The following is a 57,671-nucleotide window of genomic DNA, read 5'->3' as shown; positions in this document are numbered from 1 at the left end:
GACCACCCGCCACCAGGCCCGGCGCGCCCGCGTCGTTCGCCGGACCTCGCGGAAGCGGGCGCCCCCGCGGGCACGGCGATCGCCGGCGGGACGGACGCCGCCGCACGGCCGGACGTCTCGCCACCGGACGGCTCACCGGTGATCGCCGCACGGGCGAGCACCTCACCGGCGGATGCGTCGCGGGCGGACGCCTCGCGGCCGGATCTGGGCGGCGGAGCGCTGCTGGCGCTGGCCCTCGGCCTGCTGGTCGCGGGGCTGTACAACCCCTCCCCCGGCACCACGGTGCTGCCGCCGTGGGGACTGCCGTGCGTGGCCGCCGGGGCGGTGGCGGCCGTGCTGTTCGTGGTGTGGGAAATCCGCTCGCCGGTCCGGCTGCTCGACCTGACGGGCGTGCCCCGGAGGCCGCTGCTCGCCACGCTCGCGGTGAGCCTGCTCGCCGGGGCGGCGCTGCTGGTCACGCTGGTCGACGTGCAGCTCGTCGCGCAGACGCTGCTCGGCCTCGACGCGGTGGGGGGCGCGCTGGTGCTCACCCGGTTCCTGGCCGCGCTGGCGGTGGCGGCGTTCCTCGGCGGGTTCCTGGTGCGACGGTTCGGCGAGCGGCCGGTGGCCGTGGCGGGCATGGCCCTGGCCGCGGCGGGTTACTGGATGATCTCCCGTTGGCCGCTCGACCTGGCCTCGGCCGGGGTGCGCACGGACGTCGACCTCGTGGTGGCCGGCCTCGGCCTCGGCGTGGTGATCGCCCCCGTCTCCTCCGCGGCGTTGCGCGTGGTCCCGGCGGCGCGGCACGGCGTCGTGTCGGCGGCGGTCGTGGTGGCCCGGATGATGGGCATGCTGCTGGGCGTCGCCGCGCTGTCGGCGTGGGGCTTCCACCGGTTCCAGTCGCTCACCGCGCATCTCGACACGCCGCTGCCGTTCGGTGTGGACCCGGCCGAGTACGCCCGCAGGCTCGCCGAATACACCGCGAAGGTCCGGGCGGCGCTGCACACGGAGTACGCCGAGATCTTCCTGATCACCTGCGGGCTGTGCCTGCTGGGCGCGGTCGCCGCCCTCGCCCTCCCCCGGCGTTCCGCGGACTGAGCCCGACGCCAGGCGCCGACGTCGCACGGCAGCGGGTCAGGAGGCGCCGAGGTCAGGAGGCGCCGAACCAGCCGGGCACGTCGAGCCGGAAGACGTCCGGGGGCGTCACCCTGCGCAGGTCCGCTTCCAGCTCCCTGAGCCGCTCCGGCCCGATGACCGCGGCCCAGCGGGCCCGCAGGTCGTCGAAGATGCGGGCCGAGCGGGTCAGCAGGTCGACGCCCGCCGGTGTGAGCCGCACGATCTTGCGGCGCGTGTCGCGGGCGTCCCGGGCACGCTCCACGTAGCCCAGGCGCTCCAGCGTGTCGATGGTCTTGCCCGCCGCCTGTTTGCTGACGCCCAGCGTGCGGCCGAGTTCCACGGCGGTCGTGCCCTCCGCGCCGATCGCCTGCAGGACGAATCCGTGCATGGGCCGGGCGTGCGGGTGCCCCTGACGGGCCAGTTCCGCGTGCAGGTCATCGATGAGCACGCGAAATCCCAGGAAGAGCCGCAGCGGCAGCTCGAATCCGGGCGGGTCGATTGACACGATAGACAACCTGGTTCACTATAAGGACAACAGCGTTGTCTATTCTAGGAGGCACCACCGATGCCTGTCATCCATTCCGCCGACAGCCGCCGGAGCACCACGCCGAACGGCGTCATGACCACCCTGGCCTCCCCGACCCAGGGCGGGGCGGCGCACGCCGTGTGGCGCGTGGACATGCCTGCGGGCAACAGCGGACCCCTGCACTCCTGTGACCGCGAGCAGGTGTGGACCTTCCTGTCCGGCGGCGCGACCGTCGACCTCGACGGCGAGACCTACGGCGTCGAGGCGGGAGACACCATCGTCCTGCCGGCCGACCTCAGCCGCAGGGTGCACAGCGACGCGGAGTCGGGCTTCAGTGCGATCGCCGTCGCCCCCGCGGGCGCCGAGGTCTACATCCCCGGCGGGGTCACCGCCGAGGACGCCTGCGACCTCGCGCCCAAGGGCACCGACCGGATCGTCCCGCCCTGGATGCGCTGACCACCCCGCCCCGCCCGATCTCGCCCCGCGCGACTTCCCGGCGGGGCGGGACGGGTGTCCCGGGCGCCCGGGACACCCGCGGGTCCACCATGGCCGCGTACCTTTCCGGCGCTCGCCGCCCCGCAGAACCCCCGGGGCTCCGCCCGTACCTCACAGGAGGCCCCACAATGCGCAAGGTGTTCTTCGGTCTCGCCGTCGTGCAGCTCGTCGCCGTGCTCGCCCAGTTCTACCTCGCCACGTTCGGCGCGTTCGAGACGCCGCATCCGGCGCCGGGCGACCCGGACGCCGCCATCGGCTACCACGCCATGAACGGCACGATGGTCATCCCGCTCGTCTCGCTGGTGACCGCGATCGCGGCCCTCGCCGCCCGCGCGGGCGGCCGGACGGCGGGCCTGGCGATCCTTCCGTTCGTGCTGGTGGCCGTGCAGCTGTTCGTCATCTTCCCGCTGGCCGAGATCGCCGGGGCGACGGAGACCGCCACCACGACGGCCTCCCTGTTCGTCATGGGCTTCCACGCCCTCGACGGCGTGGCGATCCTCGCCGCGGCCGTCGTCCTCGTCCGGCGGGCCCACGCCCTGACGAAGAGCGACGCCGCGATCCCGGCGCACGCCGCGGCGTGACCACCGCTCGGCTGATCGCTCTCGATCAGATCCTCTTCGTCCTGGTCGCGGCCGCCTGGGCCGCGACCGCCGGGATCGCCCTGACCGGGCTGCGGCAACCCGCCGCGGCCGGTCGGCGGACCCGACTGATCGCCGCGGCGTCGTGCGCCGCGGCGATCGTCGTGACCGGGCTCAGGGTCGCCGTCACCACCGGCCTGGCCGGAGCGGGCTGGTGGTTCGTGGCGGAGAAGGTCACCCTCGCACTGCCCCTGGTCGTCGTGCCCGCGCTCGTCTCGGCCGCCGTCAGCCTGCCCCGCCTGCTGCAGGGCACGGCGACCGGCTCGACCCGGATCGTCGCGTTCCCCCTGCTGGTCACCGCGTACGGCGCGGTGGCCGGGATCGCCTGCGCGGTCGTGATCTCCTATCCGGTCACGACCGGAGGGGCGGCGGCGGTGCTCGCGCTGTTCGCCGCGGCGTCCGCCGTGACGTGGCGGCTGCTCGGCCCGGCCCGCTCGCCTCGGCACGGCTGGCAGGCCGCCGGAACCTGCGTGCTCGCCCTCGCTCTCGCCCTGACCATCGGCGGAGGGTGGGCGAGCGGCCACCTCCACCCGGGGCACGACACGGGCGGGCGCGGCGTCTCCGTCGACCTGCTGCGCGGCCCCGCTCCCGCCGCGGCCGGCGGCCCGGCCGGGGCCAGGGAGCGGGTCCGCCGCTTCACGCTCACCGCCCAGCCCGCCACCGTACGGCTGCCGTCCGGCGGCGGCGCCGAGGCGTGGTCGTTCAACGGGCAGGTGCCGGGGCCGGTGCTGCGGGTGCGGCAGGGCGACCTGGTCGAGGTCGTCCTGCGCAACCGGCTGCCGGTGCAGGGAGGCACGGTGCAGGGAGGCACGGTGCAGGGAGGCACGGTGCAGGCCAGCAACGGGCAGGCGGGCAGCGGGCAGGGCGTCACGATCCACTGGCACGGGTACGACGTGCCGGCCGCCGAGGACGGCGTGCCCGGCGTGACCCAGGACGCGATCTGGCCCGGCCAGTCCCACGTCTACCGCTTCCGGGCCGAGGACGCCGGCACGTACTGGTACCACAGCCACCAGAACTCCAGCGTCGCCGTGCCACGCGGGCTCTTCGGCCTGCTGGTCGTCGACCCGGCGGCCCCCGCGCCGGAGAGCGAGGACCACGTGCTCGCGCTGCACACCTTCGGCTCGCGCCCGACGCTGTCGGTGGACGGCGCCGCGCCGTCCGACCTGCTCACCCGCCTCACGCTCGCGCCCGGCGCCCGTACGCGGCTGCGGGTGGTGAACACCGACACCCGGCCCGTGGTCCTCGGCCTGAGCGGCGTGCCGTACCGGATCGCGGCGGTGGACGGCGGGGACGTGCCGGGGGCGACGGACCTCGACGGCGCCCGACTGCACCTCGCGGCGGGCGGGCGATACGACCTGACCTTCACCGTGCCCTCCGGGCCGGTGCTGCTGACGACGGGAGACCGGCCCGCGTTGCTGATCAACGGACCGGCGATGCCTCCGCCGGCGGCCGGGCCGATCGTCGACATCACCCGGTACGGCTCTGCCGCGGCCCTGCCCGCCCGGTTCGACCGGGAGACGACCTGGGTGCTGGACAAGACGCTCGCCGTCTCCGGAGGCCTGCCGCGGCTCGCCCAGACGGTGAACGGCAAGGCGTGGCCGAACATCCCCACGCCGGTCGTCCGGCAGGGGCAGACCGTCAGGATCCGGGTGGTGAACCGGGGCACGGACACCCACCCGATGCACCCGCACGGCCATCACGTGCGGATCCTGTCCCGGAACGGCGTGCCGGCGACCGGGCTGGCGATGGACACCTTCGACGTCGCCCCCGGCGAGGTCTGGGAGGTCGCCCTCGTGGCCGACAACCCGGGCGTGTGGATGTCCCACTGCCACGATCTCGCGCACGCCGCGCAGGGCATGGAGTTCCATCTCGCGTACGAGGGGGTCACCACGCCGTACGACATGACGGGCGGCAACCACCCGGCCTGACCGCGCCATCCCGCCCCGCGCCATCCCGGCCCGCGCAGTCCCGGCCCGCGCCGTCCTGCGGCGGGCCGGTGGCGCGACGTCAGGACCGCAGGTAGGCCAGCACCGCCAGGACGCGGCGGTGCTGGTCGCCGTCCTCCGCGTGCAGGCCGAGCTTGGCGAAGATGCCGCGGATGTGCTTTTCCACCGCGCCCTCGGTGACGACGAAACGGCGGGCGATCGCGGGGTTCGACCTGCCCTCGGCCATCAGCGCGAGGACCTCCCGCTCGCGCGGCGTCAGCGAGGCCAGCGGGTCGTCCCGGCGCCGGCGCACCATCAGCTGGGCGACGACCTGCGGGTCGAAGACCGTCCCCCCGGCGGCCACCCGGCGCAGGCCGTCCATGAACTCCTCGACGTCCACCACCCGGTCCTTCAGCAGGTAGCCGACCGCTCCCCGCGCGTCGGCCAGCAGGTCGTCGGCGTACGACACCTCGACGTACTGCGACAGGATCAGTACGGGCGCGCCCGGCACCTTCTCCCGCGCCTCGACCGCGGCCCGCAGGCCCTCGTCGGTGAACGACGGCGGCATCCGGACGTCCACCACCGAGACGTCCGGCCGGTGGGCGACGACGGCCTCGACCAGTCCCTCCCCCGTTCCGGTCGTTTCGACGACCTCGCAGTCGAACTCCTCCAGCAGGCGGACGAGTCCCTCCCTGATGAGGACGGCGTCGTCGGCCACCACTACGCGCACGGAACCTCCGCCGTGATCGAGGTCGGCCCTCCGGCGGGCGAGCGCACCGTCAGCTCGCCGTCGACCGCCCGCAGCCGGTCGGCCAGGCCGGACAGGCCGTGTCCCTTGGCGACGTGAGCGCCGCCGACCCCATCATCCCCGATCGTGAGCAGCAGGACGTCCCCGATCCGGGTCAGCGCGATCATGCAGGACGTCGCCCTGCTGTGCTTGGCCACGTTGGTCAGGGCCTCGGCGGTGACGAAGTAGATCGTGTTCTCGATCAGCGCGGGGTACCGCTCGGTCGTCTGGACGTCCAGCTCCACCGGGACCGTGCAGCGGCCGGCGAGCGCGGCGAGCGCGGGCGCGAGGCCGCGGTCGGCGAGGATGGGCGGGGCGATGCCGCGTGACAGCGCCCGCAGCTCGTCGAGCGTCTCGCGGGTGGCGCTGATGGCGTTGCCGATCGTCTCGTGCGCGGCGCTCGCGTCCCGCTTCAGCTCCCGCTGCGCCCGCGACAGCTCCATCGCCAGGTGGACCAGGCGCTGCTGGGGGCCGTCGTGGATGTCCCGCTCCAGGCGGCGCAGCGCGTCCGCCTCCGCGTGGGCGGCGGCGTTGCGGCCCTCGGTCAGGTCCTCGATGCGCTCCTGCAGCGCGGCGACGCCGGTCAGCAGCGCCCGGCCGAGCGACGCCTGGATCAGCGCGCAGGACCGGACGACCGGGTAGAGCGTGAGCGCGGCCAGGACGCCCAGAGCCAGGTAGAAGACGCTGTTCACGAAGTAGCCCCGGCCGAGCCCGAGCAGTTCGGGCAGCTCGTGGTTGTCCGGGATGTTCGACAGGATCCACCCGTACAGCGGGTAGGTCAGCCCGAAGAGCGACACGGCCCACCAGGTGACGGTCACGCAGAACGCGGCGACCGCGACCGGGAAGGCCAGCAGGGCGTGCAGCGCGTCGAGCCAGGGCTGGCCCCCGACCAGCGGCGTGACCGTGCGTCGCAGGATGCCCGCGCCCTCCGGCGCGCGCGGGTAACGCGGCCGGGGCAGTTCCCGGCCCAGCACCGGCCGCATGCGCAGCCGTTCTACGTCACCCATCCCCCTGGCCATGAGGAGGGTGAGCGCGAGGATCGGCACGCCCAGCCAGACCACCAGCAGTCCCGCACCGGCGGACAGGCCGCCCACGGTGAGGACGAACGTGATCGCCGCGAGCGGAAACCCTATGAGGACGTAGACCGTGTCACCGGCCAGACGGGAGAGAAGTCGGCGCATGCCCCCAACGCTATTGACTCGCCCGCCGATGATCGATCCTGCGGACGTCAGACCCGGGGGTAGGGCCAGCCCTACCATCCCTCGGCGACCGGCGGGGTTCCGGGCCTGCCGGGCCCGGCGGCGTCGAGCAGGATCCCGAGCAGCTCCCGCGGCGCGTCCCGCATGAGGTTGTGCCCGCTGTCCAGCGCGTGCACGGTCCACGAGGGGTCCTCGCGCAGCCGCTCGTACGTACTCGTGAAGGCGGACCGCACGTCCCGGTCGGCGTACACGTAGACCCGCCGCCGGACGCTCGCGAGACCTCCGATGAGCCGGAGCGGCTGCAGCAGCGAGGCGACGGGGTGCGGGGTCGCCCGGGGGTCGAAGAACGGCAGCGGCCGCGTGGCGTATCCGGTCTCCTCCACGTCCGCGTACCACTGCCGCTCCTGCTCGGAGGCGAGGGTCCAGCAGGAGTCGCCGTCCTCCGGCACGAAGGCGTCGAGGTATGCCAGGGCGGCGACCCGGCCCGGCAGGCGGTCGGCCACCCCGGTCATCACCATGCCGCCGTAGCTGTGCCCGGCCAGCACCGCGTCACGGACGTCCCCGGCCTCCAGCACGCCGGTCACGTCCTGGATGTGGGTGTCCAGGTTCACCCCGCCGCGCAGCAGGTGGGCGCGTTCGCTCACTCCGCTGAGCGTCAGCGGAAGGGCCCGGTGGCCGTGGCCGCGCAGGTCCTCGACGAGGTCCTGGAAACACCAGCCACCGTGACACATTCCGGGGATCAGGACGAAGGTCGTCATGGTCGTGCTCCTCACTGTCTCATGGACGCTTCCCCTCCGGGCGTCTTCTCGGCGCGGCCCGGCGGGGTGTTACGTGTGGGATCGGCGAACGCGGCGACCAGGGCCGCCGCCGCGCACAGGATCGCGGTCCACGCCAGGGCGGCGCCGGCCGAGGTGTGGTCGGCGACGAGCCCGGCGAGCCACGGACCGGCGGTCTGCCCGGCCGCGAAGAGTGTGGTGAACGCCGCCAGCGTGGCCGTCCAGTCCGCGGGCGCGGTGTTCGCCTTGATGATCGCGGTGACGGCGGCGGGCACCCCCATGAACGTCGCCCCGTAGACGACCACGGACGCCAGGATGACCGGCGGTGCGGGCGCCGCCATCGCCGGCGCCGCTCCGGCGGCGGCCAGGAGGCCGAGCAGCACGGTCAGTGCCCGGGTGCCGTGCCAGCGGGTGGTCGGACGGCTCCACAGGGCGGGCGCCGCCACCACCGCCAGGCCGAGCGCCGTCCAGGCGAGTACCACCTGCCCGAGCGGCGCCTCGGCGAGGTAGGCGGACAGGAAGGTGATGTACGTGATGTAACCGGTGGCGAACAGCAGGTAGGCCAGGGCGATCCCCCGTAGTGGGCGCAGGTGAGCCCGCCCGGCGGTGACGGCCGACGCCTCCTCCCCGGCCTGGGCGGCGGTCCAGCTCACCAGCGCCGCCAGCCCGGCGGCCACGCCCAGGCCGACCCAGGCCGGCCGCCAATGGCCGCCCAGCGGCGGAATGCCGGCGCCGGCGACGGCGATGCCCAGCCCGGTGCCCGCGAAGTAGACGGTGATAGGCGTCCCGGAGGAGGCGCGGGCGGCGAGGCGTGAGGCGATGACGCCGCCGCTGACGAACACCGCGGCCCCTGCCGTCCCGGCCGCGGCTCGGGCCGCCAGCAGCACCGGATAGGCGTCGCTCGTCGCGGTGGCCGCCAGCGCCGGCGCGGTGAGGACCATCCCCCATCGGAAGACGGCCGCGGCGCCCCGGCGGCGAACGGCGGCCGCGGTCATCAGCGCACCGAGCAGGTAGCCCAGTCCGTTGGCGGCGCTCACCGCTCCGGCTTCGGCCAGGGTCCACCGCAACTCGTCCCGCATCGCCGGCAGGAGCAGCCCGTACGCGAATCGGGCCAGCCCCAGGGCCGACGCGGTGCCGAGAGCCAGCCGCATCGCCTGCCGTGTCTCGGGCCCGGCCCGCATGCCGACGGCGAAGAGGTGGGACATGACACTCCAGAGATCGAACCGATCGGTACGATCTCAGATCGTAGCAACGCATCGAACCGATCGGTACCATCTAGGTATGCCGGTTCCCAAGGGCTCGACGATCGACCCGGAGCGCACCCGTGCCGCCATTCTGGAGGCGGCCACCCCCGTGCTGTACGAGCGTGGGCTCGACGGCGTCGGCGTGGCCGAGCTGTGCGCTTCCATCGGGGTGTCGAAGGAGACGCTCTACCGGCACTTCGGCACCAAGGACGGGCTGGTGGAGGCCATGCTCACGGCCCGCAGCGAACGGGTGACCCGCTGGCTGGCCGAGGCCGCCGCGGAGGCCGGGGACGACCCCCGTGACCAGCTCGCCGCGGTGTTCGACGCGCTGCGGGAGTGGTACGAGGACCCGGTCTTCCGCGGCTGCGCGATGCTGAACGCGGCGGCCCAGCATCACGTGGAGGCCGTGCGCGCCATCACCGCACGCCACCTCGATCGCTACCTCGACCTGCTGACGGGGATCGCCGAGCGTGCCGGAGCCACCGATCCGCCCCTCCTGGGGCGGCAGTTGCTCATGCTGGTCGAGGGCGCCACCGCCGTCGCGGCGCACCACGGCACGGCCGGCACGGGCGAGCAGGCCCGGCAGGCGGCGCTCACCCTGTTGTCGGCCGCCGCCCGGCCGTCCGCGAGTTCCCGGCGCGGCTCCGGAGTCTGACCCCGGCCACCGCCACGACCACCGCCATGACCACGGCCGCGGCTTCCGCGGCGCGCGGCCGGTGGGTCACTTCTTCTTGCGCTTCTCCCGGATCTTCATCGTGACGTCGATCGGGGAGCCGGCGAAGCCGAACTCCTCGCGGATGCGGCGCTCGATGAAGCGGCGGTAGGTCTCCTCCAGGAACGCCGAGGTGAACAGCACGAACTTCGGCGGCTCGGTCGAGGCCTGGGTGGCGAACAGGATCTTCGGCTGCCTGCCTCCGCGCACCGGCGGCGGCGTGGCCTGCACCAGCTCGGTGAGGAACTGGTTGAGCCGGGCCGTCGGCACCCGCGTGCCCCACGACTCCAGCGCCCGTTCGATGGCCGGGGCGAGCTTCTCGACGTGGCGGCCGGTTTTCGCGGAGATGTTCACCCGCAGCGCCCAGGGCGTGCGGACGAGCTGCCGGTCGATCTCCTTCTCCAGGTAGTAACGCCGGTCCTCGTCGACCAGGTCCCACTTGTTGAACGCGACCACCATCGCCCGGCCCGACTCGATGACCAGGCCGATGATCCGAAGGTCCTGCTCCGTCAGCACGTCGGAGGCGTCGATCAGCACGACCGCGACCTCCGCCCGCTCCAGCGCGGCCCGGGTGCGCATCGCCGCGTAGAAGTCGGCGCCCTTCAGCTCGCGGTCGCGCCGCCGGATGCCCGCGGTGTCGATGAACCGGTACGTCGTGCCGCCCAGCTCGACCAGCTCGTCCACCGGGTCGCGGGTGGTGCCGGCCATCGGGTCGACCAGCACCCGCTCCTCTCCGGCGACCTTGTTGAGCAGCGACGACTTGCCCACGTTGGGCTTGCCGAGCAGCGCGATCCGGCGCGGGCCGCGCCGCTCGCCGAACGTCTGCGGCGGCGTCTCCGGCAGCGCGTCGAGCACCACGTCGAGCAGGTCGCCGCTGGCGCGGCCGTGCAGGGCCGAAACCGGGCGCGGCTCGCCCAGGCCGAGCGACCACAGCCCGGACGCCTCCAGCTCCATCTGCTGGTTGTCGACCTTGTTCGCGGCCAGCACGACGGGCTTGCCCGCGCGGCGCAGGACCGCCCCGACGGCCTCGTCGGAGTCGGTGACCCCGACACTCGCGTCCACCACGAAAAGGATCACGTCGGCCAGCTCGGCCGCGATCTGCGCCTGCTCGGCGATGCGCAGGGCCATGCCGGTCGCGTCCGGGTCCCAGCCGCCGGTGTCCACCAGCGTGAACCGCCGCCCCCGCCAGGTGGCCTCGTAGGTCACCCGGTCGCGGGTCACCCCGGGCACGTCCTCCACGACCGCCTCACGACGGCCGATGATGCGGTTGACCAGCGTCGACTTGCCGACGTTGGGGCGCCCCACCACGGCGACGACCGGCAGCGGGCCCGAATCGGGCTCCCGCTCCGCCTCCTCGGCGGACAGCTCGGCGAGCTCGGCCTCGATCCAGCCGCCCTCGTCCTCGTCGTACTCCACCGTCACGTCCATACCCTGCCTCATCCGTCAGACCCGCTCCTTGACGATCCGGAGCACCTCGGCGATGACCTCGTCCAGGTCCAGCGGCGTGGTGTCGAGCTCCACGGCGTCCGCGGCCTTCGCCAGCGGGTCGGCCTTGCGCGTCGAGTCGAGGGTGTCGCGGCGGGCCATCGCGGCCCTCTGCGCCTCCACGCTCGTCCCCTCCAGCTCCGCCGTACGGCGCAGCGCGCGGGCGTCGGCGCTCGCGGTGAGGTAGATCTTGACCGGCGCGTCCGGCGCGACCACGGTGCCGATGTCGCGCCCCTCGACCACGATCCCCCCGCCCGGCAGGGAACTCGCGATGATCTCCCGCTGCAGGGCCACGAGCCGGCGGCGCACCTCGGGCACCGCGCTCACGGCCGACACCGCGCCGGTGACCTCGGCGCCGCGGATCGGCCCGTTGACGTCGACGCCGTCGACGGCGACACCCGGCGCGTCCGGATCGGTGGTCATCGTCAGCGTGGGCTCGGCCGACCTCGCGGCGATCGCCGCGGGGTCCTCCAGGTCGACGCCCCGCTGGAGCATCCACCACGTGACCGCCCGGTACATGGCGCCCGTGTCGAGGTAACGCAGGCCGAGCGCCCGCGCGACGCCCCGCGACGCGCTCGACTTGCCCGACCCCGAGGGACCGTCCATCGCGACGACCAGACCCGACACCGGTCTCTCCTTCTCCTTCGGAATCGTCGTCCCCGAGGCTACCGGGATACCGGGGGAAAGCATGCATCGGCGGCCGGGCGGAGGCCCCGACGGTCCGGGGCCTTCTGGTCAGGGGCCGGGCGTTCGCTCGGTCTGCCCGGAGGTCACCCGGCCGGGGCGGGCGGGCCGGTCTAGCCGGCGACCTGCCAGCCGCGCTCACGGAGGGCCTCCGACAGCGGGGCCGCCGCCTCCGGCTGGACGTACAGCTCCGCTGCGCCGAGCGGCAGGCCGGGGGCGTGCTCCAGCCGGATGTCCTCGATGTTGAGACCCGTCTCGCCCGCCGCCTGAACCAGGCGGGCCAGCTCGCCCGGACGGTCGCCGATGAGCACCTGCACCACCGCGTACGTGCGCGCCGGGCCGCCGTGCTTGCCGGGGATCCTGCCGGTGCCGCGCACCCCGCGTGCCAGCAGGTCGGCGATCTGGTCCATGGCCGCGCCGTCGCCCGCCAGCGCGCGCAGCGATCGGGCGGCGGCGCCGAGGTCGTCCGCCACCGCCTCCAGCACCTCGGCCACCGGCAGCGCGTTGCCCGAGAGGATGCCCATCCACAGCGCAGGATCACTGGCGGCGATCCGGGTGACGTCGCGCACGCCCTGCCCCGACAGCCCGAGCGCCGTCTCCGGCGCCTCGGCCAGCCGGGCGGCCACGGCCGCGGCGGTCACGTGGGGAGCGTGCGAGACGACCGCCACGGCCCGGTCGTGTTCGCCGGCGTCCACTCGCACGGCGTTGCCGCCGCACAGGTCGATGAGCTCCCGCACCGCCGCCACCGCCTCGGGCGCGGCGTCCTCCGTCGGGCAGTACGCCCACGGGCGGCCGAGGAACAGGTCGGCCCGGGCCGCCGCGGGACCGGACCGCTCGCGGCCGGCCAGCGGATGCCCCGCGACGTACGTCGTCAGGTCGCAGCCGAGCTGGGCCGCCTGGGCCAGCGGAAGGACCTTCACGCTGGCCACGTCAGTGTAGAAGCGGGCGGCGCCCTGCTTCTGCAGGTCGAGCAGTTGCTGCGCGACGAACTGGGGCGGCACCGCGACGACCGCGAGATCCACTTGCCGCGCGCCCGTCCAGTCCTCCCCCGCGCCCAGCTCACGCGCCAGCCGTACGGCTCCGGCGTCCCGGTCGGCGAGGAAGACCCGCAGGTCCCGCTGCCGCAGCGCCAGTGCGATGGACGTGCCGATGAGGCCCGTCCCGACAACGACCACGCTGCCGATCCCGGCGCCCTCGATGGGAGTCATCGTGCTCTTCCTGCCGTCACCGTCCCGGGGACGCGGCCCGCGGGCGAATGCCTGTGGATGGGAGAATCCCGTTCTGCCGGACCTGTGGCCCGGACCGTCTCCCTACTGGGCGATGTCCACGCGAAGCGCCACGGCGCCGCGCAGGTACACGTGCTGGATCTCCTGCCGCGGCCGGTCGGTCTGCACGTGGGCCATGAGCCGCACCACGCGCGGGAGCGCGCCCGGCACGTCGATCTCGGTCGCGCACAGCAGGGGGACGTCGTGGAACCCGAGCTTGCGCGCGGCGAGGGCGGGGAACTCCGCGGTGAGGTCGGGCGTGCACGTGAAGATCACGCTGATGACGTCGTCGGTGGTGAGGTTGTTGCGGCCCATCACCTCGCTCACCAGTTCCGTCGTCCCGGCGAGGATCGCGTCACGATCGTTGCCCTCGACCTGGACGGCTCCGCGAATCGCCCGCACCATGTCGTTCCCCTCTCGCTGAGACGGGCCGGCCCGCCGTGACGACGAGCGCGGCCCATCTACCGCCTGTTCGGCTTAATTCTGCCCGGATTGCGGGTGTATGCCCGCAGTTTTGCCAGGCTACAGGCCGACCGCCGCGTACAGCTCGCCGATCTCCTGAACGGTGAGCGTGCGCACCGTGCCCGGCTTCAGCCGGCCGAGCTTGACCGGTCCGAACTCGATGCGGGCCAGGTCGATGACGCGGTGCCCGACCGCCTCCAGCAGCCGCCGGACGATGTGCTTGCGTCCCTCGTGCAGCACGATCTCGACCAGCGCCTGCTGGCCGTGCTCCTGCACGATCCGGAACTCGTCGACCTTGGCCAGGCCGTCCTCCAGCTCCACGCCCTTGCGCAGCACCTTGTGCAGGTCGCGCGAGACGGGGCCGGGCACCTTGGCCCAGTACTTCTTCTGCACCCCGAAGCTCGGGTGCGTCAGCCGGTGGGCCAGCTCACCGTCGTTGGTGAACAGCAGCAGGCCCTCGGTCTCGGTGTCGAGACGCCCGACGTGGAACAGCCGGGGCGCGAGGTCCTGCACGTAGTCGTGCAGGCACGGCCGGCCCTCGGGGTCGTCCATCGTGCTCACCACGCCGATCGGCTTGTTGAGCGCGTAGTAGACGGTCTCGGCGGAGGTCGGGATGCGCTTGCCGTCCACGTGGATGATCTGCTTGGCGGGATCGACGCGGGCGCCGAAGCGGCGCACGACCTGGCCGTCCACCGTCACCCGGCCGTCGCCGATCATCTCCTCGCAGGCCCGCCTGCTGGCCACCCCGGCCTGGGCGAGCACCTTCTGGAGCCGGTCGCCGCCCGGCACCTCGGTGGTGTCGCGCTCGTCCGTGTAGTTCTCGTCGTAGAAGTCGGGGTCGCGCAGCGGCTGCCGGGACGTCTTGAACGGGTTTCCCTGCGTTCCCCGGGCCCCTGCGCCCGTACCGCCCGCGCTCCGGCCACCCGCGCCCCGGCTCCCTGCCGACCCGGCGCCGGAGGGACGGCCCGCGCCGGCGCCGCGCACCGGGCGTCGTGCGCCCCCCTCGGTACCGCCGAAGCGGCCCCGCGTCGCGCCACCGGTGCGGCCGATCGTCTGCACCTCGTCACGCCGGGTCCCGGCCCCGCCGCGGGCGGCCCGGAAACCGGCCCGCTCGTTCCGGTCGCCCCGCTCGGCGCGGCCGTCCCGGTCGGTGCCGCGGCCGGTGCGGGAGTCCCGGTCGCCGCGGACTTCGCGATCGCCGCGCCAGGAGTCCCTGTCGCCGCCGGCGCTCCGGCCGGCGTATCTGTCGGCGCGGTCCTCGCCGCCGCGGAAGGGGCGGTCGGAGCCGCGGTCCGTCCCACGGTCCCGCAGACCGTCCCGGCCGCCTTCCGGCCTGCCGTACCGGCCGCGCGTCCCGGCCCCCTCCGTACGGAAGGTGGAGCGGCCCGCGGACGGAAACTCACGTCCGCCACGCTCCCTGCCGGAGTCGCGGTCGAAACCACGGCCGCCGTCCCGGTCCCGGCCGGAGTCACGGGTGGAGTCGCGGTCGAAGCCACGGCCGCCGTCGCGGTCACGGCCGAACCCGCGCGCACGGTCGGAGCCACCTGAGCGGTCGAAGCCACGCCCGCCGTCGCGGTCACGCCCGAAACCACCACGGTCGCGGTCGGAACCACGGTCGCGGTCGGAACCACGCTCAGGGCCGAAATCACGGTCACGGCCGAAGCCGCGCCCGCCGTCGCGGTCGCCGGAGCGACCGGCCTCGGGCCTGCCGTACCCGCCATGCGAGCCGCCGCGCTCGGCGCGGAACGACGTGCGGTTGTCATCGCCGAAACGCCGGCCGCCGGGGCGGGCGTCGCGGCGGTCGCCGCCACGGGCGTCCCCTGCACGGGCGTCCCTGGCAGGGCGGTCGCCGTACCGGTCGCCGCGCGGGGCGCCCTCGTCGCGGGACCGCCTGAAGTCGGATCTAGAGTCGGATCGAGAGTCGGACCTGAAGTCCTGCCTGGAGTCGGAACCGTACCCGGACCGGGAACCAGGGACGCGGGAACCGCCGCGCCGGTCGTCCTGGGGACGGAAGCCGCCGGACCCGCCACGGGATCCACGCGCGCTCGCGCCCTGCTGACCGGTGCTCCGGCTCCGACCGCGTCCCTCACCGGACGGGGTGCCACGCCTGTTGTTCACTACTTCTGCTCCTCAAGAATTTCCACGTCGTCCGGGAGGAACGGGGCGAGCTCGGGAAGCTCGTCGAGGCTCCGCAGCCCCAGTCTCTCCAGGAAGTAACTCGTCGTCCGGTAGAGCACCGCCTGGCTCTCCGGGTCGGTTCCGGCCTCTTCCACGAGGCCTCGTGCGACCAGCGTCCGCATGACGCCGTCGCTGCTCACGCCGCGCACCGCCGCCACCCGGGCCCGGCTGACCGGCTGCCGGTAGGCGACCACGGCGAGGGTCTCCAGCGCGGCCTGTGTGAGCCGCGCCTGCTGACCGTCCCTGACGAACCTCTCCACCAGCGCGGCACACTCCGCCCTGGTGTAGAAGCGCCAGCCTCCGGCCACCTCCCGAAGGTCGAAACCCCGCCCGGACGCCGTGTATTCCGCCGACAGCGTGCGGAGCGCGGCGGCGACCTCCGCCGTCGGGCGTTCGAGCACCTGCGCGAGCGTGATCTCCGCGACCGGCTCGTCCACCACCATCAGGATCGCCTCGAGCGCCTGCGCGAGCGACGGCCCCTCCGAAGGCGTCTCCTCGCCGCCGGATCCGGCGTCGTCCGTCAGGGACGGCGCGACCTCGGCGGCGAGCACGGCGTCACCGGCGGGCCCGGGCGTCACGTGAGTGGCGCCGGTGTCCGGAGCGCCGTCTGTGCCGTCGGTGGAACCGGGGGTGCCGCTCGCTGCCATCGCTCCTCGCTCGTCGTCCGTGGTTCCGCCTCCGGCGCGCCGTCTCCGCCGCGTCACCGCGCCCGGCGCGGGCGGGTCATTCCTCCGGTGCGCCGGACGGCTCCGCCGGTCGCTCCTCGCTCCGGCCCTCGTCGTAGTCGTCGCCGACCGTGACGTCGCCGTCGGCGGTTCCCGTCCAGGTGACGTACAGGTCACCGAGCGGTTCGACCTGCTCGAAGGAGACCGCGGCCTCCCTGAACAGCTCAAGGACGGCCAGGAACCGGGCGACGACCTCGAACGTCCCCGAGCAGTCGGCGGTCAGTGCCCGGAAGGTCGCCGTCTGCACCCGCCTCAGCCGCTCCACAAGGATAGCGGCTTGTTCCCGGACGCTGGCGAGCGGTTGGTAGATGTGCGCGACCGACACCGACGGCGGCGCCTTGGGCGTGAAGGCCCTGGCGGCGATCCTGGCGAGCTGCGCGGGCCCGATGCCGAGCACGAGTTCGGGCAGCAGGTCGGCGAAGCGCTTCTCCATCGGCACCGCGCGCGGGAAGCGCAACGCCTCCTCGGCCATCCGCCCCGAGAAGATCTTCGCGACCTCCTTGTACGCGCGGTACTGCAGCAGCCGGGCGAACAGCAGGTCACGGGCTTCCAGCAGGGCGAGGTCCTCCTCGTCCTCCACCTCGCCGGTGGGCAGCAGCCGGGCCGCCTTGAGGTCGAGCAGGGTGGCCGCGACCAGCAGGAAGTGGCTCGTCTGGTCGAGGTCCCACTCGGGTCCCCGCGACCGGATGTACGCGATGAACTCGTCGGTGACCTTGTGCAGGGAGACCTCGGTGATGTCCAGCTTGTGCTTGGAGATCAGCCCGAGCAGCAGGTCGAAGGGGCCTTCGAAGACGTCCAGATGGACCTGGAAGCCGCCCGGCGCGCTCTCCCCGCTCCCCTGGTCCGTCTCCTGGCCGGTCGTCACGCCTGCCATTGTCCTCCACCGGCGCGAGCGCCGGCACCTACATCGTCATGGTCAGACGCGGGCGGGCCACCTGGCCAGCAGCTCACGGGCCAGCTCACGGTAGGCGGTGGCGCCCATCGAGCCGGGGTCGAACTGGGTGATCGGCTCTCCCGCGAGGGTGGCGTCCGGGAACCGCACCGTACGGTTGATGACGGTGTGGAACACCTTGTCGCCGAAGCCCTGCATGATCGTCGAAAGGACCTCGCGGGCGTGCAGCGTCCGGGGGTCGTACATGGTGGCGAGCAGGCCGTCGATCTCCAGGCTCTTGTTGAGCCGCTCCTGGACCTTGCCGATCGACTCCATCAGCAGCGCCACGCCGCGCAGCGCGAAGAACTCGCACTCCAGCGGGATCATCACGCTGTGCGCGCAGGTCAGCGCGTTGACCGTCAGCAGGCCGAGCGACGGCTGGCAGTCGATCAGGCAGATGTCGTAGTGCGGCAGCAGGGGCTCCAGCGCCCGCTGCAGGGCGTACTCACGCGCGACCTCGTTGACGAGCCTGATCTCCGCGCCGGACAGGAAGATGTTGCTCGGCAGGAGTTGCATGCCGTCGACGGTGGTGTCGAGCAGGACGTCCTCGACGGTGACGTCGGGCTCCTCCATGAGGAGGTCGTAAACCGTCGCCTCGAGCGGCCGGGGGTCGATGCCGAGCCCCACCGACAGCGCGCCCTGCGGGTCGAAGTCCACCAGCAGCACCCGCTGCCCCACCTCGGCGAGCGCGGCGCCCAGGTTGATGGTGGTCGTCGTCTTGCCGACGCCGCCCTTCTGGTTCACCATCGCGACGATCCGGGCGGGTCCGTGGGACTCCGGCGGTATCGGATCGGGGAACACGGGGGTGGGACGGCCGGTAGGCCCGATCGCACCGCCTGGAGACCTCGCGGTCCACGTCGGCTCTGTGGTCGCAGTCACCTGTTGGTCCTCCCCTGACGGCCTCGAACCTGATCGAATCTAAAGGGTCGGCACGTATGCGGCAAGGCGGCGCGCCACGGGTCCGCGGATGCGTGCCTCAATGCAGGGCGCGGGGATGCGCCGCTGCGTAGACCTCGCGGAGCTTGTCGACCGTCACCAAGGTGTACACCTGCGTGGTGGTCACCGAGGCGTGGCCGAGCAACTCCTGGACAACCCTAACGTCGGCTCCGCCGTCGAGGAGGTGGGTTGCGAACGAATGTCGCAACATGTGCGGTGATACGCCGGACAGCCCGGCCCGTTCCGCCGCCACCTGAAGCACCTCCCACGCGCCCTGCCGGGTCAGCCGCCCGCCCCGCGCGTTGAGGAACAGCGCGGAGGTGCCCCGGCCGTGCGCGGCGAGCCCGGGCCGCGCCCTGACCAGGTACGCGTCGAGCGCCTGACGGGCGAAGCGGCCGAGGGGCACGATCCTGCTCCGCCCGCCCTTGCCGCGCAGCCGCACCTGGTCGTGGCCCTGGCCGCTGTCGAGGCCGAGGTGACGGCCACCGGCGTGGCCGGCGGGCACGTCGTCCACCGCCAGCCCCACCGCCTCGGAGATCCGGGCGCCGGTGGCGTACAGGACCTCCAGCAGCGCCCGGTTGCGCAGGGCGAGCGGGGCGTCCTCCGGCCCGCACGCGGCGATGAGCCGCTCCACCTCCGCCACGGTGATCGCCTTGGGGAGCCTGCGGAGCTGGCGCGGCGGGCGCACCTCGTGGGCCGGGTCGTGCCCGGCCACACCCTCCCGCAGCGCGAAGCGATGCAGGCCGCGTACGGCCGACACGGCGCGGGCGGCCGAACTGGCGACCAGCGCGGGGTGGTCGTCGTCGCCCTCCCGCAGCGCGGCGAGGAAGGCGACCACGTCCGCCTCGGCGACCTGCCCGAACGTCTCCAGCCCGCGCGCCCGGAGGTACTCGACGTATCGGCGCAGGTCACGCCGGTAGGACGCGAGCGTGTTGGCAGACAGCCCCCGTTCCACCGCCAGATGGGCGAGGTAACTGGACAGCACCGCCTCGGGCTCGCTCAGGACGTCTCCTACGGACTCATGCCTCCGGCGCGCCGGCGGGACGAAGGCCCTTGAATCCGTCGGCGGAAGCAGCGTACGCCGCGAGGATACCGGCGACGGCGGGAGAATTGTGGATCATTCCGCTCAGCGCCTTCTCGACCGCCGTGACCAGGGGAATCCAGACCGCCGGCATGTCGGTCTCCTCGTGCTCGCGCACGTAGGTGTTCTCCTCGTCGGGGATCGGCTCCACGTCGCGGGCGAGGAAGATCCGGATCCGCTCGTCCGACATGCCGGGCGAGGTGGCGAGGTCGACCAGCGTGTGCCACGTGCGCGCCCGGTAGGCGGCCTCCTCGGCGAGCTCACGTGCCGCGCACTCCACCAGCGGCTCCCCCGGCACGTCCCGGATGCCGGCCGGGAGTTCCCACATCAGGCGCCGCATCGGGTGGCGGTACTGACGGATCAGCAGCACCCGGTCCTCGTCGTCCAGCGCCACCACCGCGACCGAGCCGGGATGGACGACGTAGTCGCGGTCGGCGACGACGCCGCCGGGCATCTCCACGGTGTCGGTGCGCACCGAGATGACCCGCCCGGCGAAGTGCCGGGTGGTGGCGACGACGTTCCAGGACTCCTCGACGTCCTCCACGTTCACCGCGTCCACGGTCCCTGCGTTCTCCATGATCCCCGCGTCCTCGGCGTTCACTTGGCCCGTCCCGCCTTCGCCGCGTTCTCGCGCTCGCCCGCGTACTCGAGGGCGGCCTGGACCAGACCCGTGAACAGGGGATGCGACCGGGTCGGCCGGGAGCGGAACTCCGGGTGCGCCTGCGTGCCGATGAAGAACGGGTGCAGGTCGGTCGACAGCTCGGCGTACTCCACGAGGCGGCCGTCCGGCGACAGCCCGGAGAACACCATGCCGGCCTTCTCCAGCTGGTCGCGGTAGGAGTTGTTCACCTCGTAGCGGTGCCGGTGCCGCTCCTCCACCTTCGCCTTGCCGTACAGGCGCCGGGCGAGCGAGCCGTCCGTGAGCTTGGCCGGGTAGAGGCCGAGCCGCATCGTGCCGCCCATGTCGCGCTCGCCGGCGACCACGTCCTTCTGGTCGGCCATGGTCGAGATGACCGGGTCGGCGGTCTCGGCGTCGAACTCGGTGCTGTCGGCGTCCTCGATCCCGGCCAGGTGGCGGGCCGCGTCGATGACCATGCACTGCATGCCGAGGCAGATGCCGAGCAGCGGGACGCGCCGTTCGCGGGCGTGCCGGATGGCGCCGACCTTGCCCTCGATGCCGCGCACCCCGAAACCGCCGGGGACCAGCACGCCGTCGACGCCGTCCAGCTCGCGGGCCGCGCCCTCGGGGGTCTCGCAGTCGTCGCTCTTGACCCAGCGGATGTTGACCCGCGCGTCGTTGGCGAAGCCGCCCGCGCGCAGCGCCTCGGTCACCGACAGGTACGCGTCGGGCAGGTCGATGTACTTGCCGACCAGCGCGATCGTGACCTCCTTCGCGGGGCGGTGGACCCGGCGCAGGAGCTGGTCCCACTCGGTCCAGTTCACGTCGCGGAACGGCAGGCCGAGCCGGCGCACCACGTACGCGTCGAGCCCTTCGGTGTGCAGCACCTTCGGGATGTCGTAGATCGACGCGGCGTCGACGGCCGAGACCACCGCGTCCTCGTCCACGTCGCACATCAGGCTGATCTTGCGCTTGAGCGAGGAGGTGATCGGGCGGTCGGACCGGCAGACGATCGCGTCGGGCTGGATGCCGATGCTGCGCAGCGCGGCGACCGAGTGCTGCGTGGGCTTGGTCTTCAGCTCCCCGCTCGGGCCGATGTACGGCAGCAGGGAGACGTGCAGGAAGAAGACGTTGTCGCGGCCGACCTCGTGGCGGACCTGCCGGACGGCCTCCAGGAACGGCAGCGACTCGATGTCGCCGACAGTGCCGCCCACCTCGGTGATGACCACGTCCACGTCCGGGCCCGCCATGCCCCGGATGCGGTCCTTGATCTCGTTGGTGATGTGCGGGATCACCTGGACGGTGTCGCCCAGGTACTCCCCGCGCCGCTCCTTGGCGATGACGTTGGAGTACACCTGGCCGGTGGTGACGTTGGCGGAGCCGTGCAGCTCCGTGTCGAGGAACCGCTCGTAGTGGCCGACGTCGAGGTCGGTCTCGGCGCCGTCGTCCGTCACGAACACCTCGCCGTGCTGGAAGGGGTTCATCGTGCCGGGGTCGACGTTCAGGTAGGGGTCGAGCTTCTGCATCGTGACGCGGAGACCGCGTAGCTTGAGGAGGCGCCCGAGGCTGGAGGCCGTGAGCCCCTTGCCGAGACTGGAGGCGACGCCGCCGGTGACGAACAGATGCTTGGTTTGTGCGGCGCTGCGCAAGGAACACTCCCGTGGTCGTTTGTAGAACCGGCGCTCCGGATGGACGCCGCCTGCCCACGGGCTCTCAGAATATCAAACGCTGGGCAACATTGGGCTTGTCACGTGCACTAATCCGCAATAGCGGGACAAGACGACCAAGCGGTAACTTGTCGCGTTATGTCGTTCGTGAAGCGCGCCGTCGGCCGCATGGTCCACCGCTGGTGGGCCTACGTGCGGGAGGCGGCGGCGGTGACCCCCGCCGCCACCGGCGCATACCGGTTCCGCAGCCTCGGCGAGGGAGTGTGCATCTCGTTCCCCCAGGGCGCGATCTTCGGTGAGCAGTGGATCGAGATCGGGCCGCACACGCTGGTCGGGGAGCGGGTCTCGATCTCCGCCGGGATGGGGCCCGGCGTGGACCTGGGCCCCGACTCGATCGTCCGGATCGGCGGAGGCTGCTCGATCGGCCGGGGCAGCCACATCGTGGGCCACCAGTCGATCGACATCGGCGACGACGTGTTCACGGGTCCCTACGTCTACATCACCGACCAGAACCACGTGTACGACGACCCCGAGACGCCCATCGGCCGCCAGTGGCCGCGCAACAGGCCGGTCTCGATCGGCTCGGGGTCCTGGATCGGCACGGGGGCGATCATCCTGCCCGGAACCCGGATCGGCCGTCAGTCGGTGGTCGCGGGCGGCGCGGTCGTACGCGGCGAGTTCCCGGACCACTCCGTGATCGCCGGCGTGCCCGCCAAGGTCGTCCGCCGGCACTCCCCCGGCCTCGGCTGGCACAGCCCCTCCGCCATCGCCCGCACCCCGCTCTCCCCACCGCATCCGGCAGGCAGACCCGCCCCACTGTCCTGACCCACCCCTCCCCGGCGGCGATCCGCACGGCCCGCCACACCCGCGGCGAGTACGAGCGCCCCCGTTCATGGGCTGACACCTGTCCTCCGGCCGGTTCGCGCCCGGCCCTGCGACGGCCTGAGCGGGAGCCTGTCGGAGCGGGGTCCGGACAGGCGCGGGCGCGGCATGGGTCAGACAGGAGAGGCACGGGGTCAGAGAGGCGGCACGGGTCAGACAGGCGGGGACGCCGCCCGGGCGCGGCGCGCCTCCTTGAACCTTCGTACGCGGCGCAGCACCCGCCAGGCGACGAACGCCAGCACGGCCAGCGCCACCACGACGAGCACCGGCAGGAAGATCGCGATCAGGCTCATCCCGAGCGAGCCGACGTCCTCGACCGTGCTCACCACCGGCGCGCCCACGCCGGCCGTGGTGGCGTTGACCACCGGCCGGGCCCCGGCCTTCAGCAGATGTACGGCGAGGGCCACCGCGATGCCCAGGATCCAGCCCACCGCCGGGTGATCGGCCATCCAGGCCGAGTCGTCGAGCTTCGCCGCCGCGGCCGTTGCGCTGAAGACCACCCCGCCGGACGCCGGCCGCACCGCCGTCTGGATCATGTCGTTGACGTGGTCGACCACCGGCACCTTGTCGAGGACGAACTCGGCGACCAGCAGCACCGCGATGATCGCGAGGACCCAGGTGTCGGACAGCCAGGCGTACTCGTGCGGCAGCCGTACCGCGTCGGTCACGCGCGCCAGCACGCCGACGAGCAGCAACGGGATGTACGCGTTGAGCCCGGCCGCGGTCGACAGCCCGAGCCCGGTGAGCGCCGCGAACATGAGCCACCTCCTCGATACGACGGGAAACTCCCGCCTTCCCCTCAACGGACGACCCCGGCTCCATGTCCCCGGCGGTTCGCTCCTGCCCACGCCTTCCGCGACCCGCATCCGCCTGACTTGCCGACGGCTGGCCAGAAAAACATCACTATTTCGGTGATTTCCGGATGGTCCTGATCGATGGAACGTGACAACACGCCCGCACCGACGTCCTTCCCTCACAGAGCGGGCCTCCGCCGAGGGCCGGCCCCGGCTTCCTCGTCCCGGCCGTGACCCGTGTCCCCGCTCCTGAGTCCCTCGTCTCGACACCCCGGAGGTTCCCCCGTGATCACTTCGCTGAGGCGCGCCGTGGCGCCGATCCTGACGGCGGCGGCGGTGCTGGTCTCCGCGCCGCTCCCCGCCGGCGCCCTGGCCGGCACCCGTGCCGCGGCCCGGGCGGGCGTCCAGGACCGCATCGACGCCGCGCTGCACCAGTGGATGACCGCCAACGGCGTCAGCAACGCCGGGCTCGCCGTGATGCGCGACAACGCCCTCGTCGGCTCCTACGGCTACAACGAGATATCGGCGGAGAAACCCGTCAACGTGGCCTCGCTGTCGAAGCCGATCACCGCCGTGTGCCTCATGTCGCTCATCGACAACGGGCGACTCCGGTTCGACACGCGGCTCGCGGCGATGCCGCGGAGCTTCCGGCTGCGTCTGGGGTACCGGGCAAGCCGGACGGCGCGCAACATCACCATCGAGCAGCTTCTCCGGCACACCAGCGGGATCACTTACGACCCCACGCAGAGCGGGCTGGTCGGCGTCAGGAACGCCTCGTACTCCGACGTGACCCTCGCGCGCCGCGCCCTGGCCCGGCCGATCAGCGCCAAGCACGACGAGGTCTACAACAACATCAACTACGCGATCCTCGGCCTCGTCATCCAGAGCGTCACCGGGCAGCCGTACGAGAGCTACTGCCGCCGGATGGCGCTGGCGCCGCGTGGCGCGACCGGCAGGATCGGCCCCGGCACCCGCGCCATGAAGGCGTTCGGCGGCTGGGAGATCTCGGCGGTCGACTACGCGATGTTCGCCCGCGCCTTCGACCCGCGCGCCCGGCTGCTCAGCCCCGCGGCGCACCGCTTCATCGACGCCTCCGCCGTCAGCGGCAGGCCGGCCGCGTCCCTGGGCGTGTTCGTGGTGCCCACGGCGCACGGGCGCAACGTGTTCCACCACGGGAACTGGCAGTCCAGGGCGACCCGGCCGAACGCCTTCAGCGCCTTCTTCGCCATGTGGGACAACGGCATATCGGTGGTGGTGACCTACGACCGCAACCTGACGGACGCCGCCCGCGTCGCGCTGGACAACGCGCTGCGCCAGGCCGCCTACAGCTGAGGCTCATCCCAGGGCCGCGCGGAGGCCCGGACCCGGCCGCGCGGACCGGCGTCACGTGACGCCGGTCCGCACCGGAAGGGCCGGGGCCGTGGGGTGAACGCCAGGGGGCGTTACTTCACGCCGGCCTCGCGCATGTCGCGGACCTCCCGCTTGAGCTCCTTGATCTCGTCGCGCAGCCGGGCGGCCACCTCGAACTGCAGGTCGGCGGCGGCGGTGTGCATCTGCTCGGTGAGCGACTCGATCAGCGACTCCAGCTGGGCGCGGGGCATCTCGCCCGCGATCGCCTTCGCGTGCTGGCCCGCGCCGCGGGACGCGACCCCCGGCACCGGCGCCTTGCCGCGCGACTGCTGACGCCCGGCGCCGCCGAGAAGCTGGGCGGTGTCGGCGTCCTCGCGGACCAGGCTGTCGAGGATGTCGGCGATCTTCTTGCGCAGCGGCTGCGGGTCGATGCCGTTGGCCTCGTTGTAGGCGACCTGCTTGGCCCGGCGCCGGTTGGTCTCCTCGATCGCCCGCTCCATGCTCGGGGTGACCTTGTCGGCGTACATGTGGACCTGGCCGGACACGTTTCGCGCCGCGCGGCCGATGGTCTGGATCAGCGAGGTCTCCGACCGCAGGAAGCCCTCCTTGTCGGCGTCGAGGATCGACACCAGCGACACCTCGGGCAGGTCGAGGCCCTCACGCAGCAGGTTGATGCCGACGAGCACGTCGAACTCGCCCATCCGCAGCTCGCGCAGCAGCTCGATGCGGCGCAGCGTGTCGACCTCGCTGTGCAGGTAGCGGACCCGGATGCCGTTCTCGAGCAGGTAGTCGGTCAGGTCCTCGGCCATCTTCTTGGTGAGGGTGGTGACCAGGACCCGCTCGTCCCGCTCCGCCCGGGCCCGGATCTCCTCCATGAGGTCGTCGATCTGGCCCTTGGTCGGCTTGATGACCACTTCGGGGTCCACCAGGCCGGTGGGGCGGATGACCTGCTCGACCACGTCGCCCTTGCTGCGGCCCAGCTCGTACGGCCCCGGGGTGGCGGACAGGTAGACGGTCTGGCCGATGCGCTCCAGGAACTCCTCCCACTTCAGCGGGCGGTTGTCCATGGCCGACGGCAGGCGGAACCCGTGGTCGACGAGGGTCCGCTTGCGCGAGGCGTCTCCCTCGTACATGGCGCCGATCTGCGGGACGGTCTGGTGTGACTCGTCCAGCACGAGCAGGAAGTCGTCGGGGAAGAAGTCGAGCAGCGTGTGCGGCGCCGTCCCGGGCCCACGTCCGTCGATGTGCCGGGAGTAGTTCTCGATGCCGGCGCAGGTGCCGACCTGGCGCATCATCTCGATGTCGTAGGTGGTGCGCATGCGCAGCCGCTGGGCCTCCAGCAGCTTGCCCTGCCGCTCCAGCTCGGCCAGCCGCTCGGCGAGCTCGGCCTCGATGCCGCCGATGGCCCGCTCCATCCGCTCGGGGCCGGCCACGTAGTGCGACGCGGGGAAGATGTGCAGCTCCTCGTCCTCGGCGACGACCTCGCCCGTCAGCGGATGGAGCGTCGCGAGCTTCTCGATCTCGTCGCCGAACATCTCGATGCGGACGGCCAGCTCCTGGTAGACCGGGATGACCTCGACCGTGTCGCCGCGCACCCGGAACGTCCCCCGCGTGAAGGCGAGGTCGTTGCGGGCGTACTGCATGTCGACGAGCTTGCGCAGCAGCTGGTCGCGGTCCATCTGCTGGCCGACCTTGAGCTTGACCATCCGGTCGACGTACTCCTGCGGGGTGCCCAGGCCGTAGATGCAGGAGACCGAGGCGACCACCACGACGTCGCGCCGCGACACCAGCGACCAGGTGGCCGAGTGACGCAGCCGCTCGACCTCCTCGTTGATCGAGGAGTCCTTCTCGATGTAGGTGTCGCTCTGCGGGACGTACGCCTCGGGCTGGTAGTAGTCGTAGTACGACACGAAGTATTCGACCGCGTTGTTCGGCAGCATCTCGCGCAGCTCGTTGGCGAACTGGGCGGCGAGCGTCTTGTTCGGCTGCATGACCAGCGTCGGCCGCTGGACCCGCTCGATGAGCCACGCGACCGTGGCCGTCTTGCCGGTGCCGGTCGCGCCGAGCAGGACAGTGTCCTTCTCCCCGGCGTCGACCCGGCGCTCCAGCTCCGCGATCGCCGTGGGCTGGTCGCCGGACGGCGTCATGTCGGTGACGACCTGGAAGGGCGCGACCCTGCGCTTCAGGTCCATCATGGATGTCATCGCCGCTCAGCTCCTCGCTCGCCCCGCCCGCCGGGCGGGAACCGGGGACGCGCCCGGCCCGCCGCCGTTCACACCTTCATAACCTACGCGCGGCCACCGACATTTCCGGTCCCCTCCGCACGCCGGGGTCCCGCTCACGGCCCGGCGCGAGGGGCAGCCGCACGTCACCCCGCCGGACCTTTGCCGGGGCATGACGCTCTCGTTACGATGCCAGCCGGGGATCACGGGATGCCGGCAAGCACGGGATGGCGGGGCGGACCTATGGCGGGGTTGCGAGATGCCGTGGGCCAGGCCGCCGCGTGGGCCGGCAAAAACGTCGACGGCGCCATCGCCCTGGTGCTGGCCGTGGTGGTGGGCGTGCTCGGCGTGCTGCCCGACGACGTGCTGTCCGACAAGGTCAAGTCGCAGCTCGTCAGCGGCACCACACTGGTCGTCCTGGCCCTGGTGGCGACCGCGCTGCTGCGTGACCGCGCCCGGCAGGAGCCGGTCGAGGAGGCCATGCACGCCACCTCCGGCGTCCTGGCGCGGCTGCCCGAGCGTCTCGGCCGCCTCGACCAGCTGGAGGAGCTGGTCGCGGGCACCCGCAGGGCGCTGGAGGACATGGCGGTCATCCGCATCCTCGGCAGCCGGCACGAGATCGCCCAGGCGCACGCCGACGCGCGGCGGGGCACCGACCACTGGACGTTCAAGGGCGGCACCGGCACCTACATGCGCGCCGTCACGCTCCCCGAGTGCGTGGCCGCCGCACGGCGCGACCGGCGGCACCTCACGATCCGGATGGAGATCATCGACCCCACCGACGAGGCGGTGTGCGAGAGCTACGCGCACTACCGAAGGTCGCTGTCGGACCGCCCTGACGGCACGGGCGAGATGTGGACGACCGAACGCGCCAGGAAGGAGTCGTACGCGAGCGTCCTGGCCGCGTTCTGGTACCGCCAGCGGTACGGCCTGCTCGACATCGCGGTCGGGCTGTCCCCGGTCATGACGACCTTTCGCTGGGACATGTCGGACCACGCCCTCATCATGACCTCCGAGGACCCCAACCGGGCGATCATCGCCTACAGCGGTTCGTTCTTCTACGGAAGCTGCGGCGCCGAGCTGCGCACCAGCTTCGAGCAGGCCCGCCGCCTGCCGATCGACCGCTACCGGTCGGTGCAGCTGAGCGACGAGCCGACGGTCGAGGAGGTACGCCGGCTGTTCGACGGCGTCGAGCTGCCCCTGCCCAAGTCGTTCACCGACCGGGACGTGGTCGACGTCACCCGCAAGGCCCTGCGCGCCAAGGACCCGTACGCGCCATGAGCCGCCGGCCATGAGATACCGGGAGGTGCTCGGCCTGCTGACGGGCGGGAACGCCCGCGAGTGGGCGCTCGGCGTGCTCACCGAGATCGCGGCGGGCGGCACCCCGGTCCTCGGCGTGCGGCATCCGCTCGGGTTCCTCTGCCTCCCCGTGGAACGCGACGGCGGCATCGGGGTGTGCGTGCACATCTGGACCTCCGCCGCGCGGCCCGCGCGCAGCACCACCTCGCAGATCCACTGCCACAGCTGGGACCTGATCAGCCACGTCCTGTACGGCCAGGTGCGCAACGTCCACGCCGCGCTGACCGACACGGCCGAGTCCCCCACCCATCGCGTGTTCGAGGTGGTCAGCACCCCTGAGGGCGACGTCCTGCGGCCCACCGGCAGGACGGTCAGGTACGCCCCCGGGCGCGCCGATCTCTTCGGCGCGGGAGACACCTACACGCTCGTCGCGGGCGCCTTCCACAGCAGCGTCATCCCCGAGGACGGCGAGGCCGCCACGGTGGCCCTCGGCCGCGTCAGGCCGGAACGGGGAGACCTGTCGCTCGGCCCGCTCGCCACGCCCCTCCACCACGTCAGGCGGGAACGCCTCGACGCCGCCGAGACCGCACGTGCCGCCGAGCTGGCCAGGAGAAGCCTGTGGACCTCGAACACGCAAGGCGGATAGCCGTGGAGGCCGCCCTGGCCGCCGGGTCGATGCTCAGGGAGAGCGTGCCTGGCGCGGCCGTCGCCCGGCCGAAGGGCGCGTCGGGCGACGTCGTGACCGACCTCGACCTGGCCGCCGAGAAGCTGATCATCGAACGCGTCCGGGCGGCGTTCCCGGCCCACCGCATCGTGGCCGAGGAGTCAGGGGTCCATGCCGGATCCGATCCCGGCCCGCCCGCGGGCCGCCCCGGGGACGACCCGGCGGGCGGAGGGTGGACCTGGCTGGTCGATCCCCTCGACGGCACCAACAACGTGGCGATCGGCCTCCCGGCGTACGTCGTGGGCCTGGCGCTGTGCGCGGGCTCCCGCCCGGTGGTGGGCGTCGTACACGAACCGGTGTCCGGCCACACCTGGTCGGCCGTACGCGGCGCCGGGGCGGCCGGGCCCGCGGGGCCGCTGACCGGGCCGCCGCGGCGGGACCTCCCGCACGGCCCGGTGCTGGGCTGGACGCAGGGCCACGGGGTCTCCCGGCGCGACCGGGCGGCGCGGTCGCTGAGGATGACGATGGAGGTTCGCGCCCGGCGGGTGCTCCAGCTGTGGGCGCCGCTGCTGTGCTGGGCGATGCTCGCCCGCGGCGACATCGACGGCATGATCGGCTACCACGCCGAGGGTCTCGACCTGCCCGCCGGTGCGCTGATCGCGCGGGAGGCCGGGGTGGACATCCGCGGGTTCGACGGCAGGCCCTTCGAGGCGTCCGCCGAGGGACCGCCCGAGGACCGCAGCTTCGTCGCCGCGCCGCCCGCCCTGGTCGGCGACCTCCTCGACCTGGTCGCCGAGGCCCGCCGCCTCGCTCCCGCCCTCCCCCCGGTCTAGTCGTCCAGGCCGCGGGCGGCGAGCGCCTCGCCCAGGGCGTCGGCGTGCCGCAGGGCGCCCACCACGAGCGGGACGGCGAAGGCGCGCGGGCTCCGTTCGACCCCTCTGGCGCGCTGGGCCTCCCTGACCCGGGTGGCCAGTTCCGCGACGACCGGCACGCTGCGCAGCGTGAGAGACAGCAGCAGCGACAGCCGGAACGGGTCGAGCCCGGCGAACCTCGCGGGGGCGAGGCACCGCTCCAGGAAGGCCATGAGATCGCTGGTGCGCGTCGTGAGGGTGACCAGCCCGGCGAGGGCGATCGCGAGCACGACGCGGAGCGTGGACGACACCGCGCCGGACAGGTCCGCGACCACCAGTTGCATCCCGAACAGGGCCAGGGCGAACCAGCGGACCGGCCGCACCTGCGCCCAGGCCGCCGCCGCGCCCACGCCCGACACGGCATACAGGGCCGCCACGACGGCGGCGGCGGCCGCCAGTGCGGCGGGCGGGCGCAGCAGCAGGAGCACCGTGCAGCACACGGCGAGCCCGGCGAGCTTGACGCCCGCGGGCAGCCGGTGCAGGGGCGAGCCGCCCGGCACGTAGGCGCCGGTGAGGCCCTTCACGCCATCATCTTCCGGTAGTGGCCGATCGCGGTCGCGGGATCGGCGTCGGCGACGACCCGGCCCTGGTCCACCACGAGCACGCGGTCGAAGTCCTCCAGCAGCGCGAGGTCGTGGGTGACCACCACCACCTGCTGCGGCAGGGTCCGCAGCACGCCCGCGACCTGCCGGGAGTGCCGCAGGTCGAGCAGGGTGGTGGGCTCGTCCATGACGAGGATCTCCGGTTCGAGCACCAGGACCGAGCAGAGGGCGAGCAACTGCTTCTGGCCGCCGGACAGGTGGTGGGCGGGGTGGTCGGCGTGGTCCGCCAGGCCGTACCTCTCCAGCGTCTCCCGCACCCGGCGCTCGGTCTCCTCGCGCGGCAGGCCCTTGCGCCGCAGCGAGAAGGCGACGTCCTCGGCCACCGTCGGCATCACGATCTGCGCGTCGGGGTCGGTGAACAGGAACCCGACCCCGCGCCTGATCCGGGCCGCGTGGCGGCGCGTGTCGAGCCCGGACACCGTGACGGTGCCCGACGACGGCAGCACCAGGCCGTTGAGCAGGCGGGCGAGCGTGCTCTTGCCCGAGCCGTTGGCCCCGATCACCCCCACCCGGCGCTCGGTCAGCGTGACCGTGACGCCACGCAGTACCTCCCGCTGCCCGAGCCGCACATGGACGTCCGTCAGCCGGATCACTCAGACCACCTCGAACAGGGCGGCGATCCCCAGACCGCCGCCGACCGCGACCGCCGCCAGGCCCAGCGTGCCCGGCGGCGCCCCCTCCCCCAGGAGCCGGCCGAACAGCCGGGTCACCACGACGGCGCCGCTCGCGCCCCAGGGATGGCCGAGCGCGAGCGCGCCGCCGTCGGCGCAGACCCGGTCCGCGTCCGCGCCGAGCGGGTCGAGACCGAGCGCGTCGGTGACGGTGAGCACCTGCGCCGCGAACGCCTCCACGATCTCCACCGCCGCCACCCGCGCCAGGTCCGTCCCGGTCCGCTCCAGCACCCGCCGTACGGCGGGCACCGGCCCCCATCCGGGCAGCGCGGGGTCGCAGCCGGTCACGGTCCCGGCCAGCAGGCGCAGGCCGGGCAGGCCGGCCGCCGCGCGCAGCCGCTCCGGCACGACGGCCACGGCCGCGGCGCCGTCGCTCACCGGGGAGGAGTTGCCGGCCGTCACCGTGCCGCCCGGCACGAACGCGGCGGGCAGCCGGGCCAGCGACGCGGGCCGTAGCACGCGCGGCCGCTGGTCGTCGGTCCGGCCGCCGATCGGGACGACCTCCCGCGCGAACCGGCCCGCCGCGCGGGCGGCCAGCGCCCGCTCGTGGCTCCGGCGGGCGTAGGCGTCCTGGCGCTCCCTGGTCACGCCGTACGCGGCCGCGAGCGCCTCCGCCGCCGGGCCCATGTCGGGGTCCGGGTGGCCCTCCGGGGCGAACGGCGCCCGTTCGTACGGCTCGCCCGGCTCGCCCTCCCGCCTGCGGACCCGCAGCGGCGCGGTCGAGGCGCTCTCGGCCCCGCCGGCGACGACGAGGGCGGCCTCCCCGCACCGTACGGCCTGGGCCGCCAGCAGGATCGCGGCGAGGCCGCTGCCGCACTGCCGGTCGACGGTGACGCCCGGCACCTCCGGCCCCAGCCCGGCGGCCAGCGCGCAGACCCGCGCGAGGTTGCCGCCGGGGCCCGTGCAGTTGCCCAGCACCACGTCGTCCACCGGAACGCCGAGAGGCGCGGCGTCGCGGACCACCGCCTCGACGACGGGCGCGGCGAGCCGGTGGACCGGCACGGTCGCGAAGGCGTGACCGGCGGTGCCGATGGGGGTACGGCGGGCCGCCACGATCACCGGCTGGTCGTCCATCTCAGCCGAGCCGCCAGATCTCCGCGTCGCTTCCCAGGCCATCGCTCTCGGGGCCTCGGCTCGCGGAGCCGCTCTCCGGGTCGCCGGTCAAACGGGCGGCGAGGTGGGCGGCGAGCAGGCCGCGGGCCGGCTTCCCGGCGGGTGTGCGGGGCAGGGACCCGGTGGCGTACCAGCGCCGGGGGCGCTGCGCCGGGTCGAGTTCGGCGCGCGCCACCTCCTCCAGAGCCGCCCGGGAAAGTCCGCCGGTCCGCACGACGCCCCCGACGGCGCCCTCTACGGCGCTCTCGACGACGGCGGTGACGACCGCGCCGAGGTACGGGTGCGGCGTGCCGACCACGACCACGTCGTTCACTCCCGGCACCTTCCTGAGCACCTCCTCGACGTCCTCGGGCACCACCGTGGCGCCGCCGGTCTGGATCGCGCCGTCGCCGCGGCCGCGCAGCCGCAGGACGTCACCCGGCCGGTACGGCTCGGCGAGGTCGCCGACCGTCGTCCAGCCGTCGCCGTCCCGGCGCAGAGGGCCGGCGGCGCCCGCCAGGTAGCCCTCGCACAGCCAGGGGGAACGCACCCACACCTCGCCCAGGGAGTGCCCGGGCTCCGGCCTGACGTCGATCTCGACGCCGGGGAACGGCCGCAGCCCGCTGCCGTCGGCGTCCACGGCGACGAACGACAGCTCGGTCGCGCCGTAATAGGACACCACACGCACTCCGGCCTCCGCCGCCCGGGTCCGGGCGGCGGGGTCCAGGGCGGCCCCGCCCACCACGGCCGTGCGCAGCGGGCCCCCGGCCGCCTCCAGCGCGTCCAGCACGGCCGGCAGCCGGTGGGGCACCACGTGGACGGCGGTCGCCCGGCGCAGCTGCCCGGCCAGCGCCGCGGGAGACCACCGGCCGGGCACCACGGCGGTGGCGCCCGACGCCAGGGTGTGCGCCGCCGCGAAGCCGTACAGGGAGGAGACCAGTGGGCCGGGGATCAGCACGACGTCGTCCGGGCCGATCCCGGTCAGCTCGTCCAGGTGGGGGAACGACCCGGTCCAGGAGGCGCGGGTGCGCACCAGAGCGCGCGGCCTTCCGGTGCTGCCGGAGCTGAAGCAGGCCCAGGTCAGGTCGTCCGGGGCCGGATCGTGCCGTACGGGCGGGCCGTCCGCTCCGGGCAGCGGGGCGTCGAACCGGGCGGTGACGGGCACCGCCGCCATGACCTGCTCGCGCCGCTCCTCGCTCCACGTGTGGTCGCAGAGCAGCGGCGTGACCCCCGCGAGGTCGCAGGCGAGCACGGCGACGAGCAGGGCCACCGGGTCGGCCTGACCGGCCGCGACCAGCGCGCCGCGCCCGGCCCTCCGGTCGCGCAGGTGACGCGCGGCCCGTCCGGCGCGGCCGGCGAGCTCGGCGTAGGTCAGGTCGCCCCCGGGGCCGGACACCGCGACGTGGTGCGGACGGCCGGCGGCGTGGCGCAGGACCCGGTCGGCTACCGGCACGGGCGGATCACCGTCCCCCGGCCCGCAGCCGCTCGCGGTGCACCGCCGGGACCGCGTCCGGGTAGGCCCGCTGGGTGCCCCGCGCCACGACCGCCGCCAGCACCGCCTTGATCAGGTCACCGGGCAGGAACGCGGCGCTGAGCAGGGCGGTCTTGCCCAGGGAGAGGCCGGTGACCAGGGCCTGTACGGGGATGCCGCACAGGTAGACGACCCCGACGCCGCCCGCCAGGCAGGCGGCGAGTATCCGCATCGTGCCCGGGGCGCGGCCGCCGCGCTCGACGATCCAGCCGGTCAGGGCCGCCCCCGGAAGCCAGCCGACCAGGAAGCCGGCCGAGGGGCCGGCGAAGACGCCGAGGCCGCCGCGCCCGCCGGCGAGCAGCGGGAGCCCCGCGGCGACCAACACGAGGAGGACCGCGACGGCGAGGGCGGACCGCCAGGTGCCGAGGATCGCCCCGGCGAGCATGACGCCGAGCGTCTGCAACGTGATCGGCACCACGTCGCCGAAGACGTTCAGCGTGCCCGGCAGGCCGAGCACGGCGATCAGCGCGGCGAAGACGCTGATCCTGGCGATGTCTCCCGCGGGGAGACGCCGCCGCGATGGGCGCTGTTCATCTGTCACGGGACGATCCCATACCAGGACCACCCGCATGACCCATGAGGATTTCCACAACTTTTTCCCGTGTCGTTCTCAGGGGTGTCCATAGCCGACGGCAGGGGGAGGTCAGGGCGCGCCGGGCCGGGCGGCGGCGATGCCGTCGAGAACGCGTTCGAGCCCCTCGGCGAACGCCTCCTCCGGGCCGACCGCCTCGAACTCGGCGATGATCCACGCCAGCGTCGGATACTTCCCGGTGGCGACCGATCGGGCCAGGTAGGCCAGCTTCTCCTCCTCCGGCTCGGCTTCCGGGCCCGGCAGCAACTCCAGTTGCAGGAAGCCCGCGATGTAGGCGCGGACCGCGTCCACCGCGTGGACGGTGAGTCGCGCCGGCAGCCCCAGCCGGGCCACGGCCGCGAACAGCCGCTCGGAGTAGGCGAGCCCGTTCGGCCCGTACGGCTGGCGGGTGCCGAGCAGCGTGACGTACCAGGGGTGACGCCGGGCCGTGCGCTGGGTGTCCCGCGCGATGGCCCGCAGTTCCCCCCGCCAGTCGCCGCGCGGAGGCGGCGGAATCTCGCCGCAGACCGCGTCCATCATCAGGTCGAGCAGGTCGTCCTTGGAATCGAGGTAGCCGTACAGGCGCATGGGGCCGGTCCCGAGCGCGGCGGCCACCCGGCGCAGCGACACGGCCTCCAGTCCCTCGGCGTCGGCGAGGGCCATGGCCGCGGCTGTGACGGCCTCCCTGCTCAGCCGTACGGCCCTGCGTTCGCCCGGCTCGGGCCGCTCCCAGATCACACTCACCCGATACAGTGTATCGTGTCGATACACTGTATCGAGAAGGGTGGAGCGATGCGGAAGGCGATCAACTACGACGTGGGCGTTCGGACGACCCCCGACCGGCCCTCGCGGCCCCGCTTCGACCCGGGCCAGGTGCGTGAGGAGATGCGGGTCATCCGCCGCGACCTCGGCTGCGCCGCCGTACGGATCTTCGGCGAGGCCCTCGACCGGCTCACCGTCGCGGCGGAGCACGCCCTGGCCGAGGGGCTTGAGGTGTGGTTCTCGCCCGACCCGCACAACTCACGGCCGGGTGAGTGGCTGCCCTACCTGTCGGAATGCGCGAAGACCGCCGAGCGGCTGCGCGCGGGCTCGGACCGGGTGGTGTTCGTCGCCGGCCGGGAGCTGACGTTCTTCATGCGCGGGCTCGTCCTCGGCCGGGACGCGTTCGCCCGGATGCGCACGTTCACCTCCGTCCCCCGGCTCGTCGCGAACCTGGCGCTGAAAGGCTCGTTCAACCGGCGGCTGAACGGCTTCCTGGCCCGCGCGGCACCGGTCGTGCGGGCGGAGTTCGGTGGCCGGGTGACGTACGCGGCGGGAGCCGCTGGTCCGCGACGAGCACGAGCAGGCCGCCGAGATCACCGGCTGCTGGACGTCTTCGCCGAGGAGGGGGTGGACACGGCCTTCCTCTTCACGTACGCGTCCTACAGCTATCCCCACCATTCCGACCCCGTCCACGACCTCGATCTCGCGGCGTACGGCGTCGTCCGCTGCCTGCCGGACGGGTCGCGGGAGCCCAAGGAGGCGTTCCACGCGTACGTCGCCTGGCCGGGACCGCGTGGCGGGGCGCTCAGCCGGTGAGGACCAGGACGGTCACCGTCGCGGCGAGGCCGGTCACGGCGAGGCCCGCGCCGGTGGCGACGAACTTGGCCAGCGGCACCCGCACGTTTCCCCGGCGGCACCACTCGAACCACAGCAGGGTCGCGAGCGACCCCCACGGCGTGATCACCGGGCCGAGGTTGGTGCCCGCGAGCAGCGACAGCAACTGCGTGTGGTTGGCCGCGGGGATGACCTGTTCGCCCGCGACGTACGCCGGGAGGTTGTTGACCACGTTGGACAGCGCGGCCCCGGCGGCGGCCGCGCGGTAGGCGCCATCTCCGTCGCCGCCCACGCCGACGAGCGCGCGCATCACGTCCGCCAGGCCGAGGCGGCTGAGCGTCGGGACCACGAGGAACAGGCCGGTGACGAAGACCAGCAGCCGCCAGGGGATCAGGCCCCAAACGAGCTTCGCCCGGTCGCGCCAGGCGAAGGCGGCGACCACCGCGACCGCCGCGACGAGGGCCGCGACGCCGATCTCGACGCCCGCCAGGATCGCGGCGATGAACAGCAGGCAGGCCACCCCGGAGACGCCGAACAGCACCCGGTCGGGCACCGGGACCGGCGGCGGCGGCTCGTACCGGTCCTCGCCCCGCTCGCCGCGCCGCCAGAAGAACACCCAGAGGAAGGCCATCGTGACCGCGATCGAGACGAGCTGGGGCGCCCACATACGCGCGGCGAACTCCTGGGTGGTCAGCGCGACGCGGTTCATGGCGAGCAGGTTGGTGAGGTTGGAGACCGGCAGCAGCAGGCTCGCGGTGTTGGCCAGCCACACCGTGGTCATCACCATCGGCAGCGGGGCGATCTTCGCGCGGGGCGCCAGGGCCAGCATGACCGGCGTCAGCAGGACGGCCGTCGTGTCCAGGTTCAGAAATATCGTGACCAGAGAGGCGAACGCCGCGCACAGCAGGAAGAGGCTCGCGTAGCTGCCCCGGCCGACGATCGCGATGCGGGTCGCGATCACGTCGAAGACCCGCGCCTCCTTGGTCAGCTCGGCGAGCACGATGACCGCGCCGAGGAACAGCAGCAGGGGCGCGATGCGCCCGACGCTCTCCCTGGCCGTCTCGGCCGGCAGCAGGCCGGTGGCCACGAACACCAGGCCCGCCGCGAGCAGCCCGAACCTGATCCAGTCGAGAACGCTCAGCCGCCGCAGCCCACTCGCCACGCGGACACCCTATCCCCCGGGGGCGAGATGATCGAACCCCTCCAAACCGTCGGTGACAGCGGGAATACTGGGCCCCATGACGCACGTCGATGGGGGCTGCCGATGGGCGATTGCGGCGATCAAGGCATGAGCCGGCGAATCACCAGGCAACGGGCGGTACGCAGGCCCATGCCGCCGGGTGAGGGGGCGGCATGAGCGGGCGCGGGGACGCCAGAACGGAGATCTTCGTCAGCTACTCCCCCGCCGACGAGCGGTGGGCGACGTGGATCGCCTGGCAGCTCGAAGCCGCCGGCTACCGCACGATGCTCCAGGCGTGGGACTTCGTGCCCGGCACCAACTTCATCGACTTCATGGACCGCGGCGTCAGCGAGGCCGACCTGGTCGTCGCCGTGCTCACCCGCAACTACCTGGGGTCCCGGTACGGCAGGCTGGAGTGGCAGGCGGCGCTGCGCGCCGATCCGGACAACCCGTCCAACAAGCTCGTGACGGTCCGGCTGGAGGACTGCCCGCTCGACGGGCTGCTCTCCACGATCACCTGGGTCGACCTCCTCGGCGTGACCGACCCCGGCGAGGCGCGGCGGCTGTTGCTCACCCGGATCAGGCAGGCCCTGGCCGGGCGGGCGAAACCGGATGAGGCGCCCAGGTTCCCGGCCGGGTCCGCCGACAGCACACCGAGTCCGCACGGCCCGCGCGCCCTCCGGCCGCCCGCCGACCCCCCGCCCGCCGTACGGATCCCCCGGGCGCGGCGGTCCCCGGCCGCCGAGCCGGCCTTCCCCACGGCCGAGCGCGCGGGCGGCGCGTCGTCGGTCACCGTGCTGCACGTCGCCGGGCCGCGCTTCGGGCGCGGGCTGGCGGAGGCGGACGAGCCGCTCGACGCGGGCGAGTTGCAGGCGAGCGTGTGGGCCGACCTGACCCGCCTCGCCGACGCCGGAGTGCCCCAGCCCGACCTGCTCGTGGTGACCGGCGACCTCACCGAGTCGGGCAGCATCCGCGAGTGCGAGCAGGCACTGGCGTTCCTCACCGGGCTGCGCGTGCTGCTCGGGCTCGAACCCGGGCGGCTGGCCGTCGTCCCCGGGCCGCGCGACGTCACGAAGGCGGCCTGCCGGGCCTACTTCGCCACCTGCGAGGCCGACGACGTGCGTCCGCAGCCGCCCTACTGGCCGAAGTGGCGGCACTTCTCCACCCTCTTCGGCGAGCTCTACCAGGGACTCGACGGCCCCGCCTTCGACAGCGCCCAGCCGTGGACGCTGTTCGAGCTGCCCGAGCTTCGCACGGTCGTCGCCGGGATCAACTCGACCATCGCGATGAGCCACCGCGAGGAGGACGCCCACGGCTTCGTCGGCGAGGCCCAGGCGGCGTGGTTCGCCGAGCGGCTGCGGCCGTACGAGGGATGGCTGCGGATCGGCGTCGTCGCCCATCCCCCGCGCCCCGGCCTGCGTGACGCCGACACCCTGGAACGCCTGCTGGGGTCCCGGCTCGACCTGCTCGTCCACGGGCGGGACGCCCGGCGCGGCGGTCCGGCCGAGGCCGGGGAGCTGAACGGCCTGCCGTGCGTGCCGGCGCTCGCTCCGGGACGCCACCAGATCCTCCAGTTCACGCCCGAGGGGCTGCGCCGGTGGACCCGCGACCGGCCGGAGCTGCGCGAGCCGGAGGTCCTGCCGTACCACTGGCGCGGATGGCGCCCGCAGAGCCCTCCACCGCCGGTCGCGGAACCGCCGGAGGAGGCCCCCGAGGAGCCCGCCGGCCCGGCCGACCTGCTGCTCGACCTCATCGCCGAGGTCTGCGAGACCCGGTTCGAACGCGCCAAGATCAAACGGGTGGCCGGGGACCCGCCGCGCCTGCTCGTCACGCACCCCGAGGACGGCTTCGTCCGGCAGGTCCTCGTCGGCGCGCACGCCGGGGAGCCGGGCGAGGAGCACATCGAGGCGTTCCTCGGGCACGTCCACGCGGCGGGGCTGGAGCACGCGGCGGAGCTGGTCTACCAGGGCCCGCCGCCGCCCCGGGCGTTACGCGACGACGCCCTGCGGCGCGGGCTGCGCCTGCGCAGCTTCACCGAGTTCCAGGGCCTGCTCGACCTGTCGGCGTACGTCGCCGGGCAGACCGCGCGGCTGCGCGGCGACCGGCGCTACCCGCCGGAGCTGTACGTGCCGCAGCGGTTCCGCGAGCTCGACCGCAACGGCGGCGAGGTGCGCGACGACCTCGGCGGCGAGCTGATGCGGCTGCTCGCGGCCGACCACGGGCGGTTCGTGCTCGTGCTCGGCGACTTCGGCCGGGGCAAGACGTTCTCGCTGCGCGAGGTGGCCCGGCGCATCCCCGCCGAGCTGCCGCACCTCATCCCGATCCTGATCGAGCTGCGCGCCCTGGACAAGGCGCACTCGGTCGCCGGGCTGGTCGCGGCGCACCTCGCCAACCACGGCGAGGAGCTGATCGACCTCAAGGCGTTCCACTACATGCTGCGCCAGGGCCGCATCGTGCTGCTGTTCGACGGCTTCGACGAGCTGGTCACCCGGGTGACGTACGAGCGGGCGGCCGACCACCTGGACACCCTGCTGCGCGCGGCGGAGGACAAGGCCAAGATCGTGGTGGCCGGGCGGACCCAGCACTTCAAGTCGCGCAGCCAGGTGATGACCGCGCTCGGCGAGAAGGTCGGCCTGCTGCCCAACCGCCGGGTGCTCGGCATCGAGGAGTTCACCGAGGAGCAGATCCGCGCCTACCTGGTCAACCGGTACGGCTCGCGGGAGGCGGCCGACGACCGGATGGCCCTGCTCACCGGCATCGCCGACCTGCTCGGCCTGGCCCACAACCCGCGCATGCTGAGCTTCATCGCCGACCTGCCGGAGGAGCGGCTGCGCGCCGTCGCCCGGGCCGGGGAGACGATCAGCGCCGCCGGCCTCTACCAGGAGATCCTCGACACCTGGCTGGCCTTCGAGGAGGAGCGGGTCGGAGGCGTGGCCGGGGCCCCCGGCGGGCTCACCCGCGAGGAGCTGCGGCGGGCCACGACCACCCTCGCGCTGCGGCTGTGGGAGACCGGCGAGACCTACCTGCGGCCGGCCGAGCTGGCCGAGGCCGCCGACACGCTCACCGGCCTGGCCTCCGACCCGCAGGTCCCCGTGCCGTACGGATCGGGCGGGGCGGCGGGGGCCGCGCGGCTGACGCCCGAGCAGGCCGTGCACGCGGTCGGAGCCGGCAGCCTGCTCGTCCGCACCGACGAGGGGCTGTTCGGCTTCATCCACGCCTCGGTCGCGGAGTGGCTGGTCGCCCGTCACCTGGCGGAGTCGCTCGGCGGTCCCCCGGGCAGGCCTCCCGGCGGGCCTTCCGCCTGGCTGGGCCTGCGGCCGCTGTCCACGCTGACCGTCGACTTCCTGTGCGACCTCGCCGACGCGTCGCGACTGCAGGCGTGGGCGGCCAGGACGCTCGCCTCCCCCGCCTCCGGCGACGTCGCCCGGGCCAACGCCATCAAGGTGACGACCCGGCTGCGCACCTCGGCGCGCACCGACCTGCGCGGGGCGCGGCTCAGCGGCGAGGACCTGTCGTACCGCGAACTGCAGGGCGTGGATCTCACCGGCGCCGACCTGACCGACACCCGGCTCGTCGGGGCCGACCTCTCCCACGCCGTGCTGAGGGACGCCCGGCTGGCCGGCGCCCGCCTGGACGAGGCCGTGCTGGTGGGCGCGGACCTGCGCGGCGCGGACCTCACCCGGGCCCGGCTCGCCCGCGCCGACCTGCGGGACGTCGCCGTCGAGGGCAGCCGCTGGGACCGGGCCGCGCTCATCGGCTCCACCGGCGTCCCCTTCACCGCGCCGGAACTGCGCGGCGCGGCCGTCGCACCCGCCGTGCCGGCCGGGCCCGCCGGCCCCGGACGAGCGGGCGACGCGGTCGGCGCCGAGCCCGCCCCCGCCGTCGTGGGCGTGCCGTACGGCTACCACTTCGAGAGCAGCCGCCTGCCCGAGCCGGTCGCCTACCACCCCGACGGCGGCGTGCTCGCGCTCGGCGGGGAGGACGGCGGCGTGCTGGTCTGCGACGCCGTCACCGGGTCGGCGCTGCGCACGCTGCACGGCCACCGCGGCCGCGTCTACAAGGTCGCCTACGGCGAGGCCGGGCTGGTGACCGGCGCGAGCGACGGGACCGTGCGGGTGTGGGACCCCCACACCGGAGCGCCGTCCCACGTCCTGCGCGGCCACCCCGAGGGGGTGTGGCCGGTGGTGACCTCCGGCGACCTCATCGCGGCCGGCGGCGCCGACGGGGTCGTGCGGATCTGGGCGTCCGGAGAGCTCGTGCGGGAACTGCCGGGCCACACCGCCCCGATCTACACCGCCGTCTTCCTGCCCGGGCTGCTGGTGACCGGCGACCGCGCGGGGGTGATCCGCGTGTGGGATCTCGCCACCGGGCAGGTGCGCCATCATCTGCGTGGCCACAGCGGAGCCGTCTACCGGCTGGTGCTCAGCCCCGACGGCACCCGCCTGGCCGCCGGGGACGGGCAGGGCGTGCTGCGCCTCTGGGACCCCCGCTCCGGCGCCGCGCTGCACGAGCTGACCGGCCACCCCGGGCGGATCTACTCCCTCGCCTTCCACCCGGAGGGCCGGCTGCTCGCCTCCGGCGACACCGAGGGGGCCGTACGGCTGTGGGACCCGGTCACGGGCGAGGCGGCCGGCAGCCTGCCGGGGCACCGCGGCGCGGTCTACCAGGTGCTGTTCGACCCCACCGGGGAACTGCTCGCCACCGGTGACAGCGACGGCGTCGTACGGATCTGGGACCCCGTCACCGCCCAGGCGCGGGCCGAGCTGACCGGGCACCGGGGATCGGTGTGGCCGTTCGCCTTCCGCCCGGACGGCCGGCAACTCGCGACCAGCAGCAACGACGGCACCGCCCGCCTGTGGGACCCGCACACCGGCCAGTGCGCGCAGACGCTGCGCGGGCACGGCCGCCGCATCACCTCGGTCCGCTTCTCCGCCGACGGCGGCATGCTCGCCGCCTGCGGCAACGACGGTTACGTACGCCTGTGGGACCCGGCGACGGGACGGCGCCTGCGCTCGCTCACCGGGACGGCCGACCGGCTGGTGTCGGCCGTCTTCAGCCCGGCCGGCCCGCTGCTGGCGACCGCGAGCAACGACGGCGGGGTCTACCTGTGGAACCCGGTGGCGGGGGTGTACGAGCGCGAGCTCAACGTGGAGACCGACCACGTGTGGGCCGAGGCGTTCAGCCCCGACGGGGAACTGCTGGCCACCGCCAACGACGACGACAGCGTGCGGCTGTGGTACCGCCCCACCGGGCGGCAGGTCGCGAACCTCTCCGGGCACCGGGGACGGGTCAGGTCGATCGCCTTCGACCCCGGCGGCCGGTTCGTCGCCACCGGCTGCGACGACCGCAGGGCTCGGCTGTGGGACCTCCGGACGGGCACGTGCACGGCGACGCTGGACGGCCACGGCGACCGGGTCTACGCGGTGGCCTTCTCCCCGTCGGGCGACCTGCTGGTCAGCGCGAGCAACGACGGCACCGCCCGCCTGTGGGACGTCGCCTCCGGCGAGTGCGCGCACGTGCTCGACGGCGGGGGCCGGCTGTGGACGGCCGCCTTCAGCCCGTCGGGCGACCTGCTCGCCACGGCCGGCGACGACCTCGCCGTCCACCTGTGGGACCCGTCGACCGGCGCGCGCGTCGGCACGCTCGCCGGCCACGGCCGCCGCATCTGGTCCGTCGCGTTCCATCCCTCGGGCGACCTGCTCGCCAGCGGCGGGGACGACGGCGTGGTGATCCTGTGGGACGTCCCGGGGCGCAGGCGCCGCACGACCCTGCTCGGCCTGCCGGAGGGCTGGGCCGCCTTCTCCCCTGACGGGCTGTACAAGCTGGAGGGCGACGTGACGGGCCAGTTCTGGTTCGTGATCGGCATGTGCCGGTTCGAGCCGGGTGAGCTCGACGAATACCTGCCGGAGGTCCGCCGGCTGGCCCTGGACGAGCCCTTCTGACCCGCAGGGGGTTCAGCGCTCGGACGGCTCGGTGCTCGTGACGCCCAATTCGCGGGCGGTGCGGGTGCCGGGCGGCGTACGCTCGCCAGCCGTCCATCATGGCGCGCAGCGCGTCGTCGCCCGACCGGCCGAGCGCCGCCTCCGCCGCGATCTCGGTCAGCTCCGCCAGCACGCGCCCGGAGACCAGACCACGCAACTCGGCGAGTCCGCGCACGTGCTTGTAGAGCGAGGGGGTGGCGACTCCCGCCCGCCCGGCGACCGCGGACAGGGTGAGCGCATCTGAGCCCTCTTCGTCCACCAGCCGCAGTGCGAGGGCGACGACGGCGTCCGGGGACAGTGCGGTCCTAGGCGACGCCTTTACGATGTAGATTCGCATGGAAGGCGGCCCACGTGGCGGGCGATGGACCGCTCATCCGCTCCCCGACCGGAGCCGCCGGTCGTTTGCGCTGCTAGAAGGCGCGGGCGGTCAGGTCCTTCCAGACCTTGTCGACCTGGGCGTCCAGTTCGTCCAGGGAACCACTGTTGCCGATCACGATGTCGGCGATCCTCAGCCGGTCCTCCCGGGAGGCCTGGGCCGCGATCCGGGCGCGGGCGTCCGCCTCCTGCATGCCGCGCGACCGCAGCAGCCGCTCCAGCCGCAGGTCGTCCGGCGTGTCCACGACGATCACCACGTCGTACAGCGGAGCCAGGTTGTTCTCGGCCAGCAGCGGCACGTCGTAGACGACGACCGCGTCGTCCGGCGCCTCCCGCTGCAGTTGCTCACTGCGCTCGCCCACCTTGGGGTGGACGATCCCGTTGAGGAGCCGCAACTTCTCGGTGTCGGCGAAGACGATCGAGCCGAGCCGTTCCCGGTCGAGGGTGCCGTCGGGGCGGAGGACTTCCTCGCCGAACACCGCGACGATCTGCGCGAGCCCGGGGGTGCCGGGTTCCACGACCTCTCTGGCGATCTTGTCGGCGTCGACCACGACGGCGCCGCGCGCGGCGAGCCGGCGCGACACCTCGCTCTTGCCCGAACCTATGCCGCCCGTGAGCCCAACCTTCAGCACGTCCCGCAGCCTATCGGGCGGGCTGGGGCTCCCGCCGCAGGTGGACCAGCATCAGGTGGTCCTGCACCCGCTCCCGCTGGGTCTCCCGATAGCCGAGACGCCGGTAGAGGCGCAGGTTTCCCTCCGACAGATGCCCCGTGAACAGGTCGAACGCCGCCGCCTCGGGCACGGCCTCGTGGATCGCGGCCAGCAGCGCGCTGCCGATCCCCTGCCCCTGCCGGTCGGGCGCGACCACGAGCCGGCCCACCAGGCAGGTCGAGCCGGACAGCCGGCCCCGGATCGCGCCGACCACCCGCCCGCCGTCCGTCGCCTTCAGCACGATCGCCGTCTCGATCACCGTACGCACCTGGTCGAGCGACTCCACGAGCGGCGCGATGAACGGGTCGCCGTAAAGCTGCGCCTCGGTCACGTACGCGGCCCGTTGCAGGGTCAGGATCTCCCCGGCGTCCCCGGGCACGGCCCGCGCGATCTCCACCACGCCGCCACCCTATCGGCGATCAACCCGGCGCGACCGGCGGGCCGGGTGCGGACAGCGGAAAGGCCCCGCCGAAGCGGGGCCTTTCCTTTGGTGTTCCGATGTCCGTCGGGACCGTGCGTCAGCCCGTCGGGACCGCGCGTCAGCTCTGGCCGCCGGCCAGCTTCTCACGCAGGGCCGCGAGGGCCTCGTCGGAGGCGAGAGCGCCGCCGCCGGTGGAGGAGGACTGCGAGGTGGACTCGCCGCCGCCGCTGTAGGACGACGGAGCGGCCTCGCTGGCCGCCGCCTCCTCCTGGCGGGCCTTCTCGATCTGCGAGCGGTGCGCCTCGAAGCGGGCCTGGGCCTCGGCGTACTGCCGCTCCCACTCCTCGCGCTGCTTGTCGAAGCCCTCGAGCCACTCGCCGGTCTCGGCGTCGAAGCCCTCGGGGTAGATGTAGTTGCCCTGGTCGTCGTAGGTCGCCGCCATGCCGTACAGCGTGGGGTCGAACTCGACCTCGGCGCCGACGCCCTCGTTGGCCTGCTTGAGGGACAGCGAGATGCGGCGACGGTCCAGGTCGATGTCGATGATCTTCACGAAGATCTCGTCGCCGACCTGCACGACCTGCTCCGGGATCTCCACGTGGCGCTCGGCCAGCTCGGAGATGTGGACCAGGCCCTCGATGCCCTCCTCGACCCGGACGAACGCACCGAACGGCACCAGCTTGGTGACCCGGCCGGGCACGACCTGGCCGATCTGGTGCGTGCGGGCGAACTGCTGCCAGGGGTCCTCCTGCGTCGCCTTGAGCGACAGGGAGACCCGCTCGCGCTCCATGTCGACGTCGAGAACCTCGACGGTGACCTCCTGGCCCACCTCGACGACCTCGGACGGGTGGTCGATGTGCTTCCAGGACAGCTCCGACACGTGCACCAGACCGTCGACGCCGCCGAGGTCGACGAACGCGCCGAAGTTGACGATCGAGGACACGACGCCCTTGCGGACCTGGCCCTTCTGGAGGGTGTTGAGGAACGTCTGGCGCACCTCGGACTGGGTCTGCTCAAGCCAGGCGCGGCGCGACAGGACCACGTTGTTGCGGTTCTTGTCGAGCTCTATGATCTTCGCCTCGAGCTCGCGCCCGACGTACGGCTGAAGGTCGCGGACCCGGCGCATCTCCACGAGGGAGGCCGGGAGGAAGCCACGCAGGCCGATGTCGAGGATCAGGCCGCCCTTGACCACCTCGATGACCGTGCCGGTGACGATGCCGTCCTCGTCCTTGATCTTCTCGATCGTGCCCCAGGCGCGCTCGTACTGGGCGCGCTTCTTGGACAGGATGAGGCGGCCTTCCTTGTCCTCCTTCTGGAGGACCAGGGCCTCGACGTGCTCTCCGACCTCGACGACGTCAGCCGGGTCGACGTCGTGCTTGATCGAAAGCTCGCGGGACGGGATGACGCCCTCGGTCTTGTAGCCAATGTCGAGCAAGACCTCGTCTCGATCGACCTTGACGACGGTGCCCTCAACGATGTCGCCGTCGTTGAAGTACTTGATGGTCTCGTCGATCGCGGCGAGGAAGGCCTCCTCGGAACCGATGTCGTTGACCGCTACCTGCGGGGTGCTCGAGGTGGCCTCAGTGCTGCTCGTCATGTGTGGAATTGCTCCGAACCGGACAGATGTCGTTGTGACAGAAGCGCGGCGGGCCTGTTTTCGTTCACCGGGGTGCCGTTTGTTCCTGGTAGCGACCAGATGACCGAGCGCGAGCCCGCTCCGTCCGTGACGCGCGCGAGCCCACAGCGCAGCGATCAGCATATGAGACATGGCGAGCCGGGTCAATCCGAGGCAACCGGGCGTTCCCCTAGTACGTGATCACGGACTTGGCACGGTCCGGCGAGAGCGTTGCCCGGAGTTTGCGCGGCACGGACACCCGGCCCGGATCGCCGTCCGAGGTGTAGCGCTTTTTTGGGTGTTCGCCGAGCCAGTCGAGCCAGTAGGTCGTGCACCAGCGCCGGCAGTCCCCGCGTTTTCCGTTGGACTGGATCCTCGGGATCGCGTAGCGCGGGAAGCTTTTCGCGTAGGGCGAAACCGTGGGCTCCGCTCCGGCCAGGAAGACGGCGTCGAAGTGGTACCGGGTGCCGTCCCACTTCCCGTCGTGCGCCCGGCTCAGCTTCCTCGGGCGGGAGCCGTACGGCAGCGCGAAGGTGGTCGAGGGCGGCGCGCCGATCTTCTTGAGCAGCCGCTCCTCCCGGACGATCTGCTCGCTGACCCGCTTGTTCGACAGCCGGCGGAGATCGGCGTGGGTGTAGGTGTGGTTGGCCACCTCGAAGCCGTGGTCGAGCAGCCACTTCACGGCCTTCTTCTGCTGCTCCCGGTCGCGCAGGCCGAACGGGTCGCGGTTGACCCAGAAGGTCGCCGCGGGCCGGAAGTTCGGATACTTCGCGGCGACCTCGTAGATGATCCCGACAGCCGTGTCGTTCTTCGGCATGCCGTTCCGGTCCACCGCGAAGTGGCTGGGGTGGCCGTCGTCGAAGGTCAGGACGACGGGATGGGTCCCGGCGGGGATGTCGATCTTCCTGGCGACCAGTTCGGCCGCGGTGATCGGCACGTAGCCGCTCCTGGCCAGGCGCTCCAGTTCCTTGCGCAGCTGGGCCGGGGTCCGGTCGATCGAGGCGACCCGCTTGGGCAGGATGCGGTGATACATGATCACGGGAACCAGCCCCGCCTCGTTCGCCTTGACCTTCTTCGCCGACTCGGCGGTCGCGCGCACGGGTGGCGCGCTGGGCTGCGGCGAGGCCGCGAGCGGCTGTGGCCGGGCCTTCGACCGGCCGTCCCCCTGTGACCCGCCTCCCTGCGCCCGGGTCAGCAGCACGAGCGCGAGGACACCGACCACGACGATGACGACGGTTGCGACGACGATGGAGGCGACGGTGGTCATCCGGGCAAGGTTGCGCACAGTTATTTGACCTTACTGCCCGCCGTGTCCCTATTCATCTGTGTTGGAATTTTTCTGTGGACTGGAGCCTGCGTGCCTGCGGACGGCACGGACACGTCACCTACGCGCCGGACGAGGACGCGCTGCGGGCCCGGCTGCGCACCGAGACCCCGCTCGGCGAGGCGTGGCGCTGCCTGCGCTGCGGGGACTTCACGCTGGGCCCGCCGCGCGGCGCGGGACCGGCCGGGGACGCCCCGGTCGTGCTGCGCGGCCGGGCGCTGCGGGACGCCGCCGTCCTCCGGGCGATCGCCGTCTTCCGCTGGGCCAAGGCGGTGCTCGTGCTGGGCGGCGCGTACGGCGTCTGGCGGTTCCGCGCGCACCACGACGCCGTGCGGCGGGCGTTCGACGAGGACCTCCCGCTGATCGAACCGCTGGCCCACCGGCTCGGGTGGAACCTCGACCAGTCAGGCGTGGTGCACACGCTGCGGACCGTGCTGGCGGCGCGGACGAGCACGCTCGCCTGGATCGTCCTCGCCCTTGCCGCCCTCGCGGCGCTGATGCTCGTCGAGGGCGTGGGCCTGTGGCTGCTGAGGCGCTGGGGCGAGTACTTCTCGGTGATCGTGACCTCGGCGTTCATCCCCGTGGAAATCTACGAGATCGCCGAGAAGGTGAGCCCGTTCCGCATCGTGCTCCTGCTGGTCAACATCGCGGCCGTCCTGTACATCGCACTGAGCAAACGGCTGTTCGGCCTGCGGGGCGGGCGGGCGGCCCACGAGGCGGAACGGCACGAGGCGAGCCTGCTGGAGGTCGAGCAGGCCGGCCTGGCCCTCGCCGGCCGGGGCGACCGCAGCGACCGCGGCGGGCGGGGCGACCGGGGCGACCGGGGCGACCGCGCCCGTCCCCCCTCCGGCCGCCGCTGACAGCGGCGCACCGCGCGGACCGCCGCGCACACACCAGGCGCACACCCCGCACATACCGGACCGCCGGGCACACGGCGCCGCACGTAGACCGCCGCACCGCCGCACACCGCGCCCACCACCGCACGCACACCGCCGCGAGAGGGCCGCCGGAGCCGCGGGGCGGTACGTCAGTGCCCGGCGTCCTCCCAGGTGGCGCCGACGCCGACGCTGACCTCCAGCGGCACGCTCAGGTCGTAGGCCCGGCACATCTGCTGCCGCACGATCTCGGTGAGCTCCTCCAGCTCGCCCGGCGCGACCTCGAACACCAGCTCGTCGTGGACCTGGAGCAGCATGCGGGAGCGCATGCCCTCGATCGCCCGCTGCACGTTCAGCATGGCGACCTTGATGATGTCGGCGGCCGAGCCCTGGATGGGGGCGTTGAGCGCCATCCGCTCGGCCATCTCCCGGCGCTGCCGGTTGTCGCTGGTGAGATCGGGCAGGTAGCGACGGCGGCCGAGGATGGTCCCGGTGTAGCCGTCCTTGCGGGCCTGCGCGACGATCGCGTCCAGGTAGTCGCGGACGCCGCCGAACTCCTCGAAGTACTCCTCCTTGAGCGCCCGCGCCTCCGCCACCGGGATGTTGAGCTGCCCCGAGAGCCCGAAGTCGGACAGCCCGTAGGCGAGGCCGTAGTTCATCGCCTTGATCCGGGCCCGCAGCTCGGCGTCCACCTGCTCAGGCGGCAGGTCGAAGACCCGCGACGCGGTCGCCTTGTGGAAGTCGTGCCCGGACTCGAACGCCGCGATCAGCGACTCGTCCCGCGACATGTGGGCCATGATCCGAAGCTCGATCTGGCTGTAGTCGGCGGTCAGCAGCGTCTCGTAGCCCTCCCCCACCACGAAGCCCCTGCGGATGCGGCGGCCCTCGACGGTGCGGATCGGGATGTTCTGCAGGTTCGGCTTCTCGCTCGACAGCCGCCCGGTGGCCGCCACGATCTGGTTGAACGTGGTGTGGATCCGCCCGTCGTCGGAGATCTCCTTGATCAGGCCCTCGACCGTGGTGCGCAGCTTGGTCTGGTCGCGGTGGCGCAGCAGGATCACCGGAAGCTCGTTGTCGGTCTGCTGGGCCAGCCACGCGAGCGCGTCGGCGTCGGTCGTGTAGCCGGTCTTGATCTTCTTCGTCTTCGGCAGGCCGAGCTTGCCGAAAAGGATCTCCTGCAGCTGCTTGGGCGAGCCGAGGTTGAACTGCTCCCCCACGGCCTGGTGGGCGGCCTCGGTCGCCTGCTTGACCGCCGCGCCGAACTCGGCCTCCAGCCCCGCGAAGTACTCCCGGTCGGCGGCGATGCCGGCCCGCTCCATCTCCGCCAGCACACGCACCAGCGGCAGCTCGACGTCGGTCACCAGACGCGTGCCGCCGCGCTTGGACAGGTGGCCCTCCAGCGCGTCGGCGAGATCGCGCACGGCCTGGGCACGCAGGGCCAGATCTCTGGCCACGCCCTCGTCGGCGTCCTCGAACAGCGAGGTCTGCCCGCCCGGGGCGGACTCCGCCCGCAGCTCCCGGTGGAGATAACGCAGCACCAGGTCGTCGAGCGGGAACGACCGCTGCCCCGGCATGGCCAGGTAGGCGGCGAGCGCGGTGTCGCAGGTCAGCCCGCGCAGGTCGTGGCCCTGCGCCCACAGCGCCAGCAGCGCGCCCTTGGCGTCGTGCACGGCCTTCGGCCGGCTCTCGTCCGCCAGCCAGGCGCCCAGCGCCGCCTCGTCCTCCTCGGTCAGCCGGGTGGGGTCGAGGTAGGCGGCGCCGCCGGGGCCGGCGATCGCGATGCCGTCGAGCCGCCCGGTGCCGCTGCCGTACGCGGCCTGGAAGGCCAGCCCGGCGCGGTCTTTCGGAAGGGCGGCGAGCCAGGCCGCCACCTCGCCCGGCTCCGGCACCGTGACCTCCAGCTCGAAGCCCTCGCCGGCGGCCTCGGACTCGGTGGTGCCGAGGGTCTTGAACAGCCGCTCGCGCAGCTCGCCCCGGATCTGCAGCGAGTCGAGGAGCTTGTTGACCTCCTCGCGGTCCCACGTGCCCATGGTCAGCGCGGACACCTCGGCGTCGACCGGGGCGTCGCGCTTCAGCTCGGTCAGCATCCGGTTGTGGATCACCTGGCCGAGGTGCTCGCGGAGCTTGTCACCGGCCTTGCCCTTCACCTCGTCGGCCCGGCGGACCAGCTCGTCGAGCGAGCCGAACTCCGCGATCCACTTGGTGGCGGTCTTCTCCCCCACGCTCGGGATGTTCGGCAGGTTGTCGCTCGGGTCGCCGCGCAGGGCCGCGAAGTCCGGGTACTGCGCGGGGGTCAGGCCGTACTTGTCCATCACGGCCTCGGGGGTGAAGCGGGTCATGTCGCTGATGCCGCGCCGGGTCATCAGCACCGTGACCCTGTCGTTCACGAGCTGGAGCGCGTCGCGGTCGCCGGTGACGACGAGCACGCTCATGTCCTCGGCGGAGGCTCGGGTCGCCAGCGTCGCGATTACGTCGTCCGCCTCGAAGCCCGCCAGCGACAGGCGGGGGATCCGCAGCGCGTCGAGCAGTTCGAAGATGAGCTGCATCTGGCCACGGAAGTCCTCCGGGGTCTCCGCCCGGTTCGCCTTGTACGCCTCGAACGCCTCGTGCCTGAAGGTGGGCTCGCTGCGGTCGAAGCAGACCGCGAGGTGGCTCGGCTGCTCGTCGCGCAGGATGTTGGCCAGCATCGAGGTGAAGCCGTAGACCGCCTCGGTGTGCTGACCGTCCGTGGTCATGAGATTGGCGTCCTTCAACGCGTAGAACGCGCGATAGGCGAGGGAATGCCCGTCCAGGAGCAGCAGACACGGACGGGTGGGGGTCGCTTCACTCTTCGGCACACCCGCAGCCTAGTCTCCCTCTACGACAGAAAACCCGTGGTCTTCCCACCGGAGGCGTCCCCTTGACCTTGACGAATCCCGGCCAGTTCGTGGCGGAGATGAACGCCGCTCCGGGCCTGCACCGGCTCATGGGCATCGAGATCCTCGAGGCGAGCGCGGAGCGTGTGGTCGGCCGCATGCCCGTCGAGGGCAACACCCAGCCGTACGGCCTGCTGCACGGCGGCGCCTCGTGCGTGCTGGCCGAGACGCTCGGCTCGACCGGCGCCGCCCTGCACGCCGGGCCTGGGCGCAGGGTCGTCGGCATCGAGATCAACGCCACCCACCACCGCGCCGCCACGTCCGGGCACGTCACCGCCGTCGCCACCCGGGTGCACGGCGGGCGCACGCTCGCGACGTACGCCATCGAGATCACCGACGGCGAGGGCCGGATGGTCTGCACGTCGCGTCTCACCTGTCTCATCAGATCCGAATGAGCGGGCCCTCGCGCGCCCCGGGACATCGGCATGCGGACAAGAGGCGCAACCGACTTTCGGGACGCATCGAGGGCCAAACCGGAACGGTTCGCGACTCTCTTTGCACGCGGGTCGCTCCGGTCGCTAGCGTTGTGGCTCCAGAGCCCGTGGGGAACCGAGTAGACAACGTGCGGAGCCGGGGAAGCTGTGTACGGTCCCAAAGGTCGCCCCACGGGCTCAACGTCTCTCCGCGCCGCCAGTTCTCCAGCACCGTCGCCTCGAATGACTCATGACAGCCCGCTGACCTGCGAAACCTTTTCTCACGTCAGTGACACACCATGGTCACCGATTGGTGACGAGGAGCCCTGAACCGGGCGTCCCAGGCTTATGCTCCGGCCACAACAAGACAGAACCTGTCCGATGTTGCGCGTCCGCAGTTGGGGCACGACCCCGCCACGACTCGAATCAGAGGGAGCACCATTGCGCAGAGCCGTGATCGCGTTCACGGCCTTCATGGGTGGACTCGTCTTTCTGCTCGCCGCCCCCGCGTGGGCGGACGGAGAGGCACTGAAGGGCACACTCCAAAACCAAGGCCAGCCGGTGAACGGCGTGAAGATCAGTGTGGTGGCGGAGGACGGCAAACCCGTCGACGACGCCACCTCGGGTGCCGACGGCAAGTGGGAGGTGCCCGTACCCAAGGCGGGCAAGTACAAGGTCACCCTTGACACGTCCACGCTCCCCGCGGGCGTCGCCCTGAAGTTCAAGGACAGGTCCACGCTCGACGTGCAGGTCTACGAGGGCAGCGTACGGAACGTCCTGTTCGCCCTCGCGCCGGCCGGAGCGAAGGGCGGCGCAGCGCCAGCCGCCGACGACGGGGGGACCTCGTTCTGGGACCGGGTCGCGCAGCTCACCTTCGAGGGCTTCAACCTCGGGCTCATCATCGCCCTCGCCGCCATGGGCCTGTCGCTGGTGTTCGGCACCACCGGCCTCACCAACTTCGCCCACGGCGAGCTGCTCACGTTCGGCGCGATGTGCGCCTACTTCTTCAACGTCGTCGTGGGGGTCCACCTCGTCTGGGCCGCGCTGCTCTCCGTCGTGATCGGCGGGATCTTCGGGTACGGGCAGGACCGGTTCTTCTGGGGACGGCTGCGCAGGAGAGGCAGCAGCCTCGTGGCCATGATGATCATCTCGATCGGCCTGGCCCTGTTCCTGCGGTACGTCTTCCTGTTCTTCTTCGGCGGTGAGGGCGCGCCCTTCGCCGACTACAACGCCCAGCCGGGTGTCCAGGTGGGCCCGATCTCCGCCGCGCCGAAGAACTTCGTCGCCATGGGCATCGAGCTGCTCGTGCTCGTGATCGTCGGCGTCGCGCTGCTCAAGACCCGCATCGGCAAGGCCGCCCGCGCGGTCTCCGACAACCCCGCGCTGGCCGCCTCCTCCGGCATCAACGTCGACCAGGTCATCCGGATCATCTGGACCGTCGGCGGGGCGGTCGCGTCACTCGCGGGCGTCATGCTCGGCCTGTCGCAGAACGTCAGCTACCAGATGGGCTTCCAGATCCTGCTGCTCGTCTTCGCGGGTGTCACCCTCGGCGGCCTCGGCACCGCGTTCGGCGCCCTCGTCGGCTCCATCGTCGTCGGCCTGTTCATCCAGCTGTCCACTGTCGTGGTGCCGACCGAGCTGAAGACCGTCGGCGCGCTGCTGGTGCTCATCCTCGTCATGCTCTTCCGGCCACAGGGCATTCTCGGCCGGCGCGAGCGCATCGGCTGATCGGAGACCACACGTGGACTGGAACGCAATCCTCATCACCACGGTCAAGGCCTCGATCGGCCTGGAGACCGTCGTCTACGCGCTCGCCGCGATCGGCGTCAACATCCAGTTCGGCTACGCCGGGCTGCTCAACTTCGGCCAGGCGGCCTTCCTCGGCGTCGCCGCGTACGGCATGGCAGTCACGGTGGCCACCTTCCACCTGCCGTTCTGGCTGGGCATCGCGATCGGCCTGGCCGCCACCATCGTGCTGGCCTTCCTGCTCGGCATCCCCACCCTGCGGCTGCGGGCCGACTACCTCGCGATCGTCACCATCGCGGCGGCCGAGATCGTCCGGCTCGTCTTCAGATCGGTCAAGTTCAGCAGCGTCTTCGGCGGCTCGGACGGCCGGCAGAACTTCTCCGGCGACTTCTTCGCGATGAACCCCTACGCCCCCGGCACGTACGGCATCGGCCCGATCAGCTTCAACGAGCGGGTGACCTGGATCCTGACCGTCGGCTGGGTGCTCATCGCGATCTGCTGCGGGCTGGTCTACCTGCTCATGAAGAGCCCGTGGGGCCGGGTGCTCAAGGCCATCCGCGAGGACGAGGACGCCGTGCGCAGCCTCGGCAAGAACGTCTTCTCCTACAAGATGCAGGCCCTGGTGCTCGGCGGCCTGGTCGGCTGCCTCGGCGGCTTCCTGTTCGCGCTCGGCCAGGCGTCGGTGCAGCCCGACCTGTTCAGCACCGAGTTCACCTTCTACGCGTACACGATCGTGATCCTCGGCGGCGCGGCCCGCGTCTTCAGCCCCGTCGTCGGCGCCGCGATCTTCTGGGTGCTGCTGGTCTTCGTCGGGAACACGCTCAGCGAGGCCGTCTCGGCCGGGCTGCTCCCCTCGCTGTTCACCGTGAACAACATCGGCGCCGTCCGGTTCATGCTGGTCGGCCTCGGCCTGATGCTCCTGCTCATCTTCCGGCCCCAGGGCATCTTCGGCGACAAGAGGGAGATCGCGCTCGATGCACGCTGACAGCACCACGACGAAGAAGGCGGCGGCGCTGGCCGCCTTCGCGGGCCTCGATCGCGAGCCGGGGGTCGCCAAGCCCGACCCCATCCTCGTCGTCGACAACGTCGTACGCCGCTTCGGCGGCCTCACCGCCGTCGACGTCGCCCACCTGGAGATCCAGCGCGGGTCGATCACCGCGCTCATCGGCCCGAACGGCGCCGGCAAGACGACGTTCTTCAACCAGCTCACGGGCTTCGACAGCGCCGACGAGGGGTCGTGGACCTTCAACGGCAGGCAGCTCAAGGGCGTGCCCGCGCACCGGGTGGCCCGCACGGGCATGGTGCGCACGTTCCAGCTCACCAAGGCGCTGTCGAAGCTCACGGTGATGGAGAACATGCGGCTCGGCGCGCAGAACCAGCGCGGGGAGAACTTCTTCCGCGCGCTCGTCCCGGGCAGCTGGCGCCGCCAGGAGGACGAGATCACCGAGCGGGCCGAGGAGCTTCTCGAACGCTTCAAGCTCGACGCCAAGCGCGACGACTTCGCGGGCTCGCTGTCCGGCGGCCAGCGCAAGCTGCTGGAGATGGCCCGGGCGCTGATGGTCGGCCCCGAGCTGGTCATGCTGGACGAGCCCATGGCGGGCGTGAACCCGGCCCTGACCCAGTCGCTCCTCTCGCACGTGAAGGACCTGCGCGAGGAGGGCATGACGGTGCTCTTCGTCGAGCACGACATGGACATGGTCCGCGACATCAGCGACTGGGTCGTGGTGATGGCGCAGGGCGCCGTGATCGCGGAGGGGCCGCCGGACACCATCATGTCCGACCAGCGGGTGGTCGACGCGTACCTGGGCGCCCACCACGACGCGCCGATGTCGGCGGAGGAGTTCGAGGAGCAGCTGCAGGAGGCCGAGGCCGAGCTGGAAGCCGAGATCGAGGAGAAGGCATGAGCGCAGCCGGGCCGGACCGCCCCGTTACACCGGAGAGCACCGTCGCACCGGAGCCCGCGGAGGCGACCACGTCAGCCGCCGGGGGGACGGAGGACGACGCCGGGAGCGTCTCGCGGGCGGCCGTCACCGACCGCTCCGAGCACGTCTCCGGGGCCGAGAGCGCGCTGCTGCGCGCCGACGAGCTGTACGCCGGTTACATCCCCGGCGTCAACATCCTCAACGGCGCCGACCTGTACGTGAAGAAGGGCGAGCTGATCGGCATCATCGGCCCCAACGGCGCCGGGAAGTCGACCCTGCTCAAGACCCTGTTCGGGCTCGTGCCCGTACGCAGCGGATCGGTCACCCTGGACGGCGAGGACATCACCAACCTCAAGGCGCACGCGCTGGTGTCACGGGGGGTGGGCTACGTCCCGCAGACGAACAACGTCTTCCCCAGCCTCACCATCGAGGAGAACCTGGAGATGGGCGCCTTCCAGGTGCCCGGCAGGTTCAAGGAGCGGTTCGAGTTCGTCTGCGAGATCTTCCCCGCCCTGCGGGAACGCCGCAAGCAGCGCGCGGGCTCGCTGTCCGGCGGCGAGCGGCAGATGGTCGCCATGGGCCGCGCGCTGATGACCGAGCCGTCGGTCCTGCTGCTCGACGAGCCCTCCGCGGGACTGTCGCCCAAGCTGCAGGACCTGGTCTTCATCCAGGCCCAGCAGATCAACAAGGCCGGCGTTACCGTGATCATGGTGGAGCAGAACGCCCGCCGCTGCCTGCAGATCTGCCACCGCGGCTACGTGCTGGACCAGGGCCGCAACGCCTACATGGCCAGCGGCCGCGACCTGATCAACGACCCCAAGGTCATCCAGCTCTACCTGGGCACGCTCGCGCGGGCCTGAGCCCGGCCGAACGACCCCTTCTCAGGACCCCGGCGGGAACCCTCCGCCGGGGTCCTCGTCGTGGAGCTGTGACCGTATCCGCATCCGACCGGCACCCTTCGCGCGCACAATGAGGCGTATGCCGCGAAGCTTCCTCCGGGCGGCGCTGGTCGTCACAACGGTCACCGCGCTCGTCGCGAACCTGTCCGCCTGCCGGTCACCGGACCACGGGCCCTCGGCCGCACCCGCCTCGCGCCCCGCGACCGCCTCGCGTCCCGCGACCGCCTCGCCGGACGCCGCGGGAGCCGTGTACGTGACCGGGGCGGAGTCCGGGGACGACCCCTGCGCCCGCGTCGTGTCGGCCGTCGGCTATCTGGGGCTGTCGCTGCTGCCCCCCGGGCAGGAGGAGGCCCAGCACTGGGACGGCGACGTACGCGGCCGTTTCGGTTACCTGCGCGGGACGCTGGCGATGTACGGTCCCCGGCTGCCCGCCCCGGCCGCTCCCGCCGTCAGGGCCGTCGACCGGCTCGCCCGCACCCTCTCCCTCGCCCGTACGGAGGACTCCCGGCGGCCCCGCCTGCTGCGCGAGTACCGCACGGCGTCCGCCGCCGTCCTGGCCGCCTGCGACCGCCCCTGAGTCACCTGCCGGCCCGCGTCACCTGCCGGCGTCCGTGACAGGCGTGACCAGGGAGACGATGTCGTCCATGGCGATCACGAGCACGGCGGCGGCGAGCCCCGTCAGCACCGCGAGGGCGAACCATCCCGTGGGCGCGAAACCGGCGGGCTCCCCCGGCGCGACCGCGAGCGCCGCGGCCGCCAGGAGGAGGTTGCGCACGACGTGCCGTCTGCCGACGACGGCTCCGCTCCTGCCGAAGCAGTGACAGCGGGCCCGCCGCCCGCTGCGCAGCGCGACCACGAGCCCGGCCGTGAGCACGGCCAGCAGCGCCGCGGCCAGGACCAGCCCGTACGGCGCCAGCCACGCCCGCGCGAGGGACGCCGCGAGGAGCACGGCCGTGACCCCCTCGGCGAGGACGACGGCCCACGCGACCGGCAGGACGGCGGCGCGCGGCACGACGCGCAGCGGCTCCAGCGACCGCGCGAAGCTCCCCATGTCCCTGGCCTTCCCGGACGCGGAGACCGTGAAGATCGCGATCAGCAGGACCTGGACGGCGTGCTGGGGGAACGTCATCTCACCGGCCCCCCGAGATCCGCCGGACGACCCGGCCCAGCACCAAGCCGACGGGAACCGGGCCGAGCTGACGGGAGTCCAGGCTGTGGCCGCGGTTGTCGCCCAGCACCACCATGTGACCGGGTGGCACGCGCGGCGAGCCCGTGCCGGCCCCTCCCGCCACCCGCTCTCCCGCCGCGGCGACCTCCTCGGGAACGGGCTCCCCCGCGACCGCGACGACCCGTTTGACCATCCACGCCCGGCCCGGGCGGCCCGTGCTGCCCGCCGCCGCCAGGGGGTTGAAGAACACCACCACGTCGTCCGCCCGAGGACGCCGGCTCCTGCGTACGAGCAGCCGGTCGCCGTCGCGGTAGGCCGGCTCCATGCTCCGGCCCACCAGGTCGACCACGACGAGACAGCGCCGGACGACGAGCGCGGCCGCCACGGTGACGGCCGCCACGAGCGCCGCCGTCATCACCCCGCGCTCCACCCTGTGCGGGGACCCGGGCAGCGGGTGGCGGACCGGTCTCACGGCCGCGTCCCGCCGGTCACGCGAGCACCGGGTCGGGCGCCCC

The 57,671-nt window shown here is 72.9% G+C and carries 52 protein-coding genes and 1 pseudogene (2 of these 53 cut by a window edge); 19 read left to right on the top strand and 34 right to left on the bottom strand.

The genetic code is table 11. The annotated features are described in order from the left end of the window. Positions 1-1,077 carry the 3' portion of an MFS transporter gene (locus tag FED44_RS26145; protein WP_244302273.1) on the top strand. 603 nt of this gene lie to the left of the window's left edge, so only the last 1,077 of its 1,680 coding nucleotides appear in the window; the start codon falls outside the window, past its left edge; its stop codon occupies positions 1,075-1,077. 52 nt (positions 1,078-1,129) lie between these two features. Here the strand turns inward: FED44_RS26145 and FED44_RS26140 are convergent, their stop codons facing one another. Further along, entirely contained in the window at positions 1,130-1,600 is a 471-nt protein-coding gene (locus FED44_RS26140; RefSeq protein WP_182877435.1) for a MarR family winged helix-turn-helix transcriptional regulator, read from the bottom strand. Positions 1,601-1,660: 60 nt separating this feature from the next. Here FED44_RS26140 and FED44_RS26135 point away from each other — a divergent pair, with 60 nt between their 5' ends. The 3 genes from FED44_RS26135 to FED44_RS26130 all read left to right on the top strand — a co-directional run bounded on the left by FED44_RS26135 (position 1,661) and on the right by FED44_RS26130 (position 4,682). Beyond that, the gene (locus tag FED44_RS26135) at positions 1,661-2,077 is read left to right on the top strand and encodes a cupin domain-containing protein (protein ID WP_138462376.1); all 417 of its coding nucleotides are present in this window, start codon (positions 1,661-1,663) and stop codon (positions 2,075-2,077) included. A 167-nt stretch (positions 2,078-2,244) separates the two neighbouring features. Beyond that, the gene (locus FED44_RS36050; protein WP_117409027.1) at positions 2,245-2,697 is read left to right on the top strand and encodes a DUF6220 domain-containing protein; all 453 of its coding nucleotides are present in this window, start codon (positions 2,245-2,247) and stop codon (positions 2,695-2,697) included. Next, on the top strand, positions 2,694-4,682 hold the full coding sequence (locus FED44_RS26130; protein WP_167521592.1) for a multicopper oxidase family protein: 1,989 nt from the start codon (positions 2,694-2,696) through the stop codon (positions 4,680-4,682). The genes FED44_RS36050 and FED44_RS26130 overlap by 4 nt, the downstream gene beginning before the upstream one ends. Positions 4,683-4,761: 79 nt before the next feature. On the opposite strand, the gene FED44_RS26125 is transcribed toward FED44_RS26130, so the two are convergent. From FED44_RS26125 to FED44_RS26110, 4 genes are all read right to left on the bottom strand, one after another. Continuing rightward, a complete protein-coding gene (locus FED44_RS26125; RefSeq protein ID WP_117409025.1) occupies positions 4,762-5,409 on the bottom strand; it encodes a response regulator in 648 nt (215 codons plus the stop codon). Further along, on the bottom strand, positions 5,400-6,647 hold the full coding sequence (locus FED44_RS26120) for a sensor histidine kinase (protein ID WP_138462374.1): 1,248 nt from the start codon (positions 6,645-6,647) through the stop codon (positions 5,400-5,402). Before FED44_RS26120 ends, FED44_RS26125 begins: the two co-directional genes overlap by 10 nt. 71 nt (positions 6,648-6,718) lie before the next feature. Further along, entirely contained in the window at positions 6,719-7,423 is a 705-nt protein-coding gene (locus tag FED44_RS26115; protein ID WP_117409023.1) for an alpha/beta fold hydrolase, read from the bottom strand. A gap of 11 nt (positions 7,424-7,434) precedes the next feature. Continuing rightward, positions 7,435-8,646, bottom strand: coding sequence for a YbfB/YjiJ family MFS transporter (locus FED44_RS26110; RefSeq protein WP_244302272.1), 1,212 nt, complete (start codon positions 8,644-8,646; stop codon positions 7,435-7,437). Positions 8,647-8,722: 76 nt separating this feature from the next. Between FED44_RS26110 and FED44_RS26105 the strand changes: the two genes are divergently transcribed. Next, entirely contained in the window at positions 8,723-9,340 is a 618-nt protein-coding gene (locus FED44_RS26105) for a TetR/AcrR family transcriptional regulator (protein WP_138462373.1), read from the top strand. A gap of 66 nt (positions 9,341-9,406) precedes the next feature. Here the strand turns inward: FED44_RS26105 and der are convergent, their stop codons facing one another. The 11 genes from der to FED44_RS26050 form a co-directional block, all read right to left on the bottom strand. Then, positions 9,407-10,837 (bottom strand): ribosome biogenesis GTPase Der, encoded by a 1,431-nt coding sequence (der, locus tag FED44_RS26100; protein WP_117409021.1) that lies wholly within the window; start codon positions 10,835-10,837, stop codon positions 9,407-9,409. Between the two features lie 3 nt (positions 10,838-10,840). After that, positions 10,841-11,509 (bottom strand): (d)CMP kinase, encoded by a 669-nt coding sequence (gene cmk, locus FED44_RS26095; RefSeq protein WP_396698850.1) that lies wholly within the window; start codon positions 11,507-11,509, stop codon positions 10,841-10,843. 170 nt (positions 11,510-11,679) lie between these two features. Further along, complete coding sequence (locus FED44_RS26090; protein ID WP_117409019.1) at positions 11,680-12,774, bottom strand: prephenate dehydrogenase; 1,095 nt, start codon at positions 12,772-12,774, stop codon at positions 11,680-11,682. Positions 12,775-12,876: 102 nt separating this feature from the next. Next, a complete protein-coding gene (gene aroH / locus FED44_RS26085; protein WP_117409018.1) occupies positions 12,877-13,236 on the bottom strand; it encodes a chorismate mutase in 360 nt (119 codons plus the stop codon). A gap of 117 nt (positions 13,237-13,353) precedes the next feature. Next, on the bottom strand, positions 13,354-15,411 hold the full coding sequence (locus FED44_RS26080) for a pseudouridine synthase (RefSeq protein WP_138462372.1): 2,058 nt from the start codon (positions 15,409-15,411) through the stop codon (positions 13,354-13,356). Next, positions 15,411-16,118, bottom strand: coding sequence for an SMC-Scp complex subunit ScpB (gene scpB / locus FED44_RS26075; protein WP_138462371.1), 708 nt, complete (start codon positions 16,116-16,118; stop codon positions 15,411-15,413). Before scpB ends, FED44_RS26080 begins: the two co-directional genes overlap by 1 nt. A gap of 76 nt (positions 16,119-16,194) precedes the next feature. Continuing rightward, positions 16,195-17,070 carry a segregation and condensation protein A gene (locus FED44_RS26070; protein ID WP_138462370.1) on the bottom strand — a complete coding sequence of 292 codons (876 nt, stop codon included), beginning with the start codon at positions 17,068-17,070 and terminating at the stop codon, positions 16,195-16,197. Positions 17,071-17,112: 42 nt separating this feature from the next. Next, positions 17,113-17,955 (bottom strand): ParA family protein, encoded by an 843-nt coding sequence (locus FED44_RS26065; RefSeq protein ID WP_279633912.1) that lies wholly within the window; start codon positions 17,953-17,955, stop codon positions 17,113-17,115. A 148-nt stretch (positions 17,956-18,103) separates the two neighbouring features. Further along, positions 18,104-19,048, bottom strand: a complete 945-nt coding sequence (locus FED44_RS26060; protein WP_244302268.1) for a site-specific tyrosine recombinase XerD — start codon at positions 19,046-19,048, stop codon at positions 18,104-18,106. 34 nt (positions 19,049-19,082) lie between these two features. Further along, positions 19,083-19,721 carry an NUDIX domain-containing protein gene (locus FED44_RS26055; RefSeq protein WP_117409041.1) on the bottom strand — a complete coding sequence of 213 codons (639 nt, stop codon included), beginning with the start codon at positions 19,719-19,721 and terminating at the stop codon, positions 19,083-19,085. 20 nt (positions 19,722-19,741) lie between these two features. Next, positions 19,742-21,412: a CTP synthase gene (locus FED44_RS26050; protein ID WP_117409012.1), complete on the bottom strand. Its 1,671-nt coding sequence runs from the start codon at positions 21,410-21,412 to the stop codon at positions 19,742-19,744. A 156-nt stretch (positions 21,413-21,568) separates the two neighbouring features. On the opposite strand from FED44_RS26050, the gene FED44_RS26045 reads away from it, so the two are divergent. Then, positions 21,569-22,255, top strand: coding sequence for an acyltransferase (locus FED44_RS26045; protein ID WP_138462369.1), 687 nt, complete (start codon positions 21,569-21,571; stop codon positions 22,253-22,255). 209 nt (positions 22,256-22,464) lie between these two features. On the opposite strand, the gene FED44_RS26040 is transcribed toward FED44_RS26045, so the two are convergent. After that, complete coding sequence (locus FED44_RS26040; protein ID WP_117409010.1) at positions 22,465-23,070, bottom strand: DUF4126 domain-containing protein; 606 nt, start codon at positions 23,068-23,070, stop codon at positions 22,465-22,467. Between the two features lie 321 nt (positions 23,071-23,391). Between FED44_RS26040 and FED44_RS26035 the strand changes: the two genes are divergently transcribed. Further along, a complete protein-coding gene (locus tag FED44_RS26035; protein ID WP_138462368.1) occupies positions 23,392-24,438 on the top strand; it encodes a serine hydrolase domain-containing protein in 1,047 nt (348 codons plus the stop codon). Between the two features lie 110 nt (positions 24,439-24,548). Here FED44_RS26035 and uvrB read toward each other — a convergent pair whose 3' ends face one another. Continuing rightward, a complete protein-coding gene (gene uvrB / locus FED44_RS26030) occupies positions 24,549-26,660 on the bottom strand; it encodes an excinuclease ABC subunit UvrB (protein ID WP_117409008.1) in 2,112 nt (703 codons plus the stop codon). A gap of 261 nt (positions 26,661-26,921) precedes the next feature. Between uvrB and FED44_RS26025 the strand changes: the two genes are divergently transcribed. From FED44_RS26025 to FED44_RS26015, 3 genes are read left to right on the top strand one after another with little or no spacing between them, the layout of a single operon-like run. Continuing rightward, positions 26,922-27,959 (top strand): hypothetical protein, encoded by a 1,038-nt coding sequence (locus tag FED44_RS26025; RefSeq protein ID WP_220502332.1) that lies wholly within the window; start codon positions 26,922-26,924, stop codon positions 27,957-27,959. Positions 27,960-27,969: 10 nt separating this feature from the next. Then, positions 27,970-28,623 (top strand): hypothetical protein, encoded by a 654-nt coding sequence (locus tag FED44_RS26020; protein WP_138462367.1) that lies wholly within the window; start codon positions 27,970-27,972, stop codon positions 28,621-28,623. Beyond that, positions 28,596-29,474 carry an inositol monophosphatase family protein gene (locus FED44_RS26015; protein ID WP_138462366.1) on the top strand — a complete coding sequence of 293 codons (879 nt, stop codon included), beginning with the start codon at positions 28,596-28,598 and terminating at the stop codon, positions 29,472-29,474. Before FED44_RS26020 ends, FED44_RS26015 begins: the two co-directional genes overlap by 28 nt. On the opposite strand, the gene FED44_RS26010 is transcribed toward FED44_RS26015, so the two are convergent. From FED44_RS26010 to FED44_RS25985, 6 genes are all read right to left on the bottom strand, one after another. Continuing rightward, positions 29,471-30,076 (bottom strand): energy-coupling factor transporter transmembrane component T family protein, encoded by a 606-nt coding sequence (locus FED44_RS26010; RefSeq protein ID WP_117410196.1) that lies wholly within the window; start codon positions 30,074-30,076, stop codon positions 29,471-29,473. The two genes, FED44_RS26015 and FED44_RS26010, sit on opposite strands and share 4 nt — an antisense overlap. Next, positions 30,073-30,747 carry an energy-coupling factor ABC transporter ATP-binding protein gene (locus FED44_RS26005; RefSeq protein ID WP_117410197.1) on the bottom strand — a complete coding sequence of 225 codons (675 nt, stop codon included), beginning with the start codon at positions 30,745-30,747 and terminating at the stop codon, positions 30,073-30,075. Before FED44_RS26005 ends, FED44_RS26010 begins: the two co-directional genes overlap by 4 nt. Further along, complete coding sequence (locus FED44_RS26000) at positions 30,748-31,899, bottom strand: thiolase family protein (RefSeq protein ID WP_138462365.1); 1,152 nt, start codon at positions 31,897-31,899, stop codon at positions 30,748-30,750. Between the two features lies 1 nt (position 31,900). Beyond that, on the bottom strand, positions 31,901-33,370 hold the full coding sequence (locus tag FED44_RS25995; protein ID WP_138462364.1) for a class I adenylate-forming enzyme family protein: 1,470 nt from the start codon (positions 33,368-33,370) through the stop codon (positions 31,901-31,903). Positions 33,371-33,377: 7 nt separating this feature from the next. Beyond that, positions 33,378-33,989 (bottom strand): biotin transporter BioY, encoded by a 612-nt coding sequence (locus FED44_RS25990; RefSeq protein WP_244302267.1) that lies wholly within the window; start codon positions 33,987-33,989, stop codon positions 33,378-33,380. 102 nt (positions 33,990-34,091) lie between these two features. Continuing rightward, positions 34,092-34,763, bottom strand: coding sequence for a TetR/AcrR family transcriptional regulator C-terminal domain-containing protein (locus tag FED44_RS25985; protein WP_208759173.1), 672 nt, complete (start codon positions 34,761-34,763; stop codon positions 34,092-34,094). 48 nt (positions 34,764-34,811) lie between these two features. Between FED44_RS25985 and FED44_RS25980 the strand changes: the two genes are divergently transcribed. Further along, entirely contained in the window at positions 34,812-35,597 is a 786-nt protein-coding gene (locus FED44_RS25980; RefSeq protein ID WP_138462362.1) for a hypothetical protein, read from the top strand. On the opposite strand, the gene FED44_RS25975 is transcribed toward FED44_RS25980, so the two are convergent. Beyond that, the gene (locus FED44_RS25975) at positions 35,587-36,777 is read right to left on the bottom strand and encodes an ArsB/NhaD family transporter (RefSeq protein ID WP_138462361.1); all 1,191 of its coding nucleotides are present in this window, start codon (positions 36,775-36,777) and stop codon (positions 35,587-35,589) included. The two genes, FED44_RS25980 and FED44_RS25975, sit on opposite strands and share 11 nt — an antisense overlap. Positions 36,778-36,968: 191 nt before the next feature. Here FED44_RS25975 and FED44_RS25970 point away from each other — a divergent pair, with 191 nt between their 5' ends. Then, positions 36,969-42,737, top strand: coding sequence for a WD40 domain-containing protein (locus FED44_RS25970; RefSeq protein WP_138462360.1), 5,769 nt, complete (start codon positions 36,969-36,971; stop codon positions 42,735-42,737). 226 nt (positions 42,738-42,963) lie between these two features. On the opposite strand, the pseudogene FED44_RS37670 reads toward FED44_RS25970, so the two are convergent. From FED44_RS37670 to FED44_RS25945, 5 genes and pseudogenes are all read right to left on the bottom strand, one after another. Further along, positions 42,964-43,113: pseudogene (locus FED44_RS37670) on the bottom strand (TetR/AcrR family transcriptional regulator); the annotation flags it as partial. A gap of 73 nt (positions 43,114-43,186) precedes the next feature. After that, the gene (gene coaE, locus FED44_RS25960) at positions 43,187-43,783 is read right to left on the bottom strand and encodes a dephospho-CoA kinase (RefSeq protein ID WP_138462359.1); all 597 of its coding nucleotides are present in this window, start codon (positions 43,781-43,783) and stop codon (positions 43,187-43,189) included. Positions 43,784-43,793: 10 nt separating this feature from the next. Continuing rightward, positions 43,794-44,261, bottom strand: a complete 468-nt coding sequence (locus tag FED44_RS25955) for a GNAT family N-acetyltransferase (RefSeq protein WP_117408741.1) — start codon at positions 44,259-44,261, stop codon at positions 43,794-43,796. A gap of 139 nt (positions 44,262-44,400) precedes the next feature. Further along, on the bottom strand, positions 44,401-45,876 hold the full coding sequence (rpsA, locus tag FED44_RS25950) for a 30S ribosomal protein S1 (protein ID WP_117408740.1): 1,476 nt from the start codon (positions 45,874-45,876) through the stop codon (positions 44,401-44,403). 208 nt (positions 45,877-46,084) lie between these two features. Continuing rightward, a complete protein-coding gene (locus tag FED44_RS25945; protein WP_138462358.1) occupies positions 46,085-47,161 on the bottom strand; it encodes a polysaccharide deacetylase family protein in 1,077 nt (358 codons plus the stop codon). 74 nt (positions 47,162-47,235) lie between these two features. Between FED44_RS25945 and FED44_RS25940 the strand changes: the two genes are divergently transcribed. Further along, the gene (locus FED44_RS25940; RefSeq protein WP_138462357.1) at positions 47,236-48,078 is read left to right on the top strand and encodes a DUF2127 domain-containing protein; all 843 of its coding nucleotides are present in this window, start codon (positions 47,236-47,238) and stop codon (positions 48,076-48,078) included. Between the two features lie 167 nt (positions 48,079-48,245). Here the strand turns inward: FED44_RS25940 and polA are convergent, their stop codons facing one another. Continuing rightward, the gene (gene polA / locus FED44_RS25935) at positions 48,246-50,930 is read right to left on the bottom strand and encodes a DNA polymerase I (protein ID WP_138462356.1); all 2,685 of its coding nucleotides are present in this window, start codon (positions 50,928-50,930) and stop codon (positions 48,246-48,248) included. Positions 50,931-51,028: 98 nt separating this feature from the next. On the opposite strand from polA, the gene FED44_RS25930 reads away from it, so the two are divergent. The 6 genes from FED44_RS25930 (at position 51,029) to FED44_RS25905 (ending at position 56,565) form a co-directional block, all read left to right on the top strand. Then, the gene (locus FED44_RS25930) at positions 51,029-51,403 is read left to right on the top strand and encodes a PaaI family thioesterase (protein ID WP_117408745.1); all 375 of its coding nucleotides are present in this window, start codon (positions 51,029-51,031) and stop codon (positions 51,401-51,403) included. A 459-nt stretch (positions 51,404-51,862) separates the two neighbouring features. Then, a complete protein-coding gene (locus tag FED44_RS25925; RefSeq protein ID WP_244302266.1) occupies positions 51,863-53,149 on the top strand; it encodes a branched-chain amino acid ABC transporter permease in 1,287 nt (428 codons plus the stop codon). A gap of 13 nt (positions 53,150-53,162) precedes the next feature. Beyond that, a complete protein-coding gene (locus FED44_RS25920) occupies positions 53,163-54,152 on the top strand; it encodes a branched-chain amino acid ABC transporter permease (protein WP_117408737.1) in 990 nt (329 codons plus the stop codon). Beyond that, the gene (locus tag FED44_RS25915) at positions 54,142-55,071 is read left to right on the top strand and encodes an ABC transporter ATP-binding protein (protein ID WP_117408736.1); all 930 of its coding nucleotides are present in this window, start codon (positions 54,142-54,144) and stop codon (positions 55,069-55,071) included. The genes FED44_RS25920 and FED44_RS25915 overlap by 11 nt, the downstream gene beginning before the upstream one ends. Next, a complete protein-coding gene (locus FED44_RS25910; protein WP_138462355.1) occupies positions 55,068-55,949 on the top strand; it encodes an ABC transporter ATP-binding protein in 882 nt (293 codons plus the stop codon). The genes FED44_RS25915 and FED44_RS25910 overlap by 4 nt, the downstream gene beginning before the upstream one ends. Positions 55,950-56,067: 118 nt before the next feature. After that, positions 56,068-56,565 carry a hypothetical protein gene (locus FED44_RS25905; RefSeq protein ID WP_117408734.1) on the top strand — a complete coding sequence of 166 codons (498 nt, stop codon included), beginning with the start codon at positions 56,068-56,070 and terminating at the stop codon, positions 56,563-56,565. An 18-nt stretch (positions 56,566-56,583) separates the two neighbouring features. Here FED44_RS25905 and FED44_RS25900 read toward each other — a convergent pair whose 3' ends face one another. The 3 genes in view from FED44_RS25900 to FED44_RS25890 are tightly spaced (at most 16 nt apart) and all read right to left on the bottom strand, a layout consistent with a single transcriptional unit that may run on beyond the window. Next, a complete protein-coding gene (locus FED44_RS25900; RefSeq protein ID WP_138462354.1) occupies positions 56,584-57,117 on the bottom strand; it encodes a MauE/DoxX family redox-associated membrane protein in 534 nt (177 codons plus the stop codon). 1 nt (position 57,118) lies between these two features. After that, positions 57,119-57,628 (bottom strand): signal peptidase I, encoded by a 510-nt coding sequence (gene lepB / locus FED44_RS25895; protein WP_208759172.1) that lies wholly within the window; start codon positions 57,626-57,628, stop codon positions 57,119-57,121. Between the two features lie 16 nt (positions 57,629-57,644). Then, positions 57,645-57,671: the final stretch of a TlpA family protein disulfide reductase gene (locus FED44_RS25890; RefSeq protein ID WP_133306090.1), read on the bottom strand. It continues 516 nt past the right edge of the window; 27 of the gene's 543 nt are visible here — the last part of the coding sequence; its start codon lies beyond the right edge, outside the window; its stop codon occupies positions 57,645-57,647.

The sequence above is a fragment of the Microbispora triticiradicis genome (assembly GCF_005864065.1).
GTDB classification, from domain to species: domain Bacteria; phylum Actinomycetota; class Actinomycetes; order Streptosporangiales; family Streptosporangiaceae; genus Microbispora; species Microbispora triticiradicis.
The sequence above is the reverse complement of the archived record's forward strand: the minus strand, read 5'-3'. Positions and strand labels throughout refer to the sequence as shown.

Bases quoted from the DNA above. Each gene is read 5' to 3' on its own strand.
- FED44_RS26135 (WP_138462376.1), top strand. From the start codon at position 1,661: ATGCCTGTCATCCATTCCGCCGACAGCCGCCGGAGCACCACGCCGAAC.
- FED44_RS36050 (WP_117409027.1), top strand. From the start codon at position 2,245: ATGCGCAAGGTGTTCTTCGGTCTCGCCGTCGTGCAGCTCGTCGCCGTG.
- FED44_RS26120 (WP_138462374.1), bottom strand. From the start codon at position 6,647: ATGCGCCGACTTCTCTCCCGTCTGGCCGGTGACACGGTCTACGTCCTC.
- FED44_RS26115 (WP_117409023.1), bottom strand. From the start codon at position 7,423: ATGACGACCTTCGTCCTGATCCCCGGAATGTGTCACGGTGGCTGGTGT.
- FED44_RS26110 (WP_244302272.1), bottom strand. From the start codon at position 8,646: ATGTCCCACCTCTTCGCCGTCGGCATGCGGGCCGGGCCCGAGACACGG.
- FED44_RS26105 (WP_138462373.1), top strand. From the start codon at position 8,723: ATGCCGGTTCCCAAGGGCTCGACGATCGACCCGGAGCGCACCCGTGCC.
- der (WP_117409021.1), bottom strand. From the start codon at position 10,837: ATGAGGCAGGGTATGGACGTGACGGTGGAGTACGACGAGGACGAGGGC.
- FED44_RS26090 (WP_117409019.1), bottom strand. From the start codon at position 12,774: ATGACTCCCATCGAGGGCGCCGGGATCGGCAGCGTGGTCGTTGTCGGG.
- aroH (WP_117409018.1), bottom strand. From the start codon at position 13,236: ATGGTGCGGGCGATTCGCGGAGCCGTCCAGGTCGAGGGCAACGATCGT.
- scpB (WP_138462371.1), bottom strand. From the start codon at position 16,118: ATGGCAGCGAGCGGCACCCCCGGTTCCACCGACGGCACAGACGGCGCT.
- FED44_RS26070 (WP_138462370.1), bottom strand. From the start codon at position 17,070: ATGGCAGGCGTGACGACCGGCCAGGAGACGGACCAGGGGAGCGGGGAG.
- FED44_RS26055 (WP_117409041.1), bottom strand. From the start codon at position 19,721: ATGGAGAACGCAGGGACCGTGGACGCGGTGAACGTGGAGGACGTCGAG.
- FED44_RS26045 (WP_138462369.1), top strand. From the start codon at position 21,569: ATGTCGTTCGTGAAGCGCGCCGTCGGCCGCATGGTCCACCGCTGGTGG.
- FED44_RS26040 (WP_117409010.1), bottom strand. From the start codon at position 23,070: ATGTTCGCGGCGCTCACCGGGCTCGGGCTGTCGACCGCGGCCGGGCTC.
- uvrB (WP_117409008.1), bottom strand. From the start codon at position 26,660: ATGACATCCATGATGGACCTGAAGCGCAGGGTCGCGCCCTTCCAGGTC.
- FED44_RS26025 (WP_220502332.1), top strand. From the start codon at position 26,922: ATGGCGGGGTTGCGAGATGCCGTGGGCCAGGCCGCCGCGTGGGCCGGC.
- FED44_RS26020 (WP_138462367.1), top strand. From the start codon at position 27,970: ATGAGATACCGGGAGGTGCTCGGCCTGCTGACGGGCGGGAACGCCCGC.
- FED44_RS26000 (WP_138462365.1), bottom strand. From the start codon at position 31,899: ATGGACGACCAGCCGGTGATCGTGGCGGCCCGCCGTACCCCCATCGGC.
- FED44_RS25980 (WP_138462362.1), top strand. From the start codon at position 34,812: ATGCGGAAGGCGATCAACTACGACGTGGGCGTTCGGACGACCCCCGAC.
- FED44_RS25970 (WP_138462360.1), top strand. From the start codon at position 36,969: ATGAGCGGGCGCGGGGACGCCAGAACGGAGATCTTCGTCAGCTACTCC.
- rpsA (WP_117408740.1), bottom strand. From the start codon at position 45,876: ATGACGAGCAGCACTGAGGCCACCTCGAGCACCCCGCAGGTAGCGGTC.
- FED44_RS25945 (WP_138462358.1), bottom strand. From the start codon at position 47,161: ATGACCACCGTCGCCTCCATCGTCGTCGCAACCGTCGTCATCGTCGTG.
- FED44_RS25930 (WP_117408745.1), top strand. From the start codon at position 51,029: ATGAACGCCGCTCCGGGCCTGCACCGGCTCATGGGCATCGAGATCCTC.
- FED44_RS25915 (WP_117408736.1), top strand. From the start codon at position 54,142: ATGCACGCTGACAGCACCACGACGAAGAAGGCGGCGGCGCTGGCCGCC.
- FED44_RS25910 (WP_138462355.1), top strand. From the start codon at position 55,068: ATGAGCGCAGCCGGGCCGGACCGCCCCGTTACACCGGAGAGCACCGTC.
- FED44_RS25905 (WP_117408734.1), top strand. From the start codon at position 56,068: ATGCCGCGAAGCTTCCTCCGGGCGGCGCTGGTCGTCACAACGGTCACC.
- FED44_RS25900 (WP_138462354.1), bottom strand. From the start codon at position 57,117: ATGACGTTCCCCCAGCACGCCGTCCAGGTCCTGCTGATCGCGATCTTC.